Here is a 56281-nt window from a genome sequence, read left to right as displayed (position 1 = left end):
AGGTACAGCGGGAGCGAGAAGACTTCCAGGGCGACGAAGAGGGTCAGCAGGTCGTTGGCCGACGGGAAGACCAGCATGCCGGCGACCGCGAACAGCAGCAGCGGGAAGACCTCGGTGGTGGCGAAACCGGCCTTGACCGCTGCTTTCTCGCTGTCGCTGCCGGGCACGGAGGCCGCCTGGGCGGCGAAGGAGTCGACCCGGTTGCCGTGCTCCTCGGGGTCGAGCCGCCGTTCGGCGAAGGTGAACAGGCCGACCAGGGCGGCCAGCAGGATCGTGCCCTGCAGGAAGAGGGCCGGTCCGTCGACCGCGATGGCGCCCATCGCCGCGATGCGCGCCTTCGTGGTGCCGTACCCGCCCTCCGCCAGCGCGACGACCGCGGCGAACGCGGCGGCGAGAGCGACGACGGATACGAACAGCTGTGCGTAGTAGCGGTGCTTGCGCGGCACGAACGCCTCGACCAGCACCCCGACGATCGCCGCACCCAGAACGATCAAGGTGGGCGACAATTGCCCGTACTCGATCTTGGGCGCGTCGATCTTCGCGATCGGTTCGGCTGCGCCTGCCGCCGTTGTCCACAGGCTGTGGACGGCTGATGCGCTCACTTGGCCGCCTCCACCTCGGGCTGGGGGTCCTTCTTGTGCACGTCGGACAAGGTCTGCTTGACCGCCGGGTTGACGATGTCCGTGAGGGGCTTCGGGTAGACGCCCAGGAAGATCAGCAGCACGATCAGCGGGGTGACGACCACGAGCTCACGCGCGCGGAGGTCCGGCATCGCGGAGACCTCCGGCTTCACCGGGCCCGTCATCGTCCTCTGGTAGAGGACGAGGGTGTAGAGCGCGGCGAGCACGATGCCCAAGGTGGCGACGATGCCGATCGCCGGATAGCGGGCGAACGTGCCGACCAGGACCAGGAACTCGCTCACGAAGGGCGCGAGTCCGGGCAGCGACAGCGTCGCCAGACCGCCGATCAGGAAGGTCCCGGCGAGCACCGGGGCGACCTTCTGCACCCCGCCGTAGTCGGCGATGAGCCGCGAGCCGCGCCGGGAGATCAGGAAGCCGGCGACCAGCATCAGAGCGGCCGTCGAGATGCCGTGGTTGACCATGTAGAGCGTCGCGCCGGACTGGCCCTGGCTGGTCATCGCGAAGATGCCCAGCACGATGAACCCGAAGTGCGAGATCGACGCGTACGCCACCAGCCGCTTGATGTCCCGCTGTCCCACGGCGAGCAGCGCGCCGTAGACGATGCTGATCACGGCGAGCACGAGGATGACGGGCGTCGCCCACTTGCTGGCCTCCGGGAACAGCTGGAGGCAGAAGCGGAGCATCGCGAAGGTGCCCACCTTGTCGACGACCGCCGTGATGAGCACGGCGACCGGGGCGGTGGCCTCGCCCATCGCGTTGGGCAGCCAGGTGTGCAGCGGCCACAGCGGGGCCTTCACCGCGAAGGCGAAGAAGAAGCCGAGGAACAGCCAGCGTTCGGTGTTCGTCGCCATGTCGAGCGAGCCGCTGGCGCGGGCCTGCGCGATCTCCTGGAGGCTGAAGTTCCCGGCGACGACATAGAGGCCGATCACCGCGGCCAGCATGATCAGCCCGCCGACCAGGTTGTAGAGCAGGAACTTGACGGCCGCGTACGACCGTTGCGTGGCCGCCGTCTCCTCGCCGTGCTCGTGGGCGCGGTCGCCGAAGCCGCCGATGAGGAAGTACATCGGGATGAGCATGGCTTCGAAGAAGATGTAGAAGAGGAAGACGTCGGTGGCCTCGAAGGAGATGATCACCATCGCCTCGACGGCCAGGATCAGGGCGAAGAAGCCCTGCGTCGGCCGCCAGCGCTTGCTGCCGGTCTCCAGCGGGTCGGCGTCGTGCCAGCCCGCCAGGATGATGAACGGGATCAGCAGCGCCGTGAGCGCGATGAGCGCCACCGCGATGCCGTCCACGCCCAGCTCGTACCTGACTCCGAAGTCCGCGATCCAGGCGTGGGACTCGGTGAGCTGGTAGCGGTCGCCGTCCGGGTCGAAGCGGACCAGGACGACGATCGCCAGGACGAACGTGGCGAGCGAGACGAGCAGCGCCAGCGCTTTGGCGGCGTTGCGCCGGGCGGCCGGGACGGCGGCTGTGGCGACCGCCCCGATCGCCGGGAGCGCGGCCGTCGCTGTCAGCAGAGGAAAGGACATCGGTATCAGACCGCCCTCATCAGCAGGGTCGCGGCGATGAGGATCGCCGCACCGCCGAACATCGAGACCGCGTACGACCGCGCGTAGCCGTTCTGCAGCTTGCGGAGCCGGCCGGACAGGCCGCCCATGGAGGCCGCCGTGCCGTTGACCACGCCGTCGACCAGGGTGTGGTCGACGTACACCAGGGAGCGCGTGAGGTGTTCGCCGCCGCGGACGAGCACGACGTGGTTGAAGTCGTCCTGGAGCAGGTCGCGTCGGGCGGCCCGGGTGAGCAGCGACCCGCGCGGGGCGGCGACCGGGATCGGGCGGCGGCCGTACTGGGTGTAGGCGATGGCGACGCCGACGACCAGGACGACCATCGTGGCCAGGGTGACCGTGAGAGCGCTGACCGGGGAGTCTCCGTGCTCATGCCCGGTGACCGGCTCCAGCCAGTTCACGAAGGCGTCGTGCCAGTTGAACACGAAGCCCGCCGCGACCGAGCCGACGGCCAGCACGATCATGGGGATCGTCATCGACCTGGGCGACTCGTGCGGGTGCGGCTCCTGGCCCTCCGCGTCAGGCTGCCAGCGCTTCTCGCCGAAGAACGTCATCAGCATCACGCGCGTCATGTAGTACGCGGTGATGGCCGCGCCGAGCAGGGCGCAGCCGCCGAGGATCCAGCCCTCGGTGCCGCCCTTGGCGAACGCCGCCTCGATGATCTTGTCCTTGGAGAAGAAGCCGGACAGGCCCGGGAAGCCGATGATGGCGAGGTAGCCGAGGCCGAAGGTGACGAAGGTGACCGGCATGTACTTCCGCAGGCCGCCGTACTTGCGCATGTCGACCTCGTCGTTCATGCCGTGCATGACCGAGCCCGCGCCGAGGAACAGCCCGGCCTTGAAGAAGCCGTGCGTCACCAGGTGCATGATCGCGAAGACGTAGCCGATGGGGCCGAGGCCCGCGGCCAGCACCATGTAGCCGATCTGCGACATGGTCGAGCCGGCCAGCGCCTTCTTGATGTCGTCCTTCGCGCAACCGACGATCGCACCGAACAGCAGCGTGACCGCGCCGACGACGGTGACGACGAGCTGGGCGTCGGGGGCGCCGTTGAAGATCGCCGCCGAGCGGACGATCAGGTACACGCCCGCGGTCACCATCGTCGCCGCGTGGATGAGGGCCGAGACCGGGGTCGGGCCCTCCATCGCGTCCCCGAGCCAGGACTGCAGCGGCACCTGGGCGGACTTGCCGCAGGCCGCGAGCAGCAGCATCAGGGCGATCGCGGTGAGCTTGCCCTCGGTCGCGTCCCCGGCGATGCCGGGTTCTCCTTCGGCCCCGAGCAGCGGGCCGAAGGCGAAGGTCCCGAAGGTGGTGAACATCAGCATGATGGCGATCGACAGGCCCATGTCGCCGACGCGGTTGACCAGGAAGGCCTTCTTCGCGGCGGTGGCGGCGCTGGGCTTGTGCTGCCAGAAGCCGATGAGCAGGTAGGAGGCGAGACCGACGCCCTCCCAGCCGACGTACAACAGCAGGTAGTTGTCGGCGAGGACGAGCAGGAGCATCGCCGCCAGGAACAGGTTCAGGTAGCCGAAGAAGCGGCGGCGGCGCTCGTCGTGCTCCATGTACCCGACCGAGTACAGGTGGATCAGCGAGCCGACGCCCGTGATCAGCAGGACGAACGTCATGGACAGCTGGTCGAGGCGGAAGGCGACGTCCGCCTGGAAGCCCTCGACCGGGATCCAGCTGAACAGGTGCTGCGTCAGCGTCCGGTGTTCGGCGTCCTTGCTCAGCAGGTCGCCGAAGAGGATGACGCCGAACACGAACGAGGTGGTCGACAGGAGCGTGCCGACCCAGTGGCCGACGGCGTCGAGCCGGCGGCCGCCGACCAGAAGGACGGCCGCTCCGAGCAGGGGCGCCGCGATGAGCAGCGCGATCAGGTTCTCCACGATTCTTCCGACCCCTTACAGCTTCATCAGGCTGGCGTCGTCGACCGAGGCCGTGTGACGGGAACGGAACAGCGACACGATGATCGCGAGTCCCACCACGACCTCCGCTGCGGCGACGACCATCGTGAAGAAGGCGATGATCTGGCCGTCGAGATTGCCGTGCATCCGGGAGAAGGCGACGAACGCGAGGTTGCAGGCGTTGAGCATGAGCTCGATGCACATGAAGACGACGATCGCGTTGCGCCTGATCAGCACGCCTGTCGCGCCGATCGTGAACAACAGGGCAGCGAGGTACAGGTAGTTGACGGGGTTCACTTCGACGCCTCCTCGGTCCGCTTGAGGTGCGGCGGCTCGATCGGGGCCCGCTCCAGGCGCTCCTCGGCGCGCTGTTGCAGGGCCTTGAGGTCGTCCAGCGCCTCGGTGGACACGTCACGGACCTGACCGCGCTCGCGCAGGGTGCTGCTGACCGTGAGCTCCGAGGGGGTGCCGTCGGGCAGCAGGCCCTGGACGTCGACGGCGTTGTGCCGCGCGTACACGCCGGGGGCCGGCAGCGGCGGGAGGTGCTTGCCCTCGCGGACGCGCTGTTCGGACATCTCGCGCTGGGTCTTGGCGCGCTCGGTGCGCTCGCGGTGGGTGAGCACCATGGCGCCGACGGCGGCGGTGATCAGCAGGGCGCCGGTGATCTCGAACGCGAAGACGTACTTGGTGAAAATGAGAGCCGCGAGGCCCTCCACATTGCCGTTCGCATTCGCCTCGGCGAGGCCGTTGAACTCCGTCAGGGAGGCGTTGCCGATGCCGGCGATCAGCAGGACGCCGAAGCCCAGACCGCACGCCAGGGCCAGCCAGCGCTGGCCCTTGATGGTCTCCTTCAGGGAGTCCGCCGCGGTGACGCCGACGAGCATCACCACGAACAGGAACAGCATCATGATCGCGCCGGTGTAGACGACGATCTGCACGATGCCCAGGAAGTAGGCGCCGTTGGCGAGGTAGAACACCGCCAGGATGATCATGGTTCCGGCGAGACAGAGCGCGCTGTGCACGGCCCGCTTCATGAAGACGGTGCACAGGGCGCCGGCCACCGCGACGGTGCCGAGCACCCAGAACTGGAAGGCCTCGCCGGTGGAGGTGGCGTACGCGGCGAGCTGCGCGCTCATGCCTGCACCTCCTCTTCCTGAGCCGTGCCCGAAGGGCCTGCCTTCGGATGCGGCTCGTCCGTGGAGACGGCGGCCTGCTGGACGGTGCCGGGCGCGGCCTCGGTCACCAGGCCGCGGTAGTAGTCCTGCTCGTCCATCCCCGGGTAGATCGCGTGCGGCGAGTCGACCATGCCCTCGTCGAGGCCTGCCAGCAGCTGCTCCTTGGTGTAGATCAGGTTGGCGCGGCTGGTGTCGGCGAGCTCGAACTCGTTGGTCATCGTCAACGCGCGCGTGGGGCAGGCCTCGATGCAGAGACCGCAGAGAATGCAGCGGGCGTAGTTGATCTGGTACACGCGCCCGTACCGCTCGCCCGGCGAGTAGCGCTCCTCGTCGGTGTTGTCCGCGCCCTCGACATAGATGGCGTCGGCGGGGCAGGCCCAGGCGCACAGCTCGCAGCCGACGCACTTCTCCAGGCCGTCCGGATGGCGGTTGAGCTGGTGCCGTCCGTGGAACCGCGGAGCGGTGGTCTTCTGCTGCTCGGGATACTGCTCGGTCAGCCGCTTCTTGAACATGGCCTTGAAGGTCACGCCGAAGCCGGCGACGGGGTTCTGGAAGCCGGGCGTCGTCTGCCCGGCCTCCTGGGGCTCCTCAGCCATCGGACGCCTCCTTTCCATCCATCGATACGTCACTGACAGTGTCCGACCCGCCACTGACAATCAGCTCCCGCTCCCGGCGCGAACGGCGTCGCGGCACGGGCGCGAGCTCCTGTCCCGGCAGCGGCGGCACGGGGAATCCGCCCGCCATCGGGTCGAAGCCGACGGGCTCGGCGGGAGCCTGTTCCTGCTTGCCGCGGTCGCGGAACGTGTCCGCGATGAAGGAGAGCAGCAACAGGGTCAGGACACCGCCGCCCACATAGAGGGCGATGTCGGCGAAGTCGTAGTTCTCATTGCGCAGGGTCCGCACGGTCGCGACGAGCATCAGCCAGGTGACCGAGACCGGGATGAGGACCTTCCAGCCGAGCTTCATCAGCTGGTCGTAGCGGACGCGGGGCAGCGTGCCGCGCAGCCAGATGAAGAAGAACAGCAGCAACTGCACCTTGACGACGAACCAGAGCATCGGCCACCAGCCGTGGTTCGCGCCCTCCCAGAAGGTGCTGATCGGCCAGGGAGCCCGCCAGCCGCCCAGGAAGAGCGTGGTCGCCACGGCCGAGACGGTCACCATGTTGACGTACTCGGCGAGCATGAACAGCGCGAACTTGATCGACGAGTACTCGGTGTTGAAGCCGCCGACCAGGTCGCCCTCGGACTCCGGCATGTCGAACGGGGCGCGGTTGGTCTCGCCGATCATCGTGACGACGTAGAGGATGAAGGAGACCGGCAGCAGGATGATGTACCAGCGGTCGTGCTGCTGCGCGACGATCGTCGAGGTCGACATCGATCCCGAGTAGAGGAAGACCGAGGCGAACGCGGCGCCCATCGCGATCTCGTAGGAGATCATCTGCGCGCAGGAACGCAGGCCGCCCAGCAGCGGGTAGGTGGATCCAGAACTCCAACCCGCCAGGACGATGCCGTAGATGCCGATCGAGGCGACCGCGAGGACGTAGAGCATCGCGATCGGCAGGTCGGTGAGCTGCATCGTGGTGCGCTGGCCGAAGATCGAGATCTCGTTGTCGGCGGGGCCGAAGGGGATCACGGCGATCGCCATGAAGGCCGGGATGGCCGCGATGATCGGCGCGAGGATGTAGACGACCTTGTCCGCGCGTTTGACGATGAGGTCTTCCTTGAGCATCAGCTTCACGCCGTCGGCGAGCGACTGGAGCATGCCCCAGGGGCCGTGGCGGTTGGGGCCGATGCGCAGCTGCATCCAGGCGACGACCTTGCGTTCCCAGACGATGGAGAACAGCACGGTCACCATCAGGAAGGCGAAGCAGAACACCGCCTTGACGACGACCAGCCACCAGGGGTCGCGGCCGAACATCGAGAGGTCTTCAGCGGCGAGGTACGGGCTCATGCCTCCACCTCCTTGGGGGCTTCGGCGGCGGGCGTCGCCGGGCCGATGCGGACGAGGGAGCCGGGCGTGGCCCCGGAGTCGGAGGCGACGCCCCCCGCGGTGGAGTTCAGTGGGAGCCACACCACCCGGTCGGGCATCTCGGTGATCTGCAGCGGGAGTTCGACCACCCCGGCGGGCCCGGTCACGGCGAGCACGTCGCCGTCCGCGACGCCCGCCTCGGCGGCCGTGGCCGCCGACACGCGCGCGCGTGCCGCGTGCCGCGTTCCGGCGAGCGCCTCGTCGCCCTCCTGGAGGGCGCCCTGGTCGAGCAGCAGACGGTGCCCGGCGAGCACGGCCTCTCCGGAGGCCGGACGCGGCAGCTGGGCCGCGATCTCCAACGGCTCGGTGGCCCGCGCGCCGTCCCAGGCGCCGAGCCGGTCGAGTTCCGCGCGCGCGGTCCGCAGGTCCGGCAGGCCCAGGTGGACGTCCATCGCGTCGGCCAGCATCTGCAGCACGCGCGCGTCGGAGGGCGCCAGGCGGCGGATCATCTGGTCGGGCTTGAGCGCCGCCTCGAAGAAGCGGACCCGGCCCTCCCAATTGAGGAAGGCCCCCGCCTTCTCGGCGACCGCCGCGACGGGAAGGACCACGTCCGCGTGGTGCGTGACCTCGCCGGGCCGCAGCTCCAACGACACCAGGAAGCCGACCTCGGCAAGCGCCTCACGCGCGCGTGCCGGATCAGGCAGGTCCGCGATCTCCACGCCCGCGACGAGCAGCGCCTGCAGCTCGCCGGCCACGGCGGCCTCGACGATCTGCCCGGTGTCGCGGCCGTAGCGGTGCGGGAGTTCGGCGAGTCCCCAGACGGCCGCGACCTCGTCCCGCGCGCGCGGGTCAGTGGCCGGACGACCGCCCGGCAGCAGCGACGGCAGCGCACCCGCCTCGATCGCGCCCCGCTCCCCCGCCCGGCGCGGGATCCACACCAGCTGGGCGCCGGTCGCGGAGGCGGCCCGTACAGCGGCGGTGAGGCCGCCGGCCACACTGGCCAGCCGCTCGCCGACGACGATCACCGTGCCCTCGGCCTGCAGCGCCTCGGCGGCCTCGCCGCCCGCGTCCTCCAGGCCGACCCCGCTCGCGAGCGCGTCCAGCCACTCGGTCTCGGTGCCCGGAGCGGCCGGCAGCAGCGTGCCGCCCGCCTTCTCCAGACCGCGCGTGGCATGCGTGGCCAGCGAGAACACCCGCTGTCCGTGCCCCCGCCAGGCCTTGCGCAGCCGCAGGAAGACCCCGGGCGCCTCCTCCTCCGACTCGAACCCGACGAGCAGGACGGCCGGCGCCTTCTCCAGAGAGGTGTACGTCAGGCCCGTACCGTCGAGGTCACGGCCGCGGCCGGCGATACGGGAGGCCAGGAAGTCGGCCTCCTCGCCGCTGTGCACACGCGCGCGGAAGTCGATGTCGTTGGTGTCGAGCGCCACGCGCGCGAACTTGCTGTACGCGTACGCGTCCTCGATGGTGAGACGGCCGCCGGTCAGCACGCCGGTCCTCCCGCGCGAGGCGAGCAGCCCCTGCGCCGCGATCTGCAACGCCTCCGGCCAGGACGCCGGTTCGAGGTCACCCTCGGCGTTGCGCACCAGAGGCGTGGCGAGCCGGTCCCGCTGCTGCGCGTACCGGAACGCGAACCTCCCCTTGTCGCAGATCCACTCCTCGTTGACCTCGGGGTCGTTGGCGGCCAGGCGCCGCATGACCTTGCCGCGCCGGTGGTCGGTGCGCGTCGCGCAGCCGCCGGAGCAGTGCTCGCACACGGAGTGCGAGGAGACGAGGTCGAAGGGCCGGGAGCGGAATCGGTACGCCGCCGAGGTCAGCGCGCCCACGGGGCAGATCTGGATGGTGTTGCCGGAGAAGTACGACTCGAAGGGGTCGCCCTCACCGGTGCCGACCTGCTGCAGCGCGCCCCGCTCGATCAGTTCGATCATCGGGTCGCCCGCGACCTGGTTGGAGAACCGGGTGCAGCGGGCGCACAGCACGCACCGCTCACGGTCGAGCAGCACCTGCGTGGAGATCGGCACGGGCTTCTCGTACGTCCGCTTGCGGCCCTCGAAGCGGGACTCGGCGTTGCCGTGCGACATCGCCTGGTTCTGCAGGGGGCACTCGCCGCCCTTGTCGCAGACCGGGCAGTCCAGCGGATGGTTGATGAGGAGCAGTTCCATCACGCCGTGCTGGGCCTTCTCGGCCACGGGCGAGGTGAGGTGAGTCTTCACCACCATCCCGTCCGTACACGTGATCGTGCAGGACGCCATGGGCTTGCGCTGGCCCTCGACCTCGACGATGCACTGGCGGCACGCGCCGACCGGGTCGAGGAGAGGATGGTCGCAGAAGCGGGGGATCTCGATGCCGAGTTGCTCGGCGGCCCGGATGACCAGGGTGCCCTTGGGCACGCTGATCTCGGCGCCGTCGATGGTCAGCGTCACGAGATCTTCCGGCGGGACCGCCGCCTCTCCCCCACCCGAGGGAGCGCTCGTGGTCACCGTCATGCGTTCACCTCCGTGCGGTCGGCCCAGGCCGTCGACCTGGCGGGGTCGAAGGGGCAGCCGCGGCCCGTGATGTGCTCCTCGTACTCCTCACGGAAGTACTTGAGCGAGGAGAAGATCGGCGAGGCGGCGCCGTCGCCGAGGGCGCAGAAGGACTTGCCGTTGATGTTGTCGGCGATGTCGTTCAGCTTGTCGAGGTCGGACAGCACGCCCTTGCCGGCCTCGATGTCACGCAGCAACTGCACGAGCCAGTACGTGCCTTCGCGGCACGGGGTGCACTTGCCGCAGGACTCGTGGGCGTAGAACTCGGTCCAGCGGGTGACGGCGCGCACGACGCAGGTCGTCTCGTCGAAGCACTGGAGAGCTTTTGTGCCGAGCATGGAACCCGCGGCGCCCACTCCTTCGTAATCAAGAGGGACGTCGAGGTGCTCCTCGGTGAACATCGGCGTCGAGGAGCCGCCCGGCGTCCAGAACTTCAGCCGGTGCCCGGGCCGCATGCCGCCGCTCATCTCCAGGAGTTGGCGCAGCGTGATGCCGAGCGGGGCCTCGTACTGGCCGGGGCTGGAGACATGGCCGCTGAGGGAGTAGAGCGTGAAGCCCGGGGACTTCTCGCTCCCCATCGACCTGAACCATTCCTTGCCTTTTTGCATGATGGCGGGAACTGACGCGATCGACTCGACGTTATTCACCACAGTCGGGCACGCATAGAGGCCCGCGACGGCAGGGAAGGGGGGACGCAGCCGCGGTTGACCACGGCGGCCTTCGAGGGAGTCCAGCAGCGCGGTCTCCTCACCGCAGATGTACGCGCCCGCGCCCGCGTGCACGGTGAGTTCGAGGTCGAGTCCGCTGCCCAGGATGTTCTCGCCCAGGTAGCCGGCCGCGTAGGCCTCGCGCACGGCCTCGTGCAACCGCCGCAACACGGGAACGACTTCACCCCGCAGATAGATGAAGGCATGAGACGACCTGATGGCATAACACGCGATGACGATGCCCTCGATGAGGCTATGCGGGTTCGCGAAGAGGAGCGGAATGTCCTTGCAGGTTCCGGGCTCCGATTCGTCGGCGTTGACAACTAGATAGTGCGGCTTTCCATCCCCTTGGGGAATGAACTGCCATTTCATTCCCGTAGGGAATCCCGCGCCGCCGCGCCCCCGTAGACCGGAGTCCTTGACGTACGCGATCACCTCGTCGGGCGACATGGCGAGCGCCTTGCGGAGCCCCTCGTATCCTTCGTGCCTTCGGTAGACGTCCAGACTCCAGGACCCGTCCTCGTCCCAGAAGGCCGACAGCACGGGTGCGAGCAGCTTCTCGGGGCTGCTGCCTTTCAGCTCGGGTGCCAAGGTCATCACTCCCCCTCCTCGGCGGTAGGCCCTGCCGGGTGGGCTGGGTCGGAGGCCGACGTGTCCTGCGGCGCGTCGTGCGAACTCAGGTGCTCGGTGGGCGACGGGTCGTGCGGCGCCGCGTCGCGCGGGGCCCGGTCCTGCGGCTCCTCGTGCGGCCCGCCGTCGCGCGGGTGGACCACGCGCGCGGGTGCGGTCTCTCCCCTTGCCAGGCGAAGACCCACCAGTGACGCAGGTCCCGCACCGCCGCTCGCCTCGACGGCCCCGTCCCGCTCGTCGGGGAAGCCCGCCAGGATCCGGGCGGTGTCCTTGAAGGTGCACAGCGGCGCACCGCGCGTCGGCGAGACCGTGCGGCCGATCCGCAGGTCGTCCACCAGGCGCTTCGCGCTCTGCACGGTCTGGTTGTCGAAGAACTCCCAGTTGACCATCACGACCGGCGCGAAGTCGCAGGCCGCGTTGCACTCGATGTGCTCCAGGGTGACCTTGCCGTCGTCGGTGGTCTCGCCGTTGCCGACGCCCAGGTGCTCCTGCAGCGCCTCGAAGATCGCGTCACCGCCCATCACCGCGCAGAGGGTGTTGGTGCAGACGCCCACCTGGTAGTCACCGCTCGGCCGGCGCCGGTACATGGTGTAGAAGGTGGCGACCGCGGTGACCTCGGCCGTGGTCAGGTCCAGCACGTCCGCGCAGAACCGCATCCCGGTGCGCGTGACGTGTCCCTCCTCCGACTGCACGAGGTGCAGCAACGGCAGGAGCGCGGACCGGGAGTCGGGGTAGCGGGCGATGATCTCGCGCGCGTCCGCCTCCAGCCGGGCTCGGACGTCGTCCGGGTAGGCGGGCGCGGGCAGTTCGGGCATGCCCAGGCTGACGCCCCGCTCGGAAGAAGAGGTGGTCACCGGTCGACGCCTCCCATCACGGGGTCGATGGATGCAACGGCGACGATGACGTCGGCGACCTGGCCGCCTTCGCACATCGCCGCCATGGCCTGCAGGTTGGTGAAGGACGGGTCCCTGAAGTGGACCCGGTAGGGGCGGGTGCCTCCGTCGGACACGGCGTGCACCCCGAGCTCGCCCTTGGGCGACTCGACGGCCGCGTACGCCTGTCCCGGCGGGACGCGGAAGCCCTCGGTGACCAGCTTGAAGTGGTGGATCAGGGCCTCCATGGAGGTGCCCATGATCTTCTTGATGTGGTCGAGGGAGTTGCCGAGGCCGTCGGGGCCCAGGGCGAGCTGGGCGGGCCAGGCGATCTTCCGGTCGGCGACCATCACCGGGCCGGGCTGCAGCCGGTCCAGGCACTGCTCCACGATCCGCAGGGACTGGCGCATCTCCTCCACGCGGATCAGGAAACGGCCGTAGGCGTCGCAGGAGTCCGCGGTCGGGACGTCGAAGTCGTACGTCTCGTAGTCGCAGTAGGGCTGCGCCTTGCGCAGGTCGTGCGGAAGGCCGGTGGAGCGCAGGACCGGGCCGGTGGCGCCGAGGGCCATGCAGCCGGTCAGGTCGAGATAGCCGACGTTCTGCAGACGGGCCTTGAAGATGGGGTTCCCGGTGGCGAGCTTGTCGTACTCCGGGAGGTTCCGCTTCATCTTCTTCACGAACTCGCGGATCTGGTCCACCGCGCCGGGCGGCAGGTCCTGGGCGAGTCCGCCGGGGCGGATGTACGCGTGGTTCATCCGCAGGCCCGTGATGAGCTCGTAGATGTCGAGGATCATCTCCCGGTCACGGAATCCGTAGACCATGACCGTGGTGGCGCCGAGCTCCATGCCACCGGTGGCGATGCACACCAGGTGGGAGGACAACCGGTTCAGCTCCATCAGGAGCACCCGGATGATCTTGGCTCGCTCGGTGATCTGGTCCTCGATGCCGAGGAGCTTCTCGACGGCGAGACAGTAGGCGGTCTCGTTGAAGAAGGACGTCAGGTAGTCCATGCGCGTCACGAACGTGGTGCCCTGCGTCCACGTGCGGAATTCGAGGTTCTTCTCGATGCCGGTGTGGAGGTAGCCGATGCCGCAGCGGGCCTCGGTGACCGTCTCGCCGTCGATCTCCAGAATCAGGCGGAGCACCCCGTGGGTGGAGGGGTGCTGGGGGCCCATGTTGACGACGATGCGCTCGTCGTCGGCGCGGGCCGCGGACTGGACGACCTCGTCCCAGTCGCCGCCCGTGACGGTGTACACGGTGCCCTCGGTGGTCTCCCGTGCCGAGGCGGCCGCGGCCGCGGATGCTGACTGTGTGCTCACGAGTACGACCTCCGCTGGTCCGGAGCCGGGATCTGGGCGCCCTTGTACTCGACGGGGATGCCGCCGAGGGGGTAGTCCTTGCGCTGCGGATGGCCCTGCCAGTCGTCCGGCATCATGATCCGCGTCAGGGCCGGGTGACCGTCGAAGACGATCCCGAAGAAGTCGTAGGTCTCGCGCTCGTGCCAGTCGTTCGTCGGGTAGACGGAGACCAGGGACGGGATGTGCGGGTCGGCGTCCGGGGCGCTGACCTCCAGGCGGATCAACCGGTTCCGGGTGATCGAGCGCAGGTGGTAGACGGCGTGCAGCTCGCGGCCCTTGTCGTGCAGGTAGTGCACGCCGCTCACGCCCGTGCAGAGCTCGAAGCGCAGGGCCGGGTCGTCGCGCAGGGTGCGGGCGACGCGGAGCAGGTGCTCGCGCTCGATGTGGAAGGTGAGCTCGCCGCGGTCGACGATCGTCTTCTCGATGGCGTTCTCGGGGAGGAGTCCCTGTTCCTCCAGCGCGCCCTCGAGTTCGTCGGCGACCTCGTCGAACCAGCCGCCGTAGGGCCGGCTCGCCGGTCCCGGGAGCCGGACGGAGCGGACCAGGCCGCCGTAGCCGGAGGTGTCGCCGCCGTTGTCGGCGCCGAACATGCCGCGCTGGACGCGGATCTCCTCGCCGCCCTGGCCCCGCTGACCGGGGAGGTTGTCGGAGGCGAGGTCCTTCTCGGGGTTCACCCCGTTCGAGGATCCGTTCTTGCCGTGGGTGCCGTTCGCGTCGCTCACCGCAGCAGCCCCTTCATCTCGATCGTGGGCAGGGCCTTCAGCGCCGCCTCCTCCGCCTCGCGGGCCGCCTCCTCGGCGTTCACGCCCAGCTTGGAGTTCTGGATCTTGTGGTGGAGCTTGAGGATCGCGTCCACCAGCATCTCGGGCCGTGGCGGGCAGCCCGGGAGATAGATGTCGACGGGGACGATGTGGTCGACGCCCTGGACGATCGCGTAGTTGTTGAACATGCCGCCGGAGGAGGCGCACACGCCCATGGAGATGACCCACTTCGGGTTGGGCATCTGGTCGTAGACCTGCCGGAGCACCGGCGCCATCTTCTGGCTGACCCGACCGGCGACGATCATGAGGTCGGCCTGGCGCGGGGATCCGCGGAAGACCTCCATGCCGAAGCGCGCCAGGTCGTAGCGGCCGGCGCCGGTCGTCATCATCTCGATGGCGCAGCAGGCGAGGCCGAAGGTGGCGGGGAAGACGGACGCCTTGCGCACCCAGCCCGCGGCCTGCTCGACGGTGGTCAGCAGGAAACCGCTCGGCAGCTTTTCTTCGAGTCCCATGGCTAAAGGCCCCTCAGTCCCATTCCAGGCCGCCGCGCCGCCATACGTACGCGTACGCGACGAAGACGGTGAGCACGAAGAGCAGCATCTCCACGAGCCCGAAAACACCCAGGGCGTCGAAGGTGACGGCCCAGGGGTAGAGGAAGACGATCTCGATGTCGAAGACGATGAAGAGCATCGCCGTCAGGTAGTACTTGATGGGGAAGCGCCCGCCGCCGGCCGGCGTGGGGGTCGGCTCGATACCGCACTCATAGGCCTCGAGCTTGGCGCGGTTGTACCGCTTCGGCCCGATCAGCGTGGCCATGACCACGGAGAAGATCGCAAAGCCTGCCCCGAGGGCTCCCAGTACGAGGATGGGCGCATACGCGTTCACCGCTCCTCGCTCCTCTCAGTCGGCACTGACTGCTGGCGATGGCATCGGACTCACATCAGCCCCACAGGCCTCACGAACTCCGCCCGTCCCGACGAAGATCGCGAACATGTGAAGCAGGTCACAAGCCCAACTGCCTCGCATCTTATGCCCGCCGATCTGTGATCTGCGACACGGGGTATTGCACAAGCTTTGTGATCTCCACCACCTGACGAAGGATCATGAAGTCATATCGGCGACGATCTTCGTACGCGAAGCGTCGGAGTGATCACAAGAAGTGACATTTGTGCTCGTCGCCCCAGGCAGGGAGGGGCGTCTCTATATCAAGAGACTTCCCTTGCATGCAAATTGGAGGTGGACCCACCGTCCTGATAGAGGGACCCGTTCACACATCAGAGGGAGACCGGGGCGGGATGTGGACGCGTGCACGCGTTCACAAGCGGAGCGGGTCGGACCGCCCACGCGAGACGCGGCCGCCGAGGTGACCGTTCCGTGACCTCCGCCACATTCATGAGAGACGCCTAAGAACCGGGCTTGGCCAAGTGTTCCAACCGGTGGTAGGTGCGGGGCAATTCGGACGTACCGTCGAAAGCCCATGATCACAGGCTTGATCACCTGCGTCCGCAATGTCCGTTACGGCGTCAATAAAGAGTGACGCGCCAGGTGTTCGGGGTCGCCATTGAACAAATGTGGCGCAGCACACGTTTCTTGAAGGTATGGAGGACCCCCTGATACCGGTTGGACTCATGTCCCACACCGCTCCCATACGCAGCCACCGGAAACCCCGCCGCAGCGCGTCGACGATCGCGATGCGGACCGGAGTCGCCAGTGGCGTCCTCGGCACGCTGGCCGTCGCCACCGCGGCGGGTTCGGCCAACGCCGCCGAGCCGGTGACGCAGACGCTCGAACTGCCCGTGCTGACGGGCGACCTGGCCGCCCAGGTCGCGCAGTCCGCGGAGGCCACGCAGCAGGCCGCCTCGAACTACCAGCTGCAGGCCGCACGCGACGCAGCCGCCTCAGCGGCCGCCAAGGAGGCCAAGAAGGACCTCGCCCACGCCAAGGCCGAGGCGACCAAGAAGGCGGAGGCCGCCCGCAAGGCCGCCGCCGAGCGCGCCACGCGCAACGCCGAGCGGACCACGCTCAGCACGACGGCGAGCAGCAGCTCCTCGTCGTCGAGCACGTCGACGGCGACCGGTGCGGCCGCGGCCGTCATCGCCTTCGCGAAGGCACAGGTCGGCGACGCCTACGTCTCCGGCGGCACGGGCCCCAACTCCTGGGACTGCTCGGGGCTCATGCAGACCGCCTTCAAGCAGGTCGGCATCAGCCTGCCGCGGGTCTCGCAGGACCAGTCGACCGCGGGCACCCAGGTGTCGCTGAACAACCTTCAGCCGGGCGACATCCTGTACTGGGGCAGCGCGGGCAGCGCGTACCACGTGGCGATCTACGTCGGCGACGGCATGTTCGTCGGCGCGCAGAACCCGTCCACCGGCGTGGTCGAGCGTCCGCTGTCGTACGACCCGCCGACCGGTGCGGTGCGGGTGCTCTGACACCCCTGGCGCCTCCTGGGGCGCTCACGCGCGGAAGGGCCGCAGCCGCTCGGGGGCAGCGGCCCCTTCGGCGTCTCCTCGCCCACCGGGGCGCCTGGACGCGCGTAGAAGCGCCTGGCGCGCGTTCTGACGCCCGCCTGCGCAGCAGAACGCCCGGCTCACGCCCCAGGACGCCTGAACCGCGTCCAGAGCGCCTGTGCGGCCCTCCTGGCATGCTCGGCGGGCGGGCCACGGAACTCCGCGGCTCGTCCACGAGTTGAAGGAGAGACCGCCATGCCACGCGTGTTCGTGCAGGGACAGCCCGTCGCCTCGTATCCCCCGCTCGCGCCCGAGGCCCGGCGCGGGTCGGTGCGGCGGGTCACCGAGGTCGGCGAAGAGGTGCTGCACAAGGCCTGCCGGGACGTCACCGAGTTCGGGCCCGACCTGGCCGCGCTCGTCGACGACATGTTCCTCACCATGTACGCCGCCGACGGAGCCGGCCTGGCGGCGAACCAGGTCGGCGTCGGGCTGCGACTGTTCGTCTACGACTGCCGGGACGACGAGGGTGTCCGACATGTCGGACACATCGTCAATCCGGTGCTGGACCGGCTCGACCCGGCCCGGCGACGGCTGCTCGACGAGGGCGAGGGGTGCCTGTCGGTGCCGGGCGCCGTCATGGACGTACCGCGGCCGGACCGGGCCGTGGTGCGCGGGGTCGACAAGGACGGCGGCGCGCTCGCCGTCGAGGGCACGGGCTACTTCGCCCGCTGTCTCGCCCATGAGGCCGACCACGTCGACGGTCACGTCTACCTGGACCGGCTCTCCGCACGAGACCGGAAAGAGGCGCTGCGGCAGGTGGCGGACCGGCGGGAAGAGGTCTTCGCACGCCGGGCCGCCAAGACGAAGGCCCTGACGACCTGAGGCCCGCCCCTGGTCACGCCTTCGGGGCCACCTTGCTCAGGCCGTTGATGATGCGGTCCATCGCGTCGCCGCCGGTCGGGTCCGTCAGGTTGGCGAGCATCTTCAGGGTGAACTTCATCAGCAGCGGGTGGGTCAGGCCGCGCTGGGTCGCGATCTTCATGACCTTCGGGTTGCCGATGAGCTTCACGAAGGCGCGGCCCAGCGTGTAGTAGCCGCCGTAGGTGTCCGCGAGGATCTGCGGGTAGCGCTGGAGGGCGAGTTCGCGCTGGCCGGGGGTGGCGCGGGCGTGGGCCTGGACGATGACGTCGGCGGCGATCTGGCCCGACTCCATGGCGTAGGCGATGCCCTCGCCGTTGAAGGGGTTCACCAGGCCGCCGGCGTCGCCCACCAGCAGGAGCCCCTTGGTGTAGTGGGGCTTGCGGTTGAAGGCCATCGGGAGGGCGGCGCCGCGGATCGGGCCGGTCATGTTTTCGGGGGTGTATCCCCAGTCCTCCGGCATGGACGCGCACCAGGCCTTGAGGACCTCGCGCCAGTCGAGCTCCTTGAAGGAGTCGGAGGTGTTGAGCACGCCCAGGCCGACGTTCGAGGTGCCGTCGCCCATGCCGAAGATCCAGCCGTAGCCGGGCAGCAGCCGGTCCTCGCCCGGGCCGCGCTTGTCCCACAGCTCCAGCCAGGACTCCAGGTAGTCGTCCTCGTGGCGCGGGGAGGTGAAGTAGGTGCGGACGGCGACGCCCATCGGGCGGTCCTCGCGGCGGTGCAGGCCCATCGCCAGCGAGAGGCGGGTGGAGTTGCCGTCGGCGGCCACCACCAGCGGGGCGCGGAAGGTGACTTCGCGCTTCTCCTCCCCCAGCTTCGCGTGCACGCCGGTGATCCGGCCGGTGCGGTCGTCGACGATCGGGGCGCCGACGTTGCAGCGCTCGTACAGGCGGGCGCCGGCCTTCTGGGCCTGGCGGGCGAGCTGCTCGTCGAAGTCGTCGCGCTTGCGGACGAGGCCGTAGTCGGGGAAGGAGGCGAGATCCGGCCAGTCCAGCTGCAGCCGCACGCCTCCGCCGATGATGCGCAGGCCCTTGTTGCGCAGCCAGCCGGCCTCCTCGGAGACATCGATGCCCATGGCCACGAGCTGCTTGGTGGCGCGCGGGGTGAGGCCGTCGCCGCAGACCTTCTCGCGCGGGAACTCGGTCTTCTCCAGCAGGAGTACGTCGAGTCCGGCCTTGGCAAGGTAGTAGGCGGTGGTGGAGCCGGCTGGCCCCGCGCCGACGACGATCACATCGGCGGTGTTTTCGGAGAGGGGCTCGGTCACGGCGGGATCTCCCCAAGTTCGGAATCTGCGTGCCGACCGGCACTGGGCATGGGCAGTCTATTCAGCAGAATTGATCACCCGGCTGAAGGGCTGCCCCGTGAACCGAGCTCTCCCCGAAGTACGGCTGCGCGTCCCCACGGACGAGGACGCGGTCGCCTGGCACCGGACCTTCGGCCACCCGGACGTCATGGAGTTCCACGGCGGCAGATCCGCGGAGCTGTCCGCCTACGAGGAGCTCACCGCCCGCCAGCGCCGGCACGACGCCGAGCACGGCTTCTGCCTGTGGACGATGCTGGACGAGGAGGACCGGGTCATCGGGTTCACCGGCGCGCAGCCCTGGCCGAAGGACTGGGGGCCCAAGGGGGAGATCGAGATCGGGTGGCGGCTCGGGCGGGAGCACTGGGGCCGGGGGTATGTCACGGCGGCGGCGCGGCTGACGCTGGAGCGGGTGCGGGCGGCCGGGGTGCCGGGCGTGGTGGCCATGGTCGACGCCCGCAACGAGCGGTCCATCGCCGTCACCAGGCGGCTGGGCATGCGGCTCGCCGAGGTCTTCACGACTCCGGAGTCGGAGCGGGAGGGGCGCTGCTACCGCCTTGAATGGTGACTCTGGGTAGCCATTGGCTACGGAAAGACACTTGACGCTTCCGGACGACACCCCCGGGCGGTTACCCTTCCAGTACCGCTGGGGGTGACATTAGTGCTCATACCACCCAAAACACCCGAAGTGCGCGTGCCGCGGCTCGTCGGTCTGATGGCCGTGGACGCGCGCGAGACGGCCACGGCACACGGTGTACTGCTGGCCGCACCCGACCGGCCCGACTTCCACCGCGCCGTCGTCGACTACGTCGTACGGCAGTACCCGCCGCCCGGGGTCGAGGTGCCGCGCGGTGCGGTCGTCACCGTGTGGTTCGACTTCACCGAGGGCGAGGGCGGCGGAGGCGCCGGGGTGCACGAGCCGCGCGTTCCGAGACCGGGCGGCGGCGGGATGCAACGCGAGCTCGACGCGCCGGGAGTGCCGGGGGATCCCTTCGAGGCGGCCAGCAGGTGAGCCGCTGCGGGAGCGGCCGGTTCAGCTCTCCTTGAAACCGGCCCTCGGCTTGACTCTGCCCTCCTCGAAACCGGCTCTCGGCTGAGCTCGGCGAAACCGACTCTCGGCTGAACTCAGCTCTCCTTGAAGCCCCGGTGGAGGGTGACCACGCCGCCGGTGAGGTTGCGCCAGGCGACCTTCGACCATCCGGCCTTGCGCAGGCGCTCGGCGAGGGCGGGCTGGTCGGGCCAGGCGCGGATGGACTCGGCGAGGTAGACGTAGGCGTCGGGGTTCGAGGAGACCACGCGCGCGACCGGGGGCAGGGCGCGCATCAGGTACTCGGTGTAGACCGTGCGGAAGGGCGCCCAGGTCGGGTGCGAGAACTCGCAGATCACGACCCGTCCGCCGGGCCGGGTCACCCGGTGCATCTCGCGCAGCGCGGCGTCGAAGTCCTGCACGTTGCGCAGGCCGAAGGAGATCGTGACGGCGTCGAAGCTGTCGTCCTTGAAGGGCAGCCTGGTCGCGTCCCCGGCTGTGAACGGCAGCCAGCTGTGGTTCCTCTTGCCGACCTGGAGCATGCCGAGGGAGAAGTCGCAGGGGACGACATAGGCGCCGGCCTGGGCGAAGGGGAGGGAGGAGGTGGCCGTGCCCGCGGCGAGATCCAGGATCTTCTGCGCGGGCCGGGCGTCGACCGCCTTCGCGACCTCCTTGCGCCACCTGCGGTCCTGGCCCAGCGACAGGACGTCGTTGGTCAGGTCGTACCGTTCCGCCACGCGGTCGAACATCGAGGCGACTTCGTGGGGCTGCTTGTTCAGGGAAGCGCGGGTCACCTCACCATTCTTGCAGCACCCCTCGGGGGATCGGAGAAGCCCCTCAGGGAAGCAGCCTCGGCTTCTTCTTGGCCGCCACGTCCTCGACCCACCCGCACAGCAGCACGAAGACGCCGATCAGCAGCCAGCCGACGCCGAACATGAACCACTGGCTCTCCAGCGGCAGCCACTTCTCGAACGCGGGGACGTTCCAGAACTGGTCGATCAGCGGGACGGCGAGGATCAGGGCGATCTCGTGCCAGAGGTAGATCGTGACCGCGCGCGCGTTGAAGACGGTGACGATCCGGTTCGTACGGCGCAGCCGGGTGAGCCAGGCGAAGTCGATCCCGAAGTACGCCTTCGCCCACATCAGCAGCATGACGAACCCGGCCGACCAGAAGGCCTGCGCGAGCGGGTCCTCGTCCAGGTCGTAGGTGCCGAACTCGGCCTGGTGCGTGAAGGCGTACCAGCCGCCGAAGGCGATGGCCGCGAGCGACGCCACGACGACCAGGGCCGGCTTCATCCGCTGCAGCACGCCGTCGCGGTGCGCGAAGCCGAGGATCCAGCAGAAGAGGTACGTCGACAGGTCCCACAGGGCGCTGCCGACCCGGTTGTCCGGGCCCGCCCAGACGAAGTTCAGCACCAGGATCGGCGCGAGGGAGAGCACCAGCACCGGGACCGGGGCGAGCCGGAACACCCGGAGCAGGAGCGGCGAGAGGAGGACGAACCAGAGGTAGGTCCGCAGGTACCAGAGGATCTCCCAGGCCTGCTCGCCCCACGCGTTGCCCGGCGGGTCGCCCAGCGGGACGACCCAGTAGACGATCTCCCAGCCCGGCATCCAGTCGTGGACCAGCATCGCCAGGACGACGAAGACGCCCCAGAACCAGAAGGGCGGGAGCAGTCGGCGGAACCGGCTCTTGACGACCTTGAGCGCCGGGCGTTCCAGGGACTTCGCCATCAGGGTGCCGGCCAAACCGAACATGATCCCCATGGAGGGGAAGACCATGCCCGCCCAGGCCCACCCGAAGGTGTGGTAGGCGACGACACGGATCAGGGCGAGGGCGCGGAGGGAGTCGAAGTAGCGGTCACGGCCGGTGGGCCGGGGCGAAGGCTTCTCCTCCTCCGCCCCGGCAGTCGCGACGACCGACTCGGCCGACTCCGGCTCGGACGCCGACGCCGACGCCGACTCCGGTGCCGAGTCCGACCCGGTCGACCTCAGCCCCGACTCCGGCTCCGACTCCGACCCCGGCTCCGGTTCCACCACCGGCAACGGCGCCGTCATGTCGGCCGGCTGCCCGTAGTCCACGTACTCCTGGTACTCCTGCGGATACGGCTGGTGGGGCGCGTACGGCTGCGGGCTCGCGTACGGCTGCTGAGGCGCGTACGGCTGCTGGTTCACGTACGACTGCTGATCGCCGTACGGCTGCTGCCCGTACCCGGAGCCGTACCCATTCCCGGTCCCGGTCCCATACCCGGCCCCGACCCCGTTCCCGTAGCCGTCCCCGTACCCGTGCCCCTGCGCGGACGCCTGCCCTTGCGCGGACGCCTGTCCGTGTCCGTACCCGTGGCCCTGCTGCTCCCAGCTCATCAGGCCACCCCGGCCGGGGTGCCGACCTCGCCCGTGCGCTTCAGTTTCTGCCAGCGCAGGCGGCCGCCGGTGAGGGCGGTGATGCAGGAGTGGATGAGGACGAGGTACATCATCTGGCGGTAGGCCAGTTGCTGGAGCGGCATCATCAGCAGGTAGCGGTACTTCTCGCGGTCGAGACGGAAGGCGTAGGCCGCGCAGCCCAGTTGGACGCCGAGCACCGCCAGCCAGGCCAGCAGGGCCGCCTGGAAGTCGACGAAGATCATCGAGTAGACCGTGAACACGTCGATGAGCGGGGCGAAGACCGGCGTGACGATCTGGAAGAGGACCACGAGCGGCAGGCCGACGCGGCCGAAGCGGCCCGAAGGGCCCTTGTCCGTCAGGGACTTGCGGTGCTTCCAGAGCGCCTGCATGGTGCCGTAGGACCAGCGGTAGCGCTGGGACCACAGCTGCTTCAGCGAACCGGGCGCCTCCGTCCAGGCCTTGGCGTGCTCCTGGTAGACGACCTGCCAGCCCGCGCGGTGCATCGCGATGGTGATGTCGGTGTCCTCGGCGAGGGTGTCCTCGCTCATGCCGCCGACCTCCAGCACGGCGTCCCGGCGGAACGCGCCGATCGCGCCGGGGATGGTCGGCATGCAGCGCAGCAGGTCGTACATGCGGCGGTCGAGGTTGAAGCCCATCACGTACTCGATGTGCTGCCAGGCGCCGATGATCGTGTCGCGGTTGCCGACCTTGGCGTTGCCGGCGACCGCGCCGACCTTCGGGTCCGCGAAGGGCTGCACGAGCTGGTGCACGGCCTCCGGCTCGAAGACCGTGTCGCCGTCCATCATCACGACGATGTCGTAACTCGCGCTGCGGACGCCGTTGTTGAGGGCGGCGGGCTTGCCCGCGTTCTCCTGGCGGATGACGCGGACGTTGGTCATGCCGAACGACTCCGCCGCGCTGCGCGCGATCTGGGAGGTGTCGTCGGTGGAACCGTCGTCGACGACGATGATCTCGATCGGGTGGGTGCTCTTCGCCAGCGACTCGAGGGTGTTGGCGATGCACTCCTTCTCGTTGTACGCCGGGACGATCACGCTCACCGGCCGGGTGACGGTCGGCCCCCAGCTGAAGCGGCGTTTGTTGCGCTGCCGGTAGTGGCGGCGGGCGAGGATCAGCATCATCCCGAACCGGCCGATGACGGCCACGCCGACGACCATCAGCCCCACCGAGAGCGTCGGGACGGTCCACTCGGCGAGGGCGACCGCAGCGATGAGGGCCTTGCCCTCGTAGAGGGTCACGCCGGTGGCCTCGCGGTGGGCGGCCTGGAGACGGTCGATGCCCGAACCGGTGCCGGTGCCGGTGCCCGAACCGCTGTTGCCCGCACCGGTGTTGCCTTCGCCGAGGTTGCCCGCGCCGGTGTTGCCCACACCGTTCGGCGGGGTCCCGTTCGCGCCCGCGGCGCCGGAACCCGACGCACCGGCGCCCGAAGGCGCAGCCGACGCCGAAGCGGAGTCCGAGGCCGAGCCCGTACCGGAGGTCTGGCGGGCCGCCGCGTTCTGCTCCTGCATCACCCCGCTGATGGTGGTGAAGGTGTACCCGGCCGCCTTCATCTTCTTGATGTACTTCGGCAGCGCCTTGATCGTCTGCGAGCGCTCGCCGCCCGCGTCGTGGAAGAGCACCGACGCGCCCTCGCCGTCCTCCGGCGTGGCCCACTTGATGATCTTCGAGACGCCCGGCTTCTTCCAGTCGTCGCTGTCGGTGTCGACGAAGACGCTGGTGTAGCCGTCCTCGCCCAGCTTCTTGTAGACGGGCCAGCTGTAGTTGTCGATGGCGTCCGTCTCGGAGGAGTACGGCGCGCGGAACAGCGTGGTGGTGATGCCGGCCGCGCCCGCGAGCGCGAGCTGGGTCTGGGTCATCTCCCGCTTGACGCGGGCGTCGCTCTGGTAGGAGAGGTCGACGTGGGTGAACGTGTGGATGCCCACCTCGTTGCCCTCCTCGACCATGTCCTTCACGATGCTCGGGTAGCGCGAGACCATCGAGCCCACCAGGAAGAACGTGCCGGGCACGTCGTACTTCTGGAGGATCTCCAGCACCTGGGGCGTCCAGGTGGGGTTCGGGCCGTCGTCGAAGGTGAGCGCGATCGTCTTGTCCGGCACGGAGACGGTGGTGGCCTGGCCGCCCCGGAAGGAGAGGATCGGGCCGCCGTCGAGGATCTTGTCGGGCACGTCGCTGGAGCTGGCCCCGGTGCGCACCCGCTGGTCGCCGCCGACCTCGGCGCGCAGATAGCCGTCGAGCAGCATCACGCTGGTCAGCGCGAGCAGAAGCAGCAGGGCGAGGATGACACGCGGTTTCTGCAGCGCCGCGGCCTTGCCCGCCGCCCGTTCGATGCGGCTGGGGGCGCGGCGGCGGCCGCGCGAGGGAGTCGTGGTCATGGGGGTGGTGCGTTCCCGTCAGTTGGCGGAGGCGGACGCGGACGGCGAGGCGGTGCCCGACGGCCCTCCGCCGCTGGGCAGGCCGACCGGCTTGCCGACGCCGCCCTCGGGGCGGAGGCCGCCGGGTCCCTGGTTGCTCTGGCCGTTTCCGCCGAACGGCAGCAGTGAGGACGGGTTCAGTGACGTGCCCCAGCCCATGAAGGCCGCGCCGAGGACGGCCGCGTAGGCGAGGCAGCCCACGCCCATGAGGAGGCCGATCCGGCGCAGCAGCTTGGACCTACGTCCGGAGTTGTCTACGAACACGGGCCCCTCGGCGGATTCGTCGTCATCGCGTTTGCGACGGCGACCGCGAGCGGCGGCACGGCTTTCGAAGGCAGGCTCGGAATGCATTCCCCGGATATTAGGGAGTCTTTATGTGGCTCAAACTCTGTTTTCCTTGTGAGAGAACCATGAGAAACACGCCAACCTGTCCCTTCCCTGAGAGAACCATGAAAACCCTGCGGGTACGACGTTCAGCATGGGAGGGTTGATTGTCCCTTTTGGGCGGGTGGTTATCACCTTTTGCGCGATTACATCCATGAACTGTCTATGTGTTCACTGTTCGCGTGCCATCCGTCCGCATGTGAGACATTTCCACATCGGGAACGCCTGTTGTTTCCGTCCTGAGATAGAAATCACGAGAGCGGGTGCATGCGCAATGAGGAGTTTCCTTAAGCCGATGACGGGGCTTGCTTGCCTGTTTGCCCTGGCCACGGCGGGATGCTCCGCGGGTTCCGACGGCGCATCGGACGCCGCGCCCGAGGCGACAAAACAGGCCACCAGCGCTTCCCCCTCACAGAGCGCCGAGTCATCCGATACATCCGGTTCATCCGATACCAGCACCTCCTATGCTCCCTACGTCAGCGCGGCGGAGGCCTCCGACAACGACTCCGCCGGCTCCCCGGCGACCTACAACCTGGCCTTCGTCATCGCGGACGGCAGCAGCTGTACGCCGAACTGGAACGGGACGAACGTCGTCGACGACTCGGCGGTGAAGTCGCGCATCTCGGCGCTCACGGAATCGGGGGCGACGGTCCGCGTCTCCTTCGGCGGGGCCTCCGGGAAGGAGCTGGCGACCACCTGCGGCAGCGTCGCGAAGCTGGCCGCGGCCTACGGCGAGGCGCTCGACGCGGCCGGTTCCACCCAGGCCGACTTCGACATCGAGGGCGACCAGCTGACCGACTCCGACTCGGTCGCCCTGCGCTCCCAGGCGATCGCCGCGCTGCAGAAGGAGCGTCCTGACCTGGAGGTCTCCTTCACCCTGCCGGTGATGCCGTCCGGGCTGGACTCCGACGGCCTGGCGCTGCTGACGTCGGCGAACAAGTACGACGTACAGGTCTCCACCGTCAACATCATGACCATGAACTACGGCGAGTCCTACGACGACGACATGGGCGAGTACGCGATCACCTCGGCGACGGCGGCGCACACCCAGCTGAAGAAGGTCTTCGGCACGTCGGACGAGGCCGCCTGGCAGGGCATGGCGCTCACCTCGATGATCGGCACCAACGACGTCGCGAACGAGACGTTCACGCTCTCCGACGCGGCCGAGGTGCGCACCTTCGCCGAGGAGAAGGGCGTCGCCTGGGTGTCCATGTGGTCGACCTTCCGCGACCAGCAGTGCGCGGACGCGGACGCGGAGAAGGACGACGCGCTGACCAACTGCAGTGGGGTGAAGCAGAGTTCGGGTGCGTTCGCGGAGGCGTTCACGGGCTGAGGTGCACAGACCTCAGCGCCGCCGGTGGACCAACCGCCCCGCGCACACCGTCGCGATGCACGCGCCGGTCTCGTCGAAGACGGCGAGATCGGCGCGGCCGGTCTCCCGGATCGCGGGCGGCTGCGGGTGCGGCTGCCGCTGCGGGTGCGGCTGCGGGTCTGCAAGGACGAGTACGTCGTTGCGCGCGGCGGCCGCCCGGAGTTCGGGGGAGTCGGCGTACGCCTCGACGACCGCCACCGCACCGAGCTTCAGTACGGCGTGGATCCGCTCGCGCGGGCTCGGGGCATCGGGCAGCGGCCCCTCGTGGATGCGAGCGGGCCCGAGCACGCCGGGCCAGCGTCGGACGCGCGCGGCCGGAAACCGCTCGACCAGTTCGGCCAACGGCCCCACGGCGGCGACCCGGCCCCCCTCGACGGCGACGGCGCCGTCCTCGACCCGCTCCGTGCCGTCCCAGGTGTACCGGACCTCGTCGGCCGCATGAATGGTCAGCACAGGGAGGTCAGTTGGAAGCGAGCAGCTTCAACTCGGGGTGGGCGGTGCCGCCTTGGATCGCCGTGGACGAGATGTGGGACATGACCCGCTCGTCGACGGGGTCGTTCGCCGGGTCGTCGTGGACCACGATGTGCTCGTACGTCGTCGTCCGCTGGGCCGGGACGCGGCCCGCCTTGCGGATCAGGTCGATGATCTCCAGGCGGTTGGAGCGGTGCTTGGCGCCGGCCGAGGAGACGACGTTCTCCTCCAGCATGATCGAGCCGAGGTCGTCCGCGCCGTAATGCAGGGACAGTTGGCCGACCTCCTTGCCGGTCGTGAGCCAAGAGCCCTGGATGTGCTGGACGTTGTCGAGGAACAGGCGGGCGATGGCGATCATCCGCAGGTACTCGAAGAGCGTCGCCTGGGTGCGGCCCTTGAGGTGGTTGTTCTCGGGCTGGTAGGTGTACGGAATGAAGGCCCGGAAGCCGCCCGTCCGGTCCTGCACGTCACGGATCATCCGCAGGTGCTCGATGCGTTCGGCGTTGGTCTCGCCGGTGCCCATGAGCATGGTGGACGTCGACTCGACGCCCAGCCCGTGCGCGGTCTCCATGATCTCCAGCCAGCGCTCGCCCGACTCCTTGAGCGGAGCGATCGCCTTGCGGGGCCGGGCGGGGAGCAACTCGGCCCCCGCGCCCGCGAAGGAGTCGAGGCCGGCGGTGTGGATCCGCTGGATGGCCTCCTCCACGCTCACCTTGGAGATCCGGGCCATGTGCTCGACCTCGGACGCGCCGAGGGAGTGGATGACCAGCTGGGGGTAGGCGGCCTTGATCGCGGCGAAGTGCTTCTCGTAGTACTCGACGCCGTAGTCCGGGTGGTGCCCGCCCTGGAACATGATCTGCGTGCCGCCGAGCTCGACGGTCTCGGCGCAGCGGCGCAGGATGTCGTCGAGGTCGCGGGTCCAGCCCTTGGCCGCGTCCTTGGGGGCCGCGTAGAAGGCGCAGAACTTGCACGCCGTGACGCACACGTTCGTGTAGTTGATGTTCCGCTCGATGATGTACGTCGCGATGTGCTCGGTCCCGGCGTACTTACGGCGGCGCACGGCGTCGGCGGCCGCGCCCAACGCGTGCAGGGGCGCGTCGCGGTAGAGGTCGAGCGCCTCCTCCGGGGTGATCCGCCCGCCCTCGGCGGCACGGTCGAGCACGGACTGGAGGTCGGCCTTCTCGGTCACCGGGTGCGTCCCTTTCGTCAAGGGTTGTGGACGGACCCGGCCAGCCTACGCCAGCGACGCCGACGGCCCGACCTCAGGCCGCGTACGCGCCGATCAGCATCCCCACGAGAGTCCCCGCGAGCATGAACGGCCCGAAGGGGATCACCGTACGGCGTCCCGCCCGCCCCGCGACGACGAGCGCACCGCCGTACAGCGCGCCGAGGAGGAAGCCGGCGAGGGCCCCGAGAGTGACGGTCGGCCAGCCGTACCAGCCGAGGACCGCGCCCGCCCCGAGCGCCAGTTTCACATCGCCGAAGGCGAGGCCGGCGGGGCTGACGAGGTGCAGGAGGAGGTAGCCGCCGCCGAGGACCAGGGTGCCCAGCAGGGCGGTCGTCCAGTGGCCGGCGTGCTCGGGCAGCAGCGCGGTCGGGCCCAGCAGGGCGAGGGCGGCGGCCGCGAGCGTGAGGGTGAGCGGGTCGGGCAGTCGTTGCACCCGCAGGTCGACGACCGCCAGCAGCACGCCGAGGGGCGCGAGCAGCAGCCAGACGGCGAGTTCGGGCCGCAGGCCGGTGGCGGCGGCGAGGACGGCGCAGACGCCGGCGGTGACGGCGGGGAGGACGGGCGCGGCGGCCGAGGGGAGGACGGGGGCGGCGGCGGAGAGAAAGGGGGCGCGTGGCCGGTCGGGATCGCCCAGGTCGTCGACGCTCCGGGCCGACCGGGCGCACCGGGCGCACCGCGCGCCTCCGACCCACCCCCGGATCGGATGTCCGGCCGGACACGTCCGCCGCCAGCCGCCGTCCGCCTCCTCCTCCGGCACGGAGAAACGGTAGGCGGCGCGCGGCAGCAGCGCTCCGGTCACCGCGCCCCACAGCACGGCGACGGCGACCAGCACCAGGTCGTCGGGAGGTGTGCTCATCCCCAGGGATCTTAGGGATCTGCCTGACGACCGCTCTAGTTTCCGCTCACGATCACTCCACAACACCCCCGGAAGATCCGCCAAAACGAGCGCCCGATATCAGCCGCTCCTGGGATGAGGTCATGTGATGATCACCTGACGGAACGGGAGTGACGGAACAGGATCAACGGGGGCGCAGATGGGTCTTCTGCCCATAAGCAGGACGACGTTGGAGTCCGATGCCGGGGCGCTGGCGGCGGTGCGGGCGATCGGCGTGCGGTACGGCGTGGACTACACCGACGACGCGGCGGTGGCCGACCTGCTCGCGGAACACCGGCGGGCGGTGGACGCCACCCAGCGCGGCGGACTGGTGTGGATCGGCGGCCTGACGCTGACGGCCGGTGCGCTCTGGCCCTTCGCGGCGCAGCTGGTCCCGAAGCTCGCCGCGCACCTTCCCCTCTCCTACGCCCCCGCCGGCCCCCTCCTGCTCATCGCCGTCGCCGCCCTCACCGCCGTACGCGTCCGCTGGAAACGCGAGCTGACCCGGGGGCCGCTCGTCGGCTACCGGGAGGTCCTCGGCGTGGCCCGCGCGCACGGCCTGCCGGTGACCCACGTACCGGCCTGGCTGGAGGGCAGGTCGCACGGCGGGACCGGGAAGGGGGCGACACCGGTGCCGACCCCGACCCCGACCCCGACCCCGACTCCGGCTCCTGCCGGGGGAGTTGAGCGGGCCCCCGTCGACATCCCCGCGAAGCCCGCAGCCGTCCTCTCCTACGAGCAGATCGCCGACGAAGGGGGCTGGCACGACGAGGCGGGATGTCTGCTTCTGGCGGCCGGGGCGATCGGCGCGGGCTGGGCCTGGGCCAACGACCAGTTCGCCGGTCTCGCCGCCCTCGTCCTCGTCCCCGTGGCGATCCGCGTCTGGGTGGCGGGAAGCCGCCAGGGCCAGGAGAAGGAGCGGCTACGGCAGGAGGCCCTCGCGTACGTCAGGACGGTCGCGGCGGCGCAGGCGGCCGGCGGTCGGGCTCCCGAACTGTCCCCGGTGCTGCGGCGGTTGCTGGAGGAGGAAACACAACGAGGGCGAGCCTCCTGACCCGGGCGAACCCTCTGCCCCGGCCCTACCTCCCCCGCGCTGCCCGGCTCTTGCCCTTCCCCTTCTTGCGCAGTCTCTTCAACCGGGCCCGTTCCCGCGCTCGTTGGGTCTGCGCGAGGCGGACGCTTCGGGCGTACCAGAGGCCGCCGGCGACGGTCGCCGTGATCGCGTACGCCAGCAGGGCGCTGCCCGTGCCCGGGAGGTACGCGCACATCGCGTCGCCCGTACGGCAGTTGCGGGCGGGCAGCGCGCCGAGGACGTACAGGAACGCGCCGTAGCCCACCGTCCAGCAGGCCGCCGCGCCCGCCGCGGGGCGCAGGCGCAGGCCGCCTACGCAGCCGGCCACGGACAGCAGACCGAGGGCGACGCCGACCGTCCAACCCCCGCCGGGCAGCAGGTCCGTCAGCCCCGGCGCGGTCGCCCGCACGAGCCGTTTCAGCAGGCCGAGCGCGAACAGGACGACGGCCAGGGCGGCCGCGCCGAAGAGGACGGCTCCGGCCAGCCCCAGCCCCAGCCCCGACCCCTGCTTCCGCCCCTCCGCCTCCCGCGCCACGCCCGCCTGCCCCGCCACGCCCACCTGCCCCGCCACGCCCGCTTCCCGCGCCACGCCCGCCTGCCTCGCCTGCCCCGCCATCTACTCGACCCTCGACATCCGTGCCACCGGGTTGCCCTCGGCCGTGCTGTCCGAGGTGTAGGTGAGGTCGTCGCCGGTCGGGGTGAGGCGGATCGTGTGGGGCTCCGGGTTGCAGCCCGAGTGGTTGCTCTTGGCCCCCGCCGACGTGGCGACGACCTCCTTCTGCGTCACCTTCTTCAGGGTGAGTACGTCGAGACAGACCCCGCCGAGGATGTCGGTCTGCCGCATCTCGCCCAACTTCTCGCCCACGTCGGCCTGTTGGACGGTCACCCGGAAGGTTCCCATCGGCAGCGTGCCGTCGAGTCCGCTGCCCTCGCCCTCCCAGACGCCGAGGTAGCGGGCCGGGACGGCGGTGCCCTCCGTCGCCGGTTCCGACACCGACGAGCCCGCGTCGCTGCCGGAGTCGGCACCCTGGCCGCCGTCGCCCGGCAGCATGCGGAAGAGGAACACGGAGCCCACCGTCACCGCCGCCAGCGCCCCCGCGACCGCCAGCGCGACGGAGCAGCTCAGCCGCCGCCCGCGCCCGCCCTCGCCGGGGACGGCGGCGGCCGACACGCTGACGGAGACCTTCCCGGGGCGAGGAGCGTCCCGGGGTGCCGGAACAGCCGGAGCATCCACCGGTGTCGCCGGGCTCGCGTCCATCACCGGCGGCGGCCCGAACTCCCCGACCGTCACCGCCGCGCCGCTGAACGCCACGGGACCGGAGGAAACCGCCCCCGCCGCCTCCAGGTTCAACAGCTGTACGGCGCTCCGCCCCACCTTCTCCACCAGCGCCCCCGGCAGCCACCCGGCCGCGACCAGCCGGGCCGCTCCTTCCGGGGCGAGCCGTCGGGCCGCCTCGCCGGGGGCCGGACGGGCGGCGGGATCCTTGGCGAGGCAGGCCTCGACGACCTCCCGCAGCGGCCCGTCGCCCAGCTTCCCCAGCTCCGGCTCCTCGTGGACGACCCGGTAGAGCAGCGCGGCCGAGGAGTCCCCGGGGAACGGCGGCTGCCCGGTCGCCGCGTACGCCAGCACCGCACCGAGCGAGAACACGTCGGCCGCGCCGGACACGGCCCCCTTGCCGAGGATCTGCTCGGGGGCCATGTAGCCGGGGGAGCCGACGGAGACGCCGGTCGAGGTGAGCGAGGACGTGCCGTCCGTGGCACGGGCGATGCCGAAGTCGATGAGGAGGGGGCCGTCGACGGTCAGCAGCACGTTGGACGGCTTGACGTCCCGGTGCACGAGGCCCAGGTCGTGCACCGCCGCCAGCGCCTCCGCGAGCCCCGCGCCGAGCACCCGCACGGTGTGCTCGGGCAGCGGCGCGCCGGCCGAGGCGACCGCCGCGGCGAGGGAGGGACCGGCCGCGTACGCCGTGGCGACCCACGGCACCGCGGCCTCCGGGTCCGCGTCCAGCACCGACGCGGTCCACGCCCCGCCGACCCGCCGCGCGGCCTCGACCTCGCGGCGGAAACGGGTGCGGAACTCCTCGTCGAGCGCGAGGTGCGGATGCACGATCTTCACGGCGACCGTGCGGCCGCCCGCGCTACGGCCCAGGTAGACGCGGCCCATCCCGCCGGAGCCGAGCCGGCCGAGCAGCCGGTAGGGCCCCACTTCGGTGGGTTCGTCGGCTCCGAGCGGCTGCATGGACACGTCCACCCCTCCCCCGTATCACAGACTCGTGAGCAGACTACGGCTGGAGCAGCTCCACCTTCACGTCCGCCGGGAAGCCGGTCGTCGGGCCGACGCGGCGGGCGAAGGCGGTCACGGCCTCCAGTTGCTGCGGGCCGAAGCGGAAGTCGAGGGTCGTGAAGTACTGCTCCAGGACGCTCTCGTCGAACGCCTCCCAGCGGGCCGCCTGCTCGGCGACCTTGGCGACCTCCTCCAGGGAGAGGTTGCGGGAGGCGAGGAAGGCCTCGTGGACCTGGCGGGTGATGACCGGCTCGCGTTCCAGGTAGTCCCGGCGGGCGGCCCAGACCGCGAAGACGAACGGCAGGCCGGTCCACTCCTTCCAGAGCTGGCCGAGGTCGTGCACCTGGAGCCCCAGGCGCGGCGCGTCCAGGAGGTTGGCCCGCAGTGCCGCGTCGCCGATCAGGACCGCCGCCTCCGCGTCCTGCATCATCAGGCTGAGGTCGGGCGGGCATGTGTAGTAGTCGGGCTGGACCCCGTAGCGGTCGGACAGCAGCAGCTGCGCCAGGCGTACGGAGGTGCGCGAGGTGGAGCCGAGGGCGACGCGCGCCCCGTCGAGCTTCTCCAGCGGGACCTGCGAGACGATCACGCAGGACATGACCGGGCCGTCGCAGCCGACCGCGATGTCGGGAAAGGCGACCAGGTCGTCGGCGTTCTTGAGGAACTCGATCAGGGTGATGGGCCCGATGTCGAGGTCTCCCTGCACCAGCCGCTCGCTGAGCTTCTCCGGGGTGTCCTTCGTGAGCTCGAAGTCGAGGAGCGTGCCGGTTCTCGCGAGCCCCCAGTAGAGGGGCAGGCAGTTCAGGAACTGGATGTGGCCGACGCGCGGCCGGTTGCGAGAATTGTCCACATCGCGAGGCTAGACCCCGTGCAGTACTCTCGGGACTCCGACCCCCGAGACCCCTTGAGTCAACCCGTTTTCTGGATCTTCAAACATCCGGGTGACGTGATCTTGACCTCTATTGCATTCGGCTGCCTGCATGCTAGGCTCGCCGCAAGTTGCAGTTTGGTTTCCCTTGCAGTACAGAGCCTGCGGAGCATGTAACCGCGGGCTCTCGTCGTTTTCAGACGTATGCAGTTGTGCGGCACTTGCTTTCACGCTTGCAGGGTTCTGGAGCAGGGCAACCCTTTGGGCCCAAGGAGGGCTTATGGCTACCGGAACCGTGAAGTGGTTCAACGCCGAAAAGGGCTTTGGCTTCATCGCCCAGGAAGGCGGCGGCCCCGACGTCTTCGTCCACTACTCCGCGATCAACGCGCAGGGCTTCCGCTCGCTCGAGGAGAACCAGCAGGTCTCCTTCGACGTGACGCAGGGCCCGAAGGGTCCCCAGGCGGAGAACGTCACCCCCGTCTGACCCAGCTGATTAGCACACCCGTGCGATCGCAAGTCTGAGAGCAGTACCCAAGGAGCCCTGTGCCAGCCCGGCACGGGGCTCCTGCCTTTGCGCGCCGGTCCTGCCTACGGCCCTCTCCTGGCCCTGTCCTTGCCGTGTCCTGTTCCCGGCCCTGTTGTCAGTGGCGAGCGCTAGCGTCCGGTCGCATGACTGACGCCCCCTTCATCACCGAGACCCGCACCTTCTACGACGCGGTCGCCGAGGACTACGCCGACCGCTTCCGTGACGAGCTCGCGGGCAGGCCGTTGGAGCGGGCCGTGCTCACGGCGTACGCCGAGCTGGTCGGCGTGGGCGGGAAGGCGGCCGACCTCGGATGCGGACCCGGGCGGACCACGGGGTTCCTGGCCGGACTCGGGCTCGCGATCCACGGCCTCGACCTCTCGGAGTCGATGCTGGCGATCGCCCGGCGGGAGAACCCCGGGATCCGGTTCGAGCAGGGCTCGATGCTACGGCTGGACGGTCACCCGGACGGCTCCCTCGACGGCGTCTCCTCCTGGTACTCCTCCATCCACACCCCTGTGGAAGAGCTGCCCGCCCTCTTCGCCGAGTTCCGCCGGGTGCTGGTCCCCGGCGGGCATCTGCTGCTGGGCTTCCAGGTCGGCGCAGAGCCCAAGCGCCACGACCGGCCCTGGGGCCACCCGGTCTCCCTCGACTTCCTGCGCCGCCGCCCGGAGACGATGAGCGAGCTGCTGGCGGCGGCCGGCTTCGCCCCGGTGTCGACCACGGTGCGGGAGCCGGAGGCCGCGCTCGGGGAGACGGTCGCGCAGGCGTTCCTGATCGCCCGCGCCGCCCACGACCTCGGCCGAGAACTCTAGAGCGCTCCCGCGAGGTCGAGTGCCGCGATGTAGCCGAAGGTCATCGCCGGTCCGATCGTCGACCCCGCGCCCGCGTAGCTGTGGCCCATGACGGCGGCGCTCGCGTTCCCGGCGGCGTACAGGCCCCGGATCACCGAGCCGTCGGGCCGCAGCACGCGGGCGCGGGCGTCCGTGCGCAGGCCGCCCTTGGTGCCGAGGTCGCCGGGGACGATGCGGAAGGCGTAGTACGGGGGCAGCCAGAGGGGGGCGAGGCAGGAGCTGGGGAGGACGGAGGGGTCTGTGTAGTAGTGGTCGTAGGCGCTGTCGCCGCGGTGGAAGTCGGTGTCCTTTCCCTTGAGGGCCAGGGAGTTGAAGCGGTCGACGGTGGAGCGGAGGGCGGCGGCCGGGACGCCGACGGCGGCGGCGAGGGCGTCGAGGGTCCAGGCCTTGCGCACGGCCCCGGAGGTGTACCAGTCGTCGGGGAGGACGAAGGTCGGGGCGACGTCCTTGAACAGGTACCGGTTGCGGTAGTTCTGGTCGACGACCAGCCAGGCCGGGATGTCGGGGTCGGTGGGGTTGCGGTCGTACATGATGTGGACGACGTCGCTGTAGGGCGCGGCCTCGTTGACGAAGCGGGATCCGGCCTGGTTGATCAGCAGGCCGCCGGGGAGGGTGCGTTCGGCGAGGCAGAAGTACGGGTCGCCGGGGAGCGGGATGGCCGGTCCCCACCAGGCGTCGTCCATCAACGCGAGCGCCCCGCCCACCCGTTGCCCGGCCCGGATGCCGTCGCCCGTGTTCTCCTTCGCGCCGACGGTCCACTCCGTGCCGATGGGCTGGCGCTGGTACTGCGCCCGCATGGCCGCGTTGTGCTCGAACCCGCCGGAGCCCACGACGACCCCGCGCCGGGCCCGTACGAGACCGGCGGCCCCGTCGCGCGTGACCACGGCCCCCGTCACCGCGCCGTCCTCGACGTACAGGTCGGTGAGCGGGGTGTTCAGCCACACCGGGGTCTGCGCGGCGAGCAGCCCGGCGCGCAGCCCCGCCGCCAGCGACTGCCCCATGGTGAGCGGCTGCTGCCCGAGCAGCGCGGCCTTCGTGCCCCGCGCCAGGCATTCGGTCGCCACGGCGGCCCCCTTGACGCTCACCGCCGCCAGCGCGAGCCACTTGTAGTCGGCGCTGAAGACGACCATCCCGGCGGGGACGGCGAGATACGGCGGGTTGAGGCGGGCGAGTTCGGGGCCGAGGACGTTGCCGTCGAGCTGGTCGGGCTCGATGGAACGACCGCCGGGGAGGCCGCCGGGCAGCTCGGGGTAGTAGTCGCTGTACCCCTCCATCCACCGGAACCGCAGGGGGCTGTTGGCCATGACGAAGGAGAGCATGGCGGGCCCGTGCCCGAGGAAGGCCGCCTGCCGGTCGGCGGGAACGTCCGCCCCGACGACCGCGGCGAGATAGGCGGCCGCCTTGGCGGGCGTGTCCGGGACGCCGGCGGCGAGGAGGACGGGGTTGTTCGGGATCCAGATCCCGGCCCCCGAGCGGGCGGCGGATCCCCCGAAGGTCGGGGCCTTCTCTACGACCACACAGCTCAGCCCCCGCTTGGCGGCCGTCAGGGCAGCCGTCATCCCGGCGGCCCCGGAGCCGATGACGACGACGTCGTAGGTGCCGAGGAGGGGAAGGTCGGCGGCCTGGGCTCCCCCGACCCCGACGCCGACGCCGACGCCGGCCGCGAGTGCGACCCCCGTGCCCGTGGCCGCACCGGCGGCGGCTCCGAGCACGATCCTGCGGGAGGGCGGGCCGGAGGGTCTCGCGGAGTCCGTGCTCGTGGTGGTCATGGCCACTCCAACTCGCCGGGAACAGAGGGGAACGGGCGGGAACAGTCGGGAACGACTGAGGGGACCGGAATGTCCTGCTTGGGTCTTGTGAAGTCAAGGGCCATGCGACGGCACGCCGATTAGCGTGACCGGGATGACCGACGATGCCGATACCGATCCCGCTGCCGATACCGAAGCCGATCCCGAAGCCGAAGCCGATGCCGTGCGACTGCGACCTGTCCGTGAGGACGATCTGGCGATGCTGGAGCGGTTCCTCGTCGACCCCGAGGCCGCCGGGCCGTTCTCCTGGTTCGGCTGGGCGGACCCGGGGCGCTTCCGTCAGCGCTGGATCGAGAACGGCCTGCTCTCCGAGGACGGCGGCCAGCTGATGGTGACGTCCGGCACCGCCCGGCTCGGCTTCGTGGCCTGGCGCAAGATCGTCACCTCGCCCGCCTCGCACTGCTGGAACACGGGCATCCAACTGCTTCCCCAGGCCCAGGGACGCGGAGTCGGCACCCGAGCCCAACGCCTCCTCGTCCACTACCTGTTCGCGCACACCCCCGTCGCACGGATAGAGGCGGTCACCGAACGGGAGAACATCGCCGAGCAACGCGCCCTGGAAAAGGCCGGCTTCACCCGCGAGGGCGTCCTGCGCAGCCTCGTCTTCCGCGACGGCCACTGGCGCGACGCCGTCTCCTACAGCGTGCTGCGGGACGAGGCGTCCTGAGACAACCGCACCCTCTGCCCACACCGTCTTGCCGACGTCCCGTTCCAGGACGCCCAGGGGCGCCTCGTCACGTCGCCCTCGATCGGGCGAATGTCCGAACGCCCGCCCGATCGAGGCATACCTTCTCCGCCGTGACCACCACCTTCAGCGCAGCCCAGAGCTTCCGTCCCTTGGAACTGCTGGCACGCATCGACCCGCGCTTCTGGGAGATCCTCTTCCCGCCCCAGCCCCCCGTCCTCAACCCAACGCTCAGCGCCTTCGAGCGCGTTCGCTCGGCCGAGATGCACTCGGCGAACAACGGGGAGGCGGGTCTCAACCCGCAGCCGCTGCCCCCCGGGGACACTCTGTGGCGCATCGTCCGTGACACCTCCGTCTCGGTGGCGGAGGCCACCATCGCCGCGAATCTGGCGGGGCGGGATCCGGGCGAGCTCCTCAGGGAGGTCGGGGACGACTGGTGTCCTACGCCGCCGAGGCCGCCCTGGCCCAAGAAGTGGCCCCTGCCCGTCCAGCTTCAGCAGGCGCTCGCCGTCGACGGGAACAACGTCCGCCCCGCCGTACAGGCCACGGCCGCACTGGTCTTCCAGGGCTATGCCGCCCGTATCTCGGACGACGCGCTGAGCACCGCCTTCGCCGGGCTGGCCGACCGACTGGTGACGGCGGCTCTCAACAACAGCGAAATCCTGACGTGGTGATAGGCAGGCCGAGGAAACGGGCGTCCCGGGGGTGTGAACTCCCGTGAACCCCTTTGCGGTTCGTCGGCAAGTACTGGGTGAACGCTGTCCCTTTCCCCTGCGCCCACGGACGGACCGTCCATGACTGACTCGTTGTGCCGCACCGCACAACCGGATGCCGTGCTGATCGCGGCCTCGCTCGACGAACCGGAGTGTTTCGCGGCGCTCTTCGACCGGCATGCGCCTGCCATCCACCGGTATGTCGCCCGTCGTCTGGGCGGTGACGCCGCCGACGACGTCACCGCCGAGACCTTTCTGACCGCCTTCCGGATCCGGGCCCGTTACGACAGCGAGCGGGCCGGGGTCCGGCCCTGGCTGCACGGCATCGCGGCGAAGCTGATCAGCCGGCACCGGCGTGAGGAGGTCAGGGCGCTGCGGCTGCTGGCCCGTACCGGGCGCGACCCGGTGGCCGAGAGCTGGACCTGGACCGACTGCGCCGACGACCGCGTCACCGCGCAGGCCGCCTCCCGGCCGTTGGCCAAGGCGCTGGCCAAGCTGTCGGAGGGCGACCGGCACGCGCTGCTGCTGTTCGCCTGGGAGGACTTCAGCTACCAGGAGATCGCCGAGGCCCTGGGCGTCCCCGTGGGCACCGTCCGTTCCCGGCTCAACCGCGCCCGCAAGAAGCTGCGCGCCTCCGCGGGCGCCCACAGCCCCCTCGCCAACGAACCGTTCGCATCGCCCGTACCCGAAGGTGACCTCGCATGAGCAACGTGAACGAGACGAACGAGACGAACGAGACGAACGAGATGGGCGAGACGAACGAGATGGGTGAGCTGGGTGAGCTCGACGAGTTGTTCTCGGCTCGTGTGCTGCGCCCCGACGCCCCGCTGCCCGACAGCGACCGGCTCGCCCCTCAACGCGCCCTGCTGAGCGAGGCGTTCCGGCTGGAGGCCGCCGGGCGCACACCCGCCCCCGTGCGCACGGCACCCCCCCGGCGCAGGATCGTCCTGGTGTCCGCCGCCGCGACCGCGGCCCTCGCCGTGACCGGCGGGATCGTCGCCGCCCTCCCCGACGACGGCTCCCCCGCCACCGCCGCTCCCACCCCCTCCGACGGCCGTCGGCTGCTCTCCGCACAGGCCTCCGCCGACACCCTCGAACTGGCCGCCGCCACGGTGGAGAAGCTCGGCGTCACCGAACCCGGCCCCAAGCAGTGGGTCTATGAGAAGAGCACCTCCCTCGGCAGCGACGGCACGACGTCGGAGCGCTGGACCCGCTGGGACGGCACCGGCGAGGCACAGCTCCCCGGGTTCCCGCGCGGGGCCGAGGACCTGGAGGACTTCGACCCGAACAAGCTCCAGGTCTGGTACGGGCCCAACCAGGAGGAGAAGTGGAAGAAGGAGGGCTACGACGACCGTTCGCAGCGCCAGTTCTACCGCTTCCTGGCCACTCTCCCCAGCGACCCCGACCGCATGATGAAGGCCATCCGCAAGGAGCACGCCATCGGTGACATCAAGGGCGAGACGGCGGCGCAGCGCGACTGGCGGGAGATCGACGTCCTCTACCGGTCCGTGCTGATCCCGCCGAACGCTCAGGCGGGGCTCTTCCGCGCGCTCGCGAAGATCCCCGGCGCCCGGGTGGAGAAGGGCATCAAGGATCCCATCGGTCGCCCGGCCATCGGTGTGATGGTGAACTACAGCAAGCCCGCCCCCTCGGGCCACCAGGGCAAGCAGGAGATCTATTTCGACCCCAAGACGTACGCGTACCTGGGAGAGGTCTCGACCGGCGCGCCCCTCGAAGTCCCCGATCCCGACGCGCCCACGATGGAGCCCGAGGAGTACGTCATGACCGACGTCCGCAACGCCTGGGGGGTCGTGGACAAGCCGGGCGAACGCCCCTGACTGTCCTAGCCCTAGCCTGAGTCCGAGTCCTCCTCCGAGTCCGAGTCCTCCTCCGAGTCCGAGTCCTCCTCCGAGTCCGAGTCCTCGTCCGAGTCCTAGTCCGATTCCTCATGCTCGTCCTCGCCCTCGTCCTCGTTCTCCACGACCGCCTCCACCGCCTCCCGTACGCCCGCGTCCGGGTCGTCGGCGAGGCGGGCGAGGAGTTCGGGGACGCCGGGGGTGGTCCAGGCGGCGATCGCCCAGACCAGCTCCTCGCGGACCGAGGGGTCGGGGTGGGCGGACAGACGGATGAGTTCGGGGAGCGGGCCGCGTCTGCGGCTGCCGAACCAGTGCAGCGCCTCGCGCAGCGCGGCCGGATCGCCGGGGTCGCCGGCCGCCGCGATGCGGGCCAGGAGCACCCTGGGCGGCGGCGGGGGGCCGTCCAGGGGGTGCGGCAGGCGCTCGCGCAGCCGCCGTGCGCCGTAGCCGCCGCGGACCTGGCAGCCGAAGCAGGTGCAGGGGCGGGTGCCGTGCGCGTCCGGCTTGTACCGCCAGCCGACCGCCTGCGGCGCGCTGCGCACCCGGTGCACCTCGCGCGGCCGGATCGCCCGGGGCACGAACACCTCCCACCCCCGCGGGTCCTCCAGCGCCGCGATCCGCCGTACCGCCTCCGCCGCGGCGACCGTCTCCTGGGCGTTGCGCGCACGGTCCCCGTAGCGGCCGGTCAGCACCGGCTCCACGTCGTCCAGCCGGACGTGCACCGCCACCAGCCCGCCCCGGCTGCCGAACCGCGCCAGCTCGCGCAGCCACTGGTGGGTGAGGGTGTACGACGGCAGCACCGGGAAGCAGTACACGCCCCGCGCGCCGCCCTGCCCGTGGCTCACCGCCCGGATCCCGGACCGCCTGATGCGCGGGGCGTCGGCCGCCGAGGTCAGGTGTACGAACATCGCCATGGTCGCTCCTTGGATCCTCAGACTCCCAGGCCGGGCGGGGGCGGGCCCAGCGGGTCCTCCGGAAGCACGGTGGGGGACCTGAGCGCCGCCTCGTAGGCCGTACGGTCGAAGACGAAGGGGCCGATCGGCAGCTCGCCCCACTGCGCGCGGTGCGGCTGGCGGAAGGACGACCAGGTGATCGTCGCAGGGGTCGGGGTGATGTCCGCCGTCAGGGGCCAGCACTCCCAGACGCCGCAGGTGCAGCCGAGGACGGGGACGGCGGTGGCCGACGCGAGGAAGTGGTCCGGCCTGTCCTCGAACTCCGCCACGCCCAGGCCCTCGTGCTGACACCAGATGAGCTCGGCCGACTCGCCCTCCTGGTCCTCGAACTGGTCCTCCAGCTCCGGTCGCCACAGTTCGCGGGTCGCCCAGGCCGTCTGCTCGCGCAGGTCCTTGCCGTCGACTCGGATGCCCCAGAAGCGGGGGTAGTGGAAGAACTCGATGCCGTTCACAAACGGCATACTCCCTGGTCGACGGCTGTCCTGCGACTCCTTTACGGCTCTTGCCGCTCCTGCTCGTACAGCTCCTCCACGGTGTCCGCGAAGTCCCGCAGGATCGCCTCGCGGCGCAGCTTCATGGAGGGGGTGAGGTGGCCGGCGTACTCGCTGAAGTCGAGGGGGAGGACGGCGAAGCGGCGGATCGACTCCGGTCTCGAGACCAGCTTGTTGGCCTCGTCGACCGCCCGCTGGAGTACCACGTCGAGCTCCTCGTCGCCGATGAGGAGCTCGGCGGGGACCGGGTGCTTGCCGTTCATCTGACGCCAGTGGGAGATGCCGTCGGGGTCGAGGGTGAGGAGGGCGGAGACGTAGGGGCGGCCGTCGCCGAGGACCATGGCCTGGGAGATCAAGGGGTGGGAGCGCAGCCAGTTCTCCAGAGGCGCGGGGGCGACGCTCTTGCCGCCCGCCGTGATGATCATCTCCTTCTTGCGGCCGGTGATCGTCAGGTATCCCTCGTCGTCCAGCTCGCCCAGGTCGCCGGTGGCGAGCCAGCCGTCGGGGGCGGCGGGGGTGACTCCGCCGGCCGCCGGGTCCCAGTAGCCGCGCAGGACGTGGTCGCCCGCGATGAGGATCTCGCCGTCGGAGGCGATGCGGATCTTTGTGCCGGGGAGGGGCCAACCCACCGTCCCCAGGCGGGGTTTGAGCGGCGGGGTCACGGTCGACGCGCCCGTGGTCTCGGTCAGGCCGTAGCCCTCGTAGATCTCGATGCCGGCCCCGAGGTAGAACGAGGAGAGGCGGCGGCCGAGCGGGGAACCGCCGCAGATGGCGTGCCGGACCCGGCCGCCCATGGCGTTGCGGATGCGGCGGTAGACGAGCGGGTCGTAGAGGGCGCGGGCGGCGCGCAGGGTCGCGCCGGGGCCGGATCCGGCTCCCGTCTTCTGCGCCTCGACCGCCTCGCCGTAGCGGCGGGCCACGTTCACCGCACGGTCGAAGGAGCTGAGGCGGCCGCCCGCCTCGGCGCGGGCGCGGGCGGTGTTGAAGACCTTCTCCAGCATGTAGGGGATCGCCAGGAGACAGGTGGGTCTGAAGGCCGCCAGGTCCGGGAGGAGGTGCTCGGACTTGATGCTCGGGGCGTGTCCCAGGCGGACCCGGGCGCGGATGCAGGCGATGGCCACCATCCGGCCGAACACATGGGACATGGGGAGGAAGAGGAGGACGGAGAGGTCGTCGCCCTTCGACTTGAAGACCGGGTAGAGGAGTTCGATCGCGTTGTCGATCTCGGCGAAGAAGTTGCCGTGGGTGAGCGCGCAGCCTTTGGGGCGGCCCGTGGTGCCGGAGGTGTAGACGAGGGTGGCGAGGGTGTCGGGGACCAACATCCCCCGGCGGATCTCGACTTCGGCGTCCGGAACGTGCTCCCCCGCCTCCGCGAGCCGGTCCACATGCCCCTTCTCCATCACCCACAGGTGGTGCAGGTCGGGCAGCCGGTCGCGTTCGGGGCCGAGGGCGGCGGCCTGCGCGACCGTCTCGGTGACCAGGGCGACCGCGCCGGAGTCGTGCAGGATCCAACGGGTCTGGAAGACCGAGGAGGTGGGGTAGACGGGGACGGTGACCAGACCGGCCGCCCAGGCGGCGAAGTCGAGCAGCGTCCACTCGTACGTCGTCCGGGCCATGATCGCGATCCGGTCGCCCGGCACCAGCCCCTCGGCTATCAACCCCTTGGCCACCGCCTGCACTTGGGCGGCGAAGTCCTCCGCCGTGACGTCCGTCCACTGCCCCTCGTGGTCCCTGCGGCTGAGGACCACCGCGTCCTTGGCGGCGGCCGCGTTGTCGTAGGGCAGCTCGGCGAGCGAGCCGTACGTCACCGGTCGCGCCAACGCCGGTACGGACGCCTCCCGTACGGCACCGTCCAGCCGTCGCGTCTCGGGCTCCACGAGGACCGGGGGCTGGTCGAGGCGGTGCTCGGCGGAGGCGGCCTCCGCGTACGGCGCGGAGTCTGAGTACGGGGTGGACACGGGCGGCTCCCTGGGCGTGCAGCGACGAGACTGCTTGCTGCAATGACGTACGTGCCCCGGTGCCCGAGGCGTTCACCGGGATGCCCCCGAAGCGTGGGGTTACCGCCGGTTAGGCAGGGATCGTACGGCCCCGAGGTGTGGAGTGTGTGGGCGTTCGGGGATGGTCCGGGGTCAGGGCTGTGCAGTCCCGGGGGGTATGTGAGTAACCCTCAGGTTTAAGACGAGGTGGCCGCGACGTGCGCTTATCAGCGGCTTACCGGCGGTAACATTACTGCGGAGTCAGCTTTTGGAATAGCCCCCACGAGAGCCCAAGAAGACCCAAGCGTCCTAAAGAGGTAGGAGCTGGACATGGTCACCCTCTCCGGTCCCCCGGCCCTCGCGCCGCTGCTCATGCGCGGGGCGCTGCGCTCGCCGTTCAAGCGACCCCGCCCCGGCGTCCGTTTCTCCTCCTCCGACTCGACCGAACGGCTCGTCCTGCCCGGACTGCGGCTCGACCTCGCCCGACTCGCCGCCTACGAACGGGTCTGCGGCTTCCCCACCGGCGAGGACGCCCTGCCGGTCACCTATCCCCACGTCCTCGGCTTCCCCCTGGCCATGGCCGTCATGAGCCGCCGGGACTTCCCGCTTCCGCTGCTCGGCCTCGTCCACACGTCGATCGACATCACCCGCCGGCGCGCCGTCGCGGCGACCGGCACCTACGAACTCACCGTGCACGTCGACCACTTGGCCCCGCATCGACGGGGGACGGAGGCGTTCGTCGTGACGGAGCTGAGGAAAGGCGAGGAGGGGAGCGGGAGTGAAGGTGGGAATGAGGGTGGGAGTGGGGGTGCGGGTGGGGACGGGAGTGGGGGTGCCCGTGCGGGTGCGGGTGCGGGTGCGGTCGTGTGGGAGTCCACGAGCACCTACCTGTGCCGACACCCCACCACCCCGGCCGACCTCGAACCAACTGAACCGGGGCTTACGGCAGTTGAGGAGCCCGCCCTCCCCGTCCTCGACGAGTGGCGGCTCGCCGCCGACGTCGGCCGGCGCTACGCCGCCGCCTCCGGCGACCGCAACCCCATCCACCTCCACCCCCTCACCGCCCGCCTCTTCGGCTTCCCCCGGGCCATCGCCCACGGCATGTGGACCGTGGCCCGCTGCCTCGCCGCCCACGGCACCCCCGAAGCCGTACACCTGCATGCGGAGTTCCGGGCCCCGGTCCTGCTGCCGGGCGCGGTGACGTTCGCGGCGGACGGCCGCCGGTTCGAGTTGAGGGGGGCCGGGGAGTCGGGCCGGGTGCATGTGAGCGGACGGGTGGATCCGCTCACCGGTGACCAGGACCTGCCCTAGTCCTCCGGGGGTGACCAGGCCCTGCCCTCCATCAGGTTGCCCAGGCCCGTCCAGGCGAAGTTCATCAGGGTGGCCGCCGCCTGGCGGGCGCTGGCGTCGGGGGTGGCGTTGGTCCAGGCGGCGAGGGACTCGGCCGCGCCCACCAGGGCCTCGGCCAGCCCCGCGACCTCGCGTTCGGGCAGGTCGGGGTCGCGGTGGGCCTCACGGGCGGCGACCACGATCAGCTGCGTCACGAACGCGACGATCTCCTCGCGCATCGCGGCGACCTCCGCGGCGAAGGGCTCGCCGTGGGTACGGGCCTGGAGATGCAGGACGGACCAGGCGTGCGGGTGCTCCGCGGTGTGCGCGAAGAACGCCCGCAGCCCGTCCCAGAGTTGGCGGTCGGCGGGCACGTCGGTGCGGACCCCGCCGCGCACCGCCTCGACGAGCGCCTTGGCCTCGCGCCGGATGCACGCGGTGAAGAGCTCTTCCTTGGAGTTCAGGTACAGGTACACCAACGGCTTGGACACGCCCGCGAGTTCGGCGATCTCGTCCATCGACGCGGCCATGTACCCCCGCCGGCCGAAGGTCTCCACGGCGGCGTCCAGCATCTGCTGCTCACGGACCGCCCGCGGCATCCGCTTGGTCTTCACGGCACCCATGGAGCAAGACTAGTTCGCCCCCGGGCGCGGGCGGTGCTTAAGAGGCCTGGCCCTGCGCCTGACCCTGCGCCTGGGCGGCGTCGACCGTCTCGTCCTCCTGGGAGCGGTTGGCCTCCAGGTTGGCCTTCATACGGTCCACTCGCTGGACGACCGTCACCGAGGCGCGGTCGCGCTCCTTGCGCAGGACCACGAAGCTGATCGGGGCGGAGATCACCAGCGAGAGCAGGACGACCCACATGATGTTGGAGTCGCCGAGGCCGCGCGGGACGACGCCGGAGTAGGTGAGGCCCCAGACGACCACGAAGCAGCCGGCGAAGACACCGAGGCGCATCAGTGTGTAGCGGAACATCTCAATCCACTCTTCCGTCTCGAAACAGTCCCGTCCAGTGAAGCACGCGCCCCGCCCGATCTTGCGGCGGGGTGCGGCGGACGACGGCCTGGGCTCACATCAGGGGCAGCAGCATGAAGACGTCGTCCCGGTCGTCCCCCGGCGCTACGCGGATCGCGCCGGGCACCCGGCCGACCTCCTTGTAGCCGCAGGAGCCGTAGAACCGCTCCAAGCCGTGTCCGCCCCGGCAGGTGAGCCGGATCGCCTCGATGCCGTCGAGGCCGCGGGCGGCCTCCTCGGCGGCGGCGAGCAGGTCCCGGCCGTACCCCCGGCCCTGGTGCCGGGGGTGCACCATCACCGTGTACAGCCACAGCCAGTGCCGCATCAGCCGGTGGGTGTTGAAGGAGAGGAACGCGGTCGCGGCGACCGTGCCCGAGGCGTCCCGGCCGACCAGCAGCCGGGTGCGCCCCTCCGCCATCGCGACGAAGTGCTTGACCAGCTCGGGCCGTATGTCGTCGGCCGTCACCGGCGCGACGAAGCCGACGGAGCCGCCCGCGTTCGACACCTCCGCCCACAGGGCGAGGACGTCGTCCCTGAGGGTCGGGGTGATCGCCGGGTCCAGGGTGAAGACCAGCGTCATCGTGCCGTCGTCACACGCGCATGGGCTGCGGCGACTCACGGCGCGCCGGGTCGGGACCGTCGTACTCGCGGATGATCTCGTAGCGCGTGTTGCGCTCCACCGGGCGGAAGCCGGCGTCGCGGATGAGGTCGAGCAGGTCCTCGCGGGTCAGCTTGTTCGGGGTGCCGTAGTTGTCGGCGTCATGCGTGATCTTGTACTCGACGACCGAGCCGTCCATGTCGTCCGCACCGTGCTGGAGGGCCAGCTGGGCGGTCTGGACGCCGTGCATGACCCAGAAGACCTTGACGTGCGGGACGTTGTCGAAGAGCAGGCGCGAGACCGCGAAGGTCTTCAGCGCCTCGGCCCCCGTGGCCATCTGGGTGCGGGCCTGGAGGCGGTTGCGGACCTTGCCGTCCTTCATGTCCACGAAGTCGTGCTGGTAGCGCAGCGGGATGAAGACCTGGAAGCCGTTCGTCTCGTCCTGGAGCTCGCGCAGCCTGAGGACGTGGTCGACGCGGTGCTTCGGCTCCTCGATGTGGCCGTACAGCATGGTCGAGGGGGTCTTGAGACCCTTCTCGTGCGCCAGGCGGTGGATGCGGGACCAGTCCTCCCAGTGGGTGCGGTGGTCCACGATGTGCTGCCGGACCTCCCAGTCGAAGATCTCCGCGCCGCCGCCGGTGAGCGACTCCAGGCCCGCGTCGATCAGCTCGTCCAGGATCTCCGACGCCGACAGACCGCTGATCGTCTCGAAGTGGTGGATCTCGGTCGCCGTGAAGGCCTTCAGGGAGACGTTCGGCAGGGCGGCCTTCAGCTCGCGCAGGGAGCGCGGGTAGTACCGCCACGGAAGGTTCGGGTGCAGGCCGTTGACGATGTGCAGCTCGGTGAGGTTCTCGCCCTCCATCGCCTTGGCGAGCTTCACCGCCTCCTCGATGCGCATCGTGTACGCGTCCTTCTCGCCCGGCTTGCGCTGGAACGAGCAGTAGGCGCAGGACGCGGTGCACACGTTCGTCATGTTGAGGTGACGGTTGACGTTGAAGTGCACGACGTCGCCGTTCTTGCGGGTGCGCACCTCGTGCGCGAGTCCGCCGAGCCAGGCCAGGTCGTCCGACTCGTACAGCGCGATGCCGTCCTCACGGGTCAGCCGTTCACCGGCCCTGACCTTCTCCTCCAGCTCGCGCTTGAGCCCGACGTCCATGCCCACACCTCTCCTAGACAGACCTGTTAAACCGTACGCCTTCGTACTCGGACTTCCCGACCCGGACCTCCGGGCTCGGACTTCCCGACGCGGACCTCCGGGCTCAGACCTCTTCCGGCAGCTCTCCGACCCTGTTCTCCCACTTCGTGGACAGCACGATCGTCGTACGGGTCCGGGAGACGCCCTTGGTCCCCGACAGCCGCCGGATGATCTTCTCCAGGCCGTCGACGTCGTTCGCCCGCACCTTGAGCATGAACGAGTCCTCGCCGGCGATGAACCAGCAGTCCTCGATCTCGGTCAGCTCCTTCATCCGGTTCGCCACGTCCTCGTGGTCGGCGGCGTCGGAGAGGGAGATGCCGATCAGGGCGGTGACGCCGAGGCCGAGCTGGGCGGCGTTCACCGTGGCGCGGTAGCCGGTGATGACGCCGGCCGCCTCCAGCCGGTTGATGCGGTCGGTGACGCTGGGTCCCGACAGGCCGACCAAACGCCCCAACTCGGCGTAGGAGGCCCGGCCGTTCTCCCTCAGGGCCTGGATGAGCTGCCTGTCCACCGCGTCCATGCGAATCGAAGCCTTCCGATGAAGATGAAGAAGAGGAAGAGGTATCTGAGGTCTGAGAGCTGAGGTGAGAGCTGAGGTCTGAGGAGCTGAGGTCAGAGAGCTGAGGTCAGAGAGCTGAGGTCCGGGGTCCGGGAAAGACCGAGAACTCAGGCCGGGCGGGAGCCGCCGCCCAGCTCGCCCTCCCACCGGCGATACAGCCCGTGCGCCACGCCCGCCGCGTCGAGGACCCGGCCCGCGACGAAGTCGACCAGGTCCTGGATGTGCGTGGCTCCCGCGTAGAAGGCCGGCGAGGCGGGCACGACGCTCGCGCCCGCGTCGTCCAGGGCGACCAGGTGGCGCAGGGTCTGCCCGTTCAGCGGGGTCTCGCGCACGGCGACGACGAGGGTGCGGCGCTCCTTGAGCGTCACGCTCGCCGCCCTTTGGAGCAGGTCCTTGGACAGGCCGAGGGCGACTCCGGCGACGCAGGCGGTCGAGGCCGGCACGATCAGCATGCCCTGCACTTGGTACGACCCCGAGGACGGGCCCGCGGCCAGGTCACCGGCGTTCCAGTACCGCACCCGGTCGCCGTCGCCGCCCGGTTCGAGGTCCACGTCGAAGGTGTCCGGCTTGCCGTCGGCCCCGCGGGCCAGCCATTCCCGCAGGTCCTCCCGCCAGTGCGCGTCCCGGAACGAGATGCCCGTCTCGTCCAGCAGCGTGAGGCGCGAGGCCCTGCTGACCACCAGGTCGACGCTCTCGCCCCCGGCGAGCAGCGCACGCAGCACGGCGGCGGCATAGGGCGTACCGGACGCCCCGGACACCCCCACGATCCAAGGCACGCGCTGCGTTTCTCCTGCGTTCACACCTTGAGCGTACCGGTGAGTGGGAAGGTCTTCAGGACAGGGCGGGGGTGTGGAGGAGATACGGAGGGTGCGCGGACTACACCGTGAGCCCGCGCACCAACAGATCGATGAGGGCGCAGACGAACAGGCTGATGCCGATGAACCCGTTCGTCGAGAAGAACGCCCTGTTCAGCCGGGACAGATCATGCGGCCGCACGATCGAGTGCTCGTAGACGAACGCGCCCGCGACGATCAGCAGACCGAGCCAGAAGAACACGCCGACGTCGGTGGCCAGGGCGTACCAGACGAACAGGGCCGTCGTCACGGCGTGGCAGACGCGCGCGCCCCGGATCGCCGCCGGGATGCCGAAGCGGGCCGGCACCGACATGACGCCGATCTCGCGGTCGGTCTCGACGTCCTGGCAGGCGTAGATCAGGTCGAAGCCGCCGATCCAGATGCCGACGGCGAGCCCCAGGATCACCGCGTCCCAGGACCACTCGCCGGTGATCGCCAGCCAGCCGCCGATCGGGCCCATCGCCTGGGCCAGACCCAGGATGGCCTGCGGGAAGTTCGTGAACCGCTTGCCGTAGGGGTAGACCACCATCGGGATGACGGCGACGGGGGCGAGGGCCAGACAGAGCGGGTTGAGGAGGGCGGCCGAGCCCAGGAAGATCACGACGGCGATCAGCGCGCCCGTCCAGGCGTGCCTCACCGACATCGCGCCGGTCACCAGTTCGCGCTGGGCCGTGCGCGGGTTGCGGGCGTCGATCTCGCGGTCGATGATCCGGTTGACCGCCATGGCGAAGGTGCGCAGACCGACCATGCAGACGGTGACGAGGAGCAGCCTGCCCCAGTGGATGCCCTTGTCCAGCTGGAACATCGCGGTGAGCGCGGCGATGTAGGCGAAGGGCAGCGCGAAGATCGAGTGCTCGATCATCACGAGGCGGAGGAAGGCTTTCGTGCGTCCCGGCTGCGGGAGCGCTGCGGACGCGGAGCTCACAGCCCGTACTCCTTCCAGCGGCGGTCGACCGTCGCCGCCGTATCCGGGTCGGACAGGACCATCTCGGGCCAGCCGCCGTCCCGTGTGTAGCCCTCCTCGGGCCACTTCCGGGTCGCGTCGATGCCTGCCTTGCCGCCCCAGAACTGCTGGTAGGAGGCGTGGTCGAGATGGTCGACCGGGCCTTCGACGACCGTGAGGTCACGGGCGTAGTCCGTGTTGCCGAGCGCCCGCCAGGCGACCTCGTGGAGGTCGTGGACGTCGCAGTCGGCGTCGACGATCACGATCAGCTTGGTCAGCGACATCATGTGCGCGCCCCACACCGCGTGCATCACCTTCTGCGCGTGCTTGGGGTACTTCTTGTCGATCGAGACGATCGCGCAGTTGTGGAAGCCGCCGGCCTCGGGCAGGTGGTAGTCCACGATGTCCGGGACGATGATCTTGAGGAGCGGGAGGAAGAAGCGCTCCGTGGCCCGGCCGAGGGGTCCGTCCTCCGTCGGGGGGCGGCCGACCACGATCGACTGGAGCAGCGGCCGCTTCCGCATCGTCACGCAGTCGATCGTCAGGGCCGGGAAGGGCTCCTGCGGGGTGTAGAAGCCGGTGTGGTCGCCGAACGGGCCCTCGGGCAGCGTCTCGCCCGGCTCCAGCCAGCCCTCAAGGACGACCTCCGCCTGCGCCGGCACCTGCAACGGCACCGTCTTGCAGTCGACCATCTCGATCCGCTTGCCCGCGATGAACCCGGCGAAGAGGTACTCGTCGATGTCGCCGGGGAGGGGGGCGGTGGAGGCGTAGGTGACGGCGGGCGGGCAGCCGAAGGCGATGGCGACGGGGAGCTTCTCGCCCTTGCGGGCGGCGACCTGGTAGTGGTTGCGGCTGTCCTTGTGGATCTGCCAGTGCATGCCGATGGTGCGCTTGTCGTGACGCTGGAGGCGGTAGAGCCCGAGGTTGCGGATGCCGGACTCGGGGTCCTTGGTGTGGGTGAGGCCCAGGTTGAAGAAGGACCCGCCGTCCTGCGGCCAGGTGAAGAGGGCGGGGAGGGCGTCGAGGTCGACGTCGTCGCCGTGCAGCACCACTTCCTGCACGGGCGCGTCCCCCGGCTTCACCTTCTTCGGCGGTACGTGCGTCATCGCGCCGAGCTTCCCGAACGCCTCGCGGACGCCGACGAAGCCGTGCGGCAGCTCGGGCCGCAGCAGTCCGCCGATCTTCTCGGTGATCTCGGCGTACGACTTCAGCCCGAGCGCCTTGAGCAGGCGGCGGTCGGTGCCGAAGACGTTCATCGCGAGGGGCATGCTGGAGCCCTTCACGTTCTCGAAGAGCAACGCGGGGCCGCCGGACTTCTGGACCCGGTCGACGATCTCCCCGACCTCCAGATACGGATCGACCTCTGCCTTGACGCGCTTGAGGTCGCCTTCACGTTCCAGCGCCCTGAGCAGGGAACGAAGATCGTCGTAAGCCATGTGTCCCAGTATCTGCCACCGGCTACCCTGACCCCGTCACCGGGGCCGCCACACGCCCCGCCGCCGTCTCCTGGGGGAACCCGCCGCCATGCTCAGGTATCTGCCGTTTCTGCTGGTCCTGGCGCTGTGGATCTACGCGTTCATCGACTGCCTGAACACCCCCGAGGAAGAGGTGCGGGGACTGCCGAAGGTGGCGTGGGTGTTCATCATCCTGCTCTTCGGCGAGGTCCTGGTCGGTCCGGTCGCCTGGCTGGTGGCCGGCAAGGCGCGCAACGCCCCGGCGGCGGGCGGCCGGCAGTCCTCGGCGCAGTGGGTCGCGCCCGACGACAACCCCGAGTTCCTCAAGTCCCTCGAAGACGAGAAGAAGAAGGAGGACGACCGGGGCGACGAGCAGCTCCTCAAGGACTGGGAAGACGACCTGCGCCGTCGCGAGGAGGAACTCAAGCGCCGCGAGTCCGGCGAGGAGCCCAAGGACAGCTGAGCCCTACAGGTTGTACGCCGGCGAGCCGCCCGAAGCGGACAATGCGCCCCTGGGCGGGGGCCCGCCCGGGCCGGACACTTACCTCGCATGACGACTGCTCCCGCCAGCTCCACCAGCGCCTCAGCCCCCGGGTACGGCGAAAAGGTCATCGCCGTCGAGACGGCGGGCTCGGAACCCATTCCCGACGCCGAACGGCACGGCAGCCCGCTCCAGCTGCTGTGGACGTGGGCTTCCCCGAACATCGAGTTCGCGACCGTCTACATCGGCGTGATCTCGGTCCTCTTCTTCGGCCTGGGCTTCTGGGAGGCCACCGCGGCCCTGCTGCTGGGCACCGCGCTCGGGGCGCTGACGCAGGGCGTGCTGTCGCTGGACGGGCCCCGGTTCGGCGTCCCGCAGATGGTGATCGGCCGCCTCTCCTTCGGCCGCCGGGGCAATCTGCTGCCGTCCGGGGTGAACGCGCTGGTCGCGGGGGTCGGCTGGTTCGCGGTGAACAGCGTGAGCGCGGCCTTCGCGCTGAACACGCTGACCGGTCTGCGGCCGCTGCCCTCCCTCCTTCTCGTGGTGGCCGTCGAGATCGTGATCGGCTTCATCGGCCACAACTTCGTGCACGTCTTCGAGAAGTACGCGTTCCCCGCGCTCGCCGTCGTCTTCCTGCTGGCCGGCGTGTGGACCTTCGACCACGCGGACCTCGGCGGGGGCGGCTCGGGCGGCGGCATCGGCGGCTTCCTCCTCGCCACCAGCACGGCCTGGGGCTACGCGGCCGGCTGGAACCCGTACGCCGCCGACTACTCCCGCTATCTCCCGCGCACGGCGGACCGCTTCCGGACCGTCCTGTATCCGGCGGTCGGCCTGTTCGTGTCCGTCGCGGTCGTGTCGGTGATCGGCGCGGCCTCCGCGACGATCGTCGCCCCCGAGAGCGCCACCCCGACGGCCGCCTTCACCGGCCATCTCCCGGGCTGGCTCGGCGACCTGGTGCTCCTCGCGATCATCCTGGGCGCGATCTCCGCGAACGCCCTGAACGTCTACTCCTCCGCCATCTCCATCACCTCCCTCGGCCTGAAGCTCCCGCCGCGGCTCGGCCGCAGCGCGATCGTCGTGGTGTGCGGTCTGGCCGGTACGGCGGCGGCGTGGGCGTCCCTGGATGACGCGGGGCACGCCTACGAGGCGTTCCTGCTGGTCATCGCGTACTGGGTGGGACCGTGGCTCGGGGTCGTGCTGGTCGAACGCTGGACGCGGTCCCGTACCCCGGACGAGGAGCTGACGCGCCGGCTGGACGACCCGTCCTTCGCCAACTGGCCCGGCGTGGCCGCCCTGTTGATCGGCGTCGCGGCCTCCGTGCCGCTCTTCTCCAACCAGGAGAAGTACGTCGGCTGGGTGCCGAAGCACTGGCCGTCCTTCGGCGACATCACCCCGCTGGTGGGCTTCCTGGTGAGCGCCGGGGTCTACGCGGCACTGCGGGGGCGTACGACGGCGAAGGCGGGGCTCACTTCAGGGTCTTGACCTGGGCGGTGGTCAGGGCCTGGTCGAAGACCCGTACGTCTCTGACGGCGCCGGGGAAGAAGTCGGCGGGGCCGCCGTTGTACTTGGCCCGTCCGATCACCAGGGATCCGCCCGCGGCGGTGGTGTCGGCCACGGTCCCTTCCTGGACGCCGTCGACGTAGACGCGGAGCCGGCGTCCGGGGCCGTCGCACACTCCGACGAGGTGGGTCCAGACACCCGCCGCGGGGGCGGTGCGGGCCACGGCGCGCTGGCCGGCGCCGGCGAAGACCCACTGCCGTTCGTCGCCGGAGTACTGGAGGTAGAAGCAGCTGTTGGCCTCGCCCTCCTGGCTGACGGCGGTGGCGAAGGTGCCCGGGATCGCGGTCAGCCGCACCCACGCCGACACGGAGAAGCTGCGGCCCTCGCTCGTGTCGACCACCGGTCCCGCGGTGACGATCTGACTGCTCGTCCCGTCGAACACCGCGGCCCCGTCGTGCCATTGGACGCCGGTCGCGGTTCCGTCGTTGCCGCCGAGGGTGTCCCGGGCCACGTCCCCGGACGCCTCGTCGAGGGGCCAGAGGCCGACGGGCCCGGGGACGCTGACGGCGGAGGCGGCGGGAGAGGGGGAAGAGGAGGAGGGCGAGGCGTCCGCGCCGGATTTCGCGCCGTCGTCACGGGTCAGCCAGACGCCCGCGCCGACGCCGAGCACGGTGACGGCGCCGGCGAGCAGGAAGCCGCGGCGGCTGCGGCCGGGGCTACGGCCACGGCTGCCGGGATCGCCGGGGACGGTCGGGTCGTACGGGCCGTACGGGTCGTGCAGGCCGCCCGGGCCCTCCGTGCCGTACGGGCCCGGCTGCTGTGGCAGGGGCGGCCGGGCGGCGGTGTCCAGCTGGGTGGCCGCGTGCGTCGGCAGGACCTGCGTGCGCGGATAGTCCCGGATCTCCGCCGCACCGGCCCGCGTGGGCGCATGGGCGGCGGCGGGCACCGAAGCCCCGGGCGTCTGCAGGGCCCCGGCGACCGGGCCGACATGGGTGAGGATCTGGCGCGGGGTGGGGCGGCCGCCGGGGTCCTTCACCAGACACGCGGAGACGAGCGAGCGCAGGGCCGGGTCGGCGATCGCGTCGACGTCGGGTTCGTCGTGGACCACGCGGTAGAGCAGGGCGGGGGTGGGTCCCGCACCGAAGGGGTTTCTGCCGGTCGCCGCGAAGGCCAGCACCGCGCCGAGGCAGAACACGTCGCTCGCCGGGGTGATCGCGCCTCCGGCCACCTGCTCGGGGGACATGAACCCCGGTGAGCCGGCCAGGAGTCCGGTCGCGGTGAGCGAGTCGCTCTCGAGGCTCCGCACGATCCCGAAGTCGATGACCCTGGGGCCGTCCTCGGCGAGCAGCACGTTGGAGGGCTTGAGGTCACGGTGGACCAGGTTCACGGAGTGGATCGACACCAGCGCCTCGGCGAGACCGGCGGCGAGCGCCAGCACCTCCGCCGGGGCGAACGGCCCCCGCTCGGCGACCGCCTGCTCCAGCGAGGGCCCGGCGATGTAACTGGTCACCAGCCAGGGCTGGTCCGCGTCCGGGTCGGCGTCGATCACCGGGGCGGTGAAGGCCCCGCTGACCGAGCGGGCCGCCTGCACCTCGCGTCGGAAACGGGAGCGGAACTCGGGCCTGCGGAGCAGTTCGGAGTGCACCACCTTGACCGCGACGAGCCGACCGCCCGGCGAACGGCCCAGGTACACCTGCCCCATGCCGCCCGCGCCCAGTCTGCTCAGCAGCCGGTACTCCCCGACGGAGCGCGGGTCGTCCGGCTCCAGCGCTGACACAACTGCCTCCCGGCGGGACCGCTCTGCTCCATGGACGCGGCCCAGCTTAGGCCCAGCCCCCGAACAGTTGGCCGAAATCCCGTACGGGGTACGGAAGTTCGAACTTAGGTCAATTCCGCGCAGGTCAGCCCTGGGGCTCCGGTCGCAGGACCAGCTCCAGCAGTCCGGGGAAGCGGGCGTCGTACTCCGCGCGGCGCAGCCGGTTCACCCGCCGGGGCCCTTCGTCGCGCTGCTCGACGAGGCCGGCTCCGCGCAGCACGGCGAAGTGATGGCTGAGGGCGGCCTTCCCGACCGGCACGTCGAAGCTGCCGCAGGCTCGCGACCACTCGGGCGAGCCCGCCAACTCCCTGACGAGGGACAGGCGTACGGGGTCGGAGAGCGCGGCGAGCGCGGCGAGGAGCGGGACGTCGTCGGGGTGGGTGTGGTCGGGCGCGGCCCGATGACTGGCGGTGGCCACGTCGTCCTCCCTCGCGGATGCCGGATACCGGCTTGCCGAGTGTTCGATGAAAACCATACAGTCAAGAGTGTTCGCTCTTCATCGAACAGTCGCGTCGACCGATCAGGTCGACCAGCCGAACCAGGGGTGTGGCATGCGCGCGATCGAGCTTCAGGAGTACGGCGGTCCCGAGGTCCTGCGTCCGGTGGAGGTGGACGTCCCCGAGCCGGGCCCCGGCCAGGTGAGCGTCGACGTGGCCTACGCCGGGGTGAACTTCGCGGACCTGAAGGCGCGGGCCGAGGGCTACCGCGTGCCGGCGCTGCCCTTCCGGCCCGGCCTCGAGGTCTCCGGGCGGGTACGGGCGATCGGCGCGGGCGTGACCGGGCTGTCCGTGGGCCAGGAGGTGACCGCCCTGACGGCGGGCGGGGCCTACGCGGAGGTGGCAGTCGCGCAGGCGGCGACCGTGTTCCCGCTGCCCGAGGGCGTCGGTCTGCGCACGGCCGCGACCCTGCCGACGGTGCTGCCGACGGCGTACGCCCTGGTCCACACGGTGGGCCGGCTGCAGCCCGGGGAGAGCGTCCTGGTGCAGAGCGCGGCCGGCGGCATCGGCACCGTGGTCGGCCAGTTGGCGAAGGCGGCGGGCGCGGGCGCGGTGTACGGCGTCGTGTCGTCGGCGGCCAAGGCCGAGTACGCGCGCGGGTACGGCTACGACGAGGTGTTCGTCGGCGAGTTCGAGAAGGCGGTGCGGGCGGCGACCGGCGAACGCGGAGTCGACCTCGCGCTGGACCCGGTCGGCGGCGAGACCCTCAAGGCCTCCCTGGCCTCCCTCGCCGTGTTCGGACGCCTGGTCTCCTTCGGCAACGCGAGTTCGGCCGAGCCGTGGAGCGTGGGGCAGCCGGAGCTGTACCCGACGGGCCTCTCGGTCTCCGGCTTCTCCGTCCTCACCCTCGCCCAGACCGCACCCGCCGCACTGCGGACGCTGGCCGAGCGGGCGTTCGCGAAGGTCGCCGACGGGACGGCGGTCCTGCCGATCACCGCCGAGTTCCCCCTGGAGGAGGCCGCGCGGGCGCACCGGCTGATGGGGGAGCGCACGAGCACGGGGAAGCTGCTGCTGAAGATCTAGGCCGGTGAA

55 protein-coding genes (1 of these 55 cut by a window edge) are annotated in these 56281 nt (G+C 70.4%); 16 read left to right on the top strand and 39 right to left on the bottom strand.

Annotated elements, in window-relative coordinates:
- The 14 genes in view from nuoN to OG562_RS25255 are tightly spaced (at most 15 nt apart) and all read right to left on the bottom strand, a layout consistent with a single transcriptional unit that may run on beyond the window.
- Positions 1–602, bottom strand: partial view of an NADH-quinone oxidoreductase subunit NuoN gene (gene nuoN / locus OG562_RS25320; RefSeq protein ID WP_266401533.1) — the 5' end (the start) only. The gene continues 1057 nt to the left of window position 1, outside the view; only the first 602 of its 1659 coding nucleotides appear in the window; the start codon lies at positions 600–602; its stop codon lies beyond the left edge, outside the window.
- Positions 599–2170: an NADH-quinone oxidoreductase subunit M gene (locus OG562_RS25315; RefSeq protein WP_266401532.1), complete on the bottom strand. Its 1572-nt coding sequence runs from the start codon at positions 2168–2170 to the stop codon at positions 599–601. The genes nuoN and OG562_RS25315 overlap by 4 nt, the downstream gene beginning before the upstream one ends.
- 5 nt (positions 2171–2175) lie before the next feature.
- Positions 2176–4089, bottom strand: a complete 1914-nt coding sequence (gene nuoL, locus OG562_RS25310) for an NADH-quinone oxidoreductase subunit L (protein WP_266401530.1) — start codon at positions 4087–4089, stop codon at positions 2176–2178.
- A 15-nt stretch (positions 4090–4104) separates the two neighbouring features.
- The gene (gene nuoK / locus OG562_RS25305; RefSeq protein WP_266401529.1) at positions 4105–4404 is read right to left on the bottom strand and encodes an NADH-quinone oxidoreductase subunit NuoK; all 300 of its coding nucleotides are present in this window, start codon (positions 4402–4404) and stop codon (positions 4105–4107) included.
- Complete coding sequence (locus OG562_RS25300) at positions 4401–5243, bottom strand: NADH-quinone oxidoreductase subunit J (RefSeq protein ID WP_266401526.1); 843 nt, start codon at positions 5241–5243, stop codon at positions 4401–4403. The genes nuoK and OG562_RS25300 overlap by 4 nt, the downstream gene beginning before the upstream one ends.
- Positions 5240–5878: an NADH-quinone oxidoreductase subunit NuoI gene (gene nuoI / locus OG562_RS25295; RefSeq protein ID WP_266401523.1), complete on the bottom strand. Its 639-nt coding sequence runs from the start codon at positions 5876–5878 to the stop codon at positions 5240–5242. The genes OG562_RS25300 and nuoI overlap by 4 nt, the downstream gene beginning before the upstream one ends.
- Positions 5871–7232, bottom strand: a complete 1362-nt coding sequence (nuoH, locus tag OG562_RS25290; RefSeq protein WP_266401521.1) for an NADH-quinone oxidoreductase subunit NuoH — start codon at positions 7230–7232, stop codon at positions 5871–5873. The genes nuoI and nuoH overlap by 8 nt, the downstream gene beginning before the upstream one ends.
- On the bottom strand, positions 7229–9733 hold the full coding sequence (locus OG562_RS25285) for an NADH-quinone oxidoreductase subunit G (protein ID WP_266401519.1): 2505 nt from the start codon (positions 9731–9733) through the stop codon (positions 7229–7231). The genes nuoH and OG562_RS25285 overlap by 4 nt, the downstream gene beginning before the upstream one ends.
- Positions 9730–11079: an NADH-quinone oxidoreductase subunit NuoF gene (gene nuoF, locus OG562_RS25280; RefSeq protein WP_266401516.1), complete on the bottom strand. Its 1350-nt coding sequence runs from the start codon at positions 11077–11079 to the stop codon at positions 9730–9732. Before nuoF ends, OG562_RS25285 begins: the two co-directional genes overlap by 4 nt.
- Positions 11076–11963, bottom strand: coding sequence for an NADH-quinone oxidoreductase subunit NuoE (gene nuoE / locus OG562_RS25275; RefSeq protein ID WP_266401513.1), 888 nt, complete (start codon positions 11961–11963; stop codon positions 11076–11078). The genes nuoF and nuoE overlap by 4 nt, the downstream gene beginning before the upstream one ends.
- Entirely contained in the window at positions 11960–13300 is a 1341-nt protein-coding gene (locus tag OG562_RS25270; RefSeq protein ID WP_266401510.1) for an NADH-quinone oxidoreductase subunit D, read from the bottom strand. Before OG562_RS25270 ends, nuoE begins: the two co-directional genes overlap by 4 nt.
- Entirely contained in the window at positions 13297–14061 is a 765-nt protein-coding gene (locus tag OG562_RS25265; RefSeq protein ID WP_266401507.1) for an NADH-quinone oxidoreductase subunit C, read from the bottom strand. The genes OG562_RS25270 and OG562_RS25265 overlap by 4 nt, the downstream gene beginning before the upstream one ends.
- Complete coding sequence (locus OG562_RS25260) at positions 14058–14612, bottom strand: NADH-quinone oxidoreductase subunit B family protein (RefSeq protein WP_266401505.1); 555 nt, start codon at positions 14610–14612, stop codon at positions 14058–14060. The genes OG562_RS25265 and OG562_RS25260 overlap by 4 nt, the downstream gene beginning before the upstream one ends.
- A gap of 13 nt (positions 14613–14625) precedes the next feature.
- A complete protein-coding gene (locus OG562_RS25255; RefSeq protein WP_007383963.1) occupies positions 14626–14985 on the bottom strand; it encodes an NADH-quinone oxidoreductase subunit A in 360 nt (119 codons plus the stop codon).
- 743 nt (positions 14986–15728) lie between these two features.
- Between OG562_RS25255 and OG562_RS25250 the strand changes: the two genes are divergently transcribed.
- Both OG562_RS25250 and def read left to right on the top strand, forming a co-directional pair.
- Positions 15729–16529: a C40 family peptidase gene (locus tag OG562_RS25250; RefSeq protein WP_266401502.1), complete on the top strand. Its 801-nt coding sequence runs from the start codon at positions 15729–15731 to the stop codon at positions 16527–16529.
- Between the two features lie 273 nt (positions 16530–16802).
- Positions 16803–17429, top strand: a complete 627-nt coding sequence (def, locus tag OG562_RS25245) for a peptide deformylase (protein WP_266401499.1) — start codon at positions 16803–16805, stop codon at positions 17427–17429.
- A gap of 13 nt (positions 17430–17442) precedes the next feature.
- On the opposite strand, the gene OG562_RS25240 is transcribed toward def, so the two are convergent.
- Complete coding sequence (locus tag OG562_RS25240; protein WP_266401497.1) at positions 17443–18729, bottom strand: geranylgeranyl reductase family protein; 1287 nt, start codon at positions 18727–18729, stop codon at positions 17443–17445.
- A 97-nt stretch (positions 18730–18826) separates the two neighbouring features.
- On the opposite strand from OG562_RS25240, the gene OG562_RS25235 reads away from it, so the two are divergent.
- Together OG562_RS25235 and OG562_RS25230 are read left to right on the top strand one after the other, a co-directional pair.
- Positions 18827–19333: a GNAT family N-acetyltransferase gene (locus OG562_RS25235; RefSeq protein ID WP_266401496.1), complete on the top strand. Its 507-nt coding sequence runs from the start codon at positions 18827–18829 to the stop codon at positions 19331–19333.
- A gap of 120 nt (positions 19334–19453) precedes the next feature.
- Complete coding sequence (locus OG562_RS25230; RefSeq protein ID WP_266401495.1) at positions 19454–19777, top strand: PASTA domain-containing protein; 324 nt, start codon at positions 19454–19456, stop codon at positions 19775–19777.
- 113 nt (positions 19778–19890) lie between these two features.
- Here OG562_RS25230 and OG562_RS25225 read toward each other — a convergent pair whose 3' ends face one another.
- From OG562_RS25225 to OG562_RS25210, 4 genes are all read right to left on the bottom strand, one after another.
- The gene (locus tag OG562_RS25225) at positions 19891–20586 is read right to left on the bottom strand and encodes a demethylmenaquinone methyltransferase (RefSeq protein ID WP_266401494.1); all 696 of its coding nucleotides are present in this window, start codon (positions 20584–20586) and stop codon (positions 19891–19893) included.
- Positions 20587–20629: 43 nt separating this feature from the next.
- Positions 20630–21847, bottom strand: a complete 1218-nt coding sequence (locus OG562_RS25220; RefSeq protein ID WP_266409501.1) for an acyltransferase — start codon at positions 21845–21847, stop codon at positions 20630–20632.
- A 305-nt stretch (positions 21848–22152) separates the two neighbouring features.
- Entirely contained in the window at positions 22153–24564 is a 2412-nt protein-coding gene (locus OG562_RS25215) for a glycosyltransferase (protein ID WP_266401492.1), read from the bottom strand.
- Positions 24565–24582: 18 nt separating this feature from the next.
- Positions 24583–24867: a hypothetical protein gene (locus tag OG562_RS25210; protein ID WP_323187554.1), complete on the bottom strand. Its 285-nt coding sequence runs from the start codon at positions 24865–24867 to the stop codon at positions 24583–24585.
- A 394-nt stretch (positions 24868–25261) separates the two neighbouring features.
- Between OG562_RS25210 and OG562_RS25205 the strand changes: the two genes are divergently transcribed.
- The gene (locus OG562_RS25205) at positions 25262–26320 is read left to right on the top strand and encodes a chitinase (protein WP_266401487.1); all 1059 of its coding nucleotides are present in this window, start codon (positions 25262–25264) and stop codon (positions 26318–26320) included.
- A gap of 12 nt (positions 26321–26332) precedes the next feature.
- Here OG562_RS25205 and OG562_RS25200 read toward each other — a convergent pair whose 3' ends face one another.
- From OG562_RS25200 to OG562_RS25190, 3 genes are all read right to left on the bottom strand, one after another.
- Entirely contained in the window at positions 26333–26812 is a 480-nt protein-coding gene (locus tag OG562_RS25200; RefSeq protein WP_266401484.1) for a hypothetical protein, read from the bottom strand.
- Positions 26813–26819: 7 nt separating this feature from the next.
- Positions 26820–28019 (bottom strand): cyclic dehypoxanthinyl futalosine synthase, encoded by a 1200-nt coding sequence (mqnC, locus tag OG562_RS25195; protein ID WP_266401482.1) that lies wholly within the window; start codon positions 28017–28019, stop codon positions 26820–26822.
- 73 nt (positions 28020–28092) lie between these two features.
- Positions 28093–28914, bottom strand: a complete 822-nt coding sequence (locus OG562_RS25190) for an A24 family peptidase (RefSeq protein ID WP_266401479.1) — start codon at positions 28912–28914, stop codon at positions 28093–28095.
- Positions 28915–29122: 208 nt separating this feature from the next.
- On the opposite strand from OG562_RS25190, the gene OG562_RS25185 reads away from it, so the two are divergent.
- On the top strand, positions 29123–29986 hold the full coding sequence (locus OG562_RS25185; protein WP_266401477.1) for a hypothetical protein: 864 nt from the start codon (positions 29123–29125) through the stop codon (positions 29984–29986).
- 25 nt (positions 29987–30011) lie between these two features.
- On the opposite strand, the gene OG562_RS25180 is transcribed toward OG562_RS25185, so the two are convergent.
- Genes OG562_RS25180 through OG562_RS25170 form a run of 3 tightly spaced genes read right to left on the bottom strand, consistent with a single transcriptional unit; the run spans position 30012 to position 33135 of the window.
- Entirely contained in the window at positions 30012–30620 is a 609-nt protein-coding gene (locus OG562_RS25180; protein WP_266401474.1) for a hypothetical protein, read from the bottom strand.
- Positions 30621–32243 carry a serine/threonine-protein kinase gene (locus tag OG562_RS25175; RefSeq protein ID WP_266409499.1) on the bottom strand — a complete coding sequence of 541 codons (1623 nt, stop codon included), beginning with the start codon at positions 32241–32243 and terminating at the stop codon, positions 30621–30623.
- Between the two features lie 43 nt (positions 32244–32286).
- Entirely contained in the window at positions 32287–33135 is an 849-nt protein-coding gene (locus tag OG562_RS25170; protein WP_266401472.1) for a menaquinone biosynthetic enzyme MqnA/MqnD family protein, read from the bottom strand.
- A 298-nt stretch (positions 33136–33433) separates the two neighbouring features.
- Between OG562_RS25170 and OG562_RS25165 the strand changes: the two genes are divergently transcribed.
- Together OG562_RS25165 and OG562_RS25160 are read left to right on the top strand one after the other, a co-directional pair.
- Positions 33434–33637 (top strand): cold-shock protein, encoded by a 204-nt coding sequence (locus OG562_RS25165; protein ID WP_003974443.1) that lies wholly within the window; start codon positions 33434–33436, stop codon positions 33635–33637.
- A gap of 185 nt (positions 33638–33822) precedes the next feature.
- Positions 33823–34491 (top strand): class I SAM-dependent methyltransferase, encoded by a 669-nt coding sequence (locus tag OG562_RS25160; protein ID WP_266401470.1) that lies wholly within the window; start codon positions 33823–33825, stop codon positions 34489–34491.
- Here OG562_RS25160 and kstD read toward each other — a convergent pair.
- Positions 34488–36299: a 3-oxosteroid 1-dehydrogenase gene (kstD, locus tag OG562_RS25155; protein WP_266401468.1), complete on the bottom strand. Its 1812-nt coding sequence runs from the start codon at positions 36297–36299 to the stop codon at positions 34488–34490. The two genes, OG562_RS25160 and kstD, sit on opposite strands and share 4 nt — an antisense overlap.
- 133 nt (positions 36300–36432) lie before the next feature.
- Here kstD and OG562_RS25150 point away from each other — a divergent pair, with 133 nt between their 5' ends.
- The 4 genes from OG562_RS25150 (at position 36433) to OG562_RS25135 (ending at position 39574) form a co-directional block, all read left to right on the top strand.
- Entirely contained in the window at positions 36433–37005 is a 573-nt protein-coding gene (locus OG562_RS25150) for a GNAT family N-acetyltransferase (RefSeq protein ID WP_266401466.1), read from the top strand.
- A 131-nt stretch (positions 37006–37136) separates the two neighbouring features.
- Positions 37137–37697, top strand: a complete 561-nt coding sequence (locus OG562_RS25145) for a hypothetical protein (protein WP_266401464.1) — start codon at positions 37137–37139, stop codon at positions 37695–37697.
- Positions 37698–37817: 120 nt separating this feature from the next.
- A complete protein-coding gene (locus OG562_RS25140; protein WP_266401462.1) occupies positions 37818–38441 on the top strand; it encodes an RNA polymerase sigma factor in 624 nt (207 codons plus the stop codon).
- Positions 38438–39574 carry a CU044_5270 family protein gene (locus OG562_RS25135; RefSeq protein WP_266401461.1) on the top strand — a complete coding sequence of 379 codons (1137 nt, stop codon included), beginning with the start codon at positions 38438–38440 and terminating at the stop codon, positions 39572–39574. Before OG562_RS25140 ends, OG562_RS25135 begins: the two co-directional genes overlap by 4 nt.
- 95 nt (positions 39575–39669) lie before the next feature.
- Here OG562_RS25135 and OG562_RS25130 read toward each other — a convergent pair whose 3' ends face one another.
- Genes OG562_RS25130 through OG562_RS25120 form a run of 3 tightly spaced genes read right to left on the bottom strand, consistent with a single transcriptional unit; the run spans position 39670 to position 42994 of the window.
- Positions 39670–40506 carry a HEAT repeat domain-containing protein gene (locus OG562_RS25130; RefSeq protein WP_266401459.1) on the bottom strand — a complete coding sequence of 279 codons (837 nt, stop codon included), beginning with the start codon at positions 40504–40506 and terminating at the stop codon, positions 39670–39672.
- A 17-nt stretch (positions 40507–40523) separates the two neighbouring features.
- Positions 40524–40997 carry a hypothetical protein gene (locus OG562_RS25125; protein WP_266401457.1) on the bottom strand — a complete coding sequence of 158 codons (474 nt, stop codon included), beginning with the start codon at positions 40995–40997 and terminating at the stop codon, positions 40524–40526.
- A 41-nt stretch (positions 40998–41038) separates the two neighbouring features.
- Positions 41039–42994, bottom strand: coding sequence for a long-chain fatty acid--CoA ligase (locus OG562_RS25120; protein WP_266401454.1), 1956 nt, complete (start codon positions 42992–42994; stop codon positions 41039–41041).
- 348 nt (positions 42995–43342) lie between these two features.
- Between OG562_RS25120 and OG562_RS25115 the strand changes: the two genes are divergently transcribed.
- Entirely contained in the window at positions 43343–44323 is a 981-nt protein-coding gene (locus tag OG562_RS25115; protein ID WP_266401452.1) for a MaoC/PaaZ C-terminal domain-containing protein, read from the top strand.
- Here OG562_RS25115 and OG562_RS25110 read toward each other — a convergent pair.
- From OG562_RS25110 to OG562_RS25075, 8 genes are all read right to left on the bottom strand, one after another.
- Positions 44320–44964 (bottom strand): TetR/AcrR family transcriptional regulator, encoded by a 645-nt coding sequence (locus OG562_RS25110; protein WP_266401450.1) that lies wholly within the window; start codon positions 44962–44964, stop codon positions 44320–44322. The genes OG562_RS25115 and OG562_RS25110 overlap by 4 nt on opposite strands.
- A gap of 37 nt (positions 44965–45001) precedes the next feature.
- Positions 45002–45313 carry a DUF4229 domain-containing protein gene (locus OG562_RS25105; RefSeq protein ID WP_266401448.1) on the bottom strand — a complete coding sequence of 104 codons (312 nt, stop codon included), beginning with the start codon at positions 45311–45313 and terminating at the stop codon, positions 45002–45004.
- A gap of 94 nt (positions 45314–45407) precedes the next feature.
- Positions 45408–45932 carry a GNAT family N-acetyltransferase gene (locus OG562_RS25100; RefSeq protein WP_266401447.1) on the bottom strand — a complete coding sequence of 175 codons (525 nt, stop codon included), beginning with the start codon at positions 45930–45932 and terminating at the stop codon, positions 45408–45410.
- Positions 45933–45942: 10 nt separating this feature from the next.
- Positions 45943–47106, bottom strand: a complete 1164-nt coding sequence (gene mqnE, locus OG562_RS25095; RefSeq protein WP_266401445.1) for an aminofutalosine synthase MqnE — start codon at positions 47104–47106, stop codon at positions 45943–45945.
- A gap of 103 nt (positions 47107–47209) precedes the next feature.
- A complete protein-coding gene (locus OG562_RS25090) occupies positions 47210–47665 on the bottom strand; it encodes an Lrp/AsnC family transcriptional regulator (RefSeq protein ID WP_266401442.1) in 456 nt (151 codons plus the stop codon).
- A gap of 146 nt (positions 47666–47811) precedes the next feature.
- Positions 47812–48480 (bottom strand): UbiX family flavin prenyltransferase, encoded by a 669-nt coding sequence (locus OG562_RS25085; protein ID WP_266401441.1) that lies wholly within the window; start codon positions 48478–48480, stop codon positions 47812–47814.
- A 100-nt stretch (positions 48481–48580) separates the two neighbouring features.
- Positions 48581–49483, bottom strand: a complete 903-nt coding sequence (mqnP, locus tag OG562_RS25080) for a menaquinone biosynthesis prenyltransferase MqnP (protein WP_266401439.1) — start codon at positions 49481–49483, stop codon at positions 48581–48583.
- Positions 49480–50937, bottom strand: a complete 1458-nt coding sequence (locus OG562_RS25075) for a menaquinone biosynthesis decarboxylase (RefSeq protein WP_266401438.1) — start codon at positions 50935–50937, stop codon at positions 49480–49482. The genes mqnP and OG562_RS25075 overlap by 4 nt, the downstream gene beginning before the upstream one ends.
- Before the next feature lie 88 nt (positions 50938–51025).
- On the opposite strand from OG562_RS25075, the gene OG562_RS25070 reads away from it, so the two are divergent.
- Both OG562_RS25070 and OG562_RS25065 read left to right on the top strand, forming a co-directional pair.
- Positions 51026–51418 carry a PLD nuclease N-terminal domain-containing protein gene (locus OG562_RS25070; protein WP_266401436.1) on the top strand — a complete coding sequence of 131 codons (393 nt, stop codon included), beginning with the start codon at positions 51026–51028 and terminating at the stop codon, positions 51416–51418.
- An 87-nt stretch (positions 51419–51505) separates the two neighbouring features.
- On the top strand, positions 51506–52918 hold the full coding sequence (locus tag OG562_RS25065; protein ID WP_266401434.1) for a cytosine permease: 1413 nt from the start codon (positions 51506–51508) through the stop codon (positions 52916–52918).
- Here OG562_RS25065 and OG562_RS25060 read toward each other — a convergent pair.
- Positions 52902–54713 carry a LamG-like jellyroll fold domain-containing protein gene (locus tag OG562_RS25060; protein ID WP_266401432.1) on the bottom strand — a complete coding sequence of 604 codons (1812 nt, stop codon included), beginning with the start codon at positions 54711–54713 and terminating at the stop codon, positions 52902–52904. The genes OG562_RS25065 and OG562_RS25060 overlap by 17 nt on opposite strands.
- A gap of 124 nt (positions 54714–54837) precedes the next feature.
- Positions 54838–55170 (bottom strand): helix-turn-helix transcriptional regulator, encoded by a 333-nt coding sequence (locus tag OG562_RS25055; protein ID WP_266401430.1) that lies wholly within the window; start codon positions 55168–55170, stop codon positions 54838–54840.
- A 133-nt stretch (positions 55171–55303) separates the two neighbouring features.
- On the opposite strand from OG562_RS25055, the gene OG562_RS25050 reads away from it, so the two are divergent.
- A complete protein-coding gene (locus tag OG562_RS25050; protein WP_266401427.1) occupies positions 55304–56272 on the top strand; it encodes a zinc-binding dehydrogenase in 969 nt (322 codons plus the stop codon).
- Positions 56273–56281 lie beyond the last annotated feature (9 nt).

The sequence above is a fragment of the Streptomyces sp. NBC_01275 genome (genome assembly GCF_026340655.1).
GTDB lineage: Bacteria > Actinomycetota > Actinomycetes > Streptomycetales > Streptomycetaceae > Streptomyces.
The sequence above is the reverse complement of the archived record's forward strand: the minus strand, read 5'-3'. Positions and strand labels throughout refer to the sequence as shown.

What these genes read in the sequence shown, in the direction of transcription:
- OG562_RS25315 (WP_266401532.1), bottom strand. Translation starts at nt 2,170, where the DNA reads ATGTCCTTTCCTCTGCTGACAGCGACGGCCGCGCTCCCGGCGATCGGG.
- OG562_RS25300 (WP_266401526.1), bottom strand. Translation starts at nt 5,243, where the DNA reads ATGAGCGCGCAGCTCGCCGCGTACGCCACCTCCACCGGCGAGGCCTTC.
- nuoI (WP_266401523.1), bottom strand. Translation starts at nt 5,878, where the DNA reads ATGGCTGAGGAGCCCCAGGAGGCCGGGCAGACGACGCCCGGCTTCCAG.
- nuoH (WP_266401521.1), bottom strand. Translation starts at nt 7,232, where the DNA reads ATGAGCCCGTACCTCGCCGCTGAAGACCTCTCGATGTTCGGCCGCGAC.
- OG562_RS25285 (WP_266401519.1), bottom strand. Translation starts at nt 9,733, where the DNA reads ATGACGGTGACCACGAGCGCTCCCTCGGGTGGGGGAGAGGCGGCGGTC.
- OG562_RS25260 (WP_266401505.1), bottom strand. Translation starts at nt 14,612, where the DNA reads ATGGGACTCGAAGAAAAGCTGCCGAGCGGTTTCCTGCTGACCACCGTC.
- OG562_RS25250 (WP_266401502.1), top strand. Translation starts at nt 15,729, where the DNA reads ATGTCCCACACCGCTCCCATACGCAGCCACCGGAAACCCCGCCGCAGC.
- def (WP_266401499.1), top strand. Translation starts at nt 16,803, where the DNA reads ATGCCACGCGTGTTCGTGCAGGGACAGCCCGTCGCCTCGTATCCCCCG.
- OG562_RS25220 (WP_266409501.1), bottom strand. Translation starts at nt 21,847, where the DNA reads ATGACGGCGCCGTTGCCGGTGGTGGAACCGGAGCCGGGGTCGGAGTCG.
- OG562_RS25215 (WP_266401492.1), bottom strand. Translation starts at nt 24,564, where the DNA reads ATGACCACGACTCCCTCGCGCGGCCGCCGCCGCGCCCCCAGCCGCATC.
- OG562_RS25205 (WP_266401487.1), top strand. Translation starts at nt 25,262, where the DNA reads ATGAGGAGTTTCCTTAAGCCGATGACGGGGCTTGCTTGCCTGTTTGCC.
- OG562_RS25190 (WP_266401479.1), bottom strand. Translation starts at nt 28,914, where the DNA reads ATGAGCACACCTCCCGACGACCTGGTGCTGGTCGCCGTCGCCGTGCTG.
- OG562_RS25180 (WP_266401474.1), bottom strand. Translation starts at nt 30,620, where the DNA reads ATGGCGGGGCAGGCGAGGCAGGCGGGCGTGGCGCGGGAAGCGGGCGTG.
- OG562_RS25175 (WP_266409499.1), bottom strand. Translation starts at nt 32,243, where the DNA reads ATGCAGCCGCTCGGAGCCGACGAACCCACCGAAGTGGGGCCCTACCGG.
- OG562_RS25165 (WP_003974443.1), top strand. Translation starts at nt 33,434, where the DNA reads ATGGCTACCGGAACCGTGAAGTGGTTCAACGCCGAAAAGGGCTTTGGC.
- OG562_RS25160 (WP_266401470.1), top strand. Translation starts at nt 33,823, where the DNA reads ATGACTGACGCCCCCTTCATCACCGAGACCCGCACCTTCTACGACGCG.
- kstD (WP_266401468.1), bottom strand. Translation starts at nt 36,299, where the DNA reads ATGACCACCACGAGCACGGACTCCGCGAGACCCTCCGGCCCGCCCTCC.
- OG562_RS25150 (WP_266401466.1), top strand. Translation starts at nt 36,433, where the DNA reads ATGACCGACGATGCCGATACCGATCCCGCTGCCGATACCGAAGCCGAT.
- OG562_RS25140 (WP_266401462.1), top strand. Translation starts at nt 37,818, where the DNA reads ATGACTGACTCGTTGTGCCGCACCGCACAACCGGATGCCGTGCTGATC.
- OG562_RS25135 (WP_266401461.1), top strand. Translation starts at nt 38,438, where the DNA reads ATGAGCAACGTGAACGAGACGAACGAGACGAACGAGACGAACGAGATG.
- OG562_RS25130 (WP_266401459.1), bottom strand. Translation starts at nt 40,506, where the DNA reads ATGGCGATGTTCGTACACCTGACCTCGGCGGCCGACGCCCCGCGCATC.
- OG562_RS25115 (WP_266401452.1), top strand. Translation starts at nt 43,343, where the DNA reads ATGGTCACCCTCTCCGGTCCCCCGGCCCTCGCGCCGCTGCTCATGCGC.
- OG562_RS25110 (WP_266401450.1), bottom strand. Translation starts at nt 44,964, where the DNA reads ATGGGTGCCGTGAAGACCAAGCGGATGCCGCGGGCGGTCCGTGAGCAG.
- OG562_RS25105 (WP_266401448.1), bottom strand. Translation starts at nt 45,313, where the DNA reads ATGTTCCGCTACACACTGATGCGCCTCGGTGTCTTCGCCGGCTGCTTC.
- OG562_RS25100 (WP_266401447.1), bottom strand. Translation starts at nt 45,932, where the DNA reads ATGACGCTGGTCTTCACCCTGGACCCGGCGATCACCCCGACCCTCAGG.
- mqnE (WP_266401445.1), bottom strand. Translation starts at nt 47,106, where the DNA reads ATGGACGTCGGGCTCAAGCGCGAGCTGGAGGAGAAGGTCAGGGCCGGT.
- OG562_RS25090 (WP_266401442.1), bottom strand. Translation starts at nt 47,665, where the DNA reads ATGGACGCGGTGGACAGGCAGCTCATCCAGGCCCTGAGGGAGAACGGC.
- OG562_RS25075 (WP_266401438.1), bottom strand. Translation starts at nt 50,937, where the DNA reads ATGGCTTACGACGATCTTCGTTCCCTGCTCAGGGCGCTGGAACGTGAA.
- OG562_RS25070 (WP_266401436.1), top strand. Translation starts at nt 51,026, where the DNA reads ATGCTCAGGTATCTGCCGTTTCTGCTGGTCCTGGCGCTGTGGATCTAC.
- OG562_RS25065 (WP_266401434.1), top strand. Translation starts at nt 51,506, where the DNA reads ATGACGACTGCTCCCGCCAGCTCCACCAGCGCCTCAGCCCCCGGGTAC.
- OG562_RS25050 (WP_266401427.1), top strand. Translation starts at nt 55,304, where the DNA reads ATGCGCGCGATCGAGCTTCAGGAGTACGGCGGTCCCGAGGTCCTGCGT.